This is a genomic window from Aequorivita iocasae (genome assembly GCF_016757735.1).
Classification (GTDB): domain Bacteria; phylum Bacteroidota; class Bacteroidia; order Flavobacteriales; family Flavobacteriaceae; genus Aequorivita; species Aequorivita iocasae.
Window position 1 is genome coordinate 518749 of record NZ_CP068439.1, and the last position, 57671, is coordinate 576419.

Annotated in this window: 45 protein-coding genes, 2 tRNA genes and 1 pseudogene (2 of these 48 only partly in view); 19 read left to right on the forward strand and 29 right to left on the reverse strand. The window is 39.1% G+C overall.

The annotated features are described in order from the left end of the window. Nucleotides 1-278 carry the beginning of a M20/M25/M40 family metallo-hydrolase gene (locus JK629_RS02550; protein ID WP_202337074.1) on the reverse strand. 1177 nt of this gene lie to the left of the window's left edge, so the window shows 278 of its 1455 coding nt (coding positions 1-278); it begins with the start codon at nucleotides 276-278; the stop codon falls past the left edge of the window. Nucleotides 279-440: 162 nt separating this feature from the next. Between JK629_RS02550 and JK629_RS02555 the strand changes: the two genes are divergently transcribed. Both JK629_RS02555 and JK629_RS02560 read left to right on the forward strand, forming a co-directional pair. Next, a complete protein-coding gene (locus tag JK629_RS02555) occupies nucleotides 441-989 on the forward strand; it encodes a sigma-70 family RNA polymerase sigma factor (protein WP_202337075.1) in 549 nt (182 codons plus the stop codon). A gap of 6 nt (nucleotides 990-995) precedes the next feature. Next, nucleotides 996-1250 (forward strand): hypothetical protein, encoded by a 255-nt coding sequence (locus JK629_RS02560; protein ID WP_202337076.1) that lies wholly within the window; start codon nucleotides 996-998, stop codon nucleotides 1248-1250. Here JK629_RS02560 and JK629_RS02565 read toward each other — a convergent pair. Further along, on the reverse strand, nucleotides 1247-2065 hold the full coding sequence (locus JK629_RS02565) for a UbiA prenyltransferase family protein (protein WP_202337077.1): 819 nt from the start codon (nucleotides 2063-2065) through the stop codon (nucleotides 1247-1249). The two genes, JK629_RS02560 and JK629_RS02565, sit on opposite strands and share 4 nt — an antisense overlap. A gap of 131 nt (nucleotides 2066-2196) precedes the next feature. Here JK629_RS02565 and gcvP point away from each other — a divergent pair, with 131 nt between their 5' ends. The 8 genes from gcvP to JK629_RS02605 all read left to right on the forward strand — a co-directional run bounded on the left by gcvP (nucleotide 2197) and on the right by JK629_RS02605 (nucleotide 12070). Then, entirely contained in the window at nucleotides 2197-5046 is a 2850-nt protein-coding gene (gene gcvP, locus JK629_RS02570) for an aminomethyl-transferring glycine dehydrogenase (RefSeq protein ID WP_202337078.1), read from the forward strand. 119 nt (nucleotides 5047-5165) lie between these two features. Beyond that, a complete protein-coding gene (locus JK629_RS02575; protein ID WP_202337079.1) occupies nucleotides 5166-6224 on the forward strand; it encodes a 3-oxoacyl-ACP synthase III family protein in 1059 nt (352 codons plus the stop codon). A gap of 40 nt (nucleotides 6225-6264) precedes the next feature. Then, entirely contained in the window at nucleotides 6265-6786 is a 522-nt protein-coding gene (locus tag JK629_RS02580) for a methyltransferase domain-containing protein (protein ID WP_202337080.1), read from the forward strand. Next, on the forward strand, nucleotides 6786-7640 hold the full coding sequence (locus JK629_RS02585; protein WP_202337081.1) for a glycosyltransferase family 2 protein: 855 nt from the start codon (nucleotides 6786-6788) through the stop codon (nucleotides 7638-7640). The genes JK629_RS02580 and JK629_RS02585 overlap by 1 nt, the downstream gene beginning before the upstream one ends. Nucleotides 7641-7711: 71 nt before the next feature. Continuing rightward, nucleotides 7712-8818 (forward strand): alkaline phosphatase, encoded by a 1107-nt coding sequence (locus JK629_RS02590; protein WP_202337082.1) that lies wholly within the window; start codon nucleotides 7712-7714, stop codon nucleotides 8816-8818. Nucleotides 8819-8886: 68 nt separating this feature from the next. After that, nucleotides 8887-9624, forward strand: coding sequence for an MlaE family ABC transporter permease (locus JK629_RS02595; RefSeq protein WP_202337083.1), 738 nt, complete (start codon nucleotides 8887-8889; stop codon nucleotides 9622-9624). Continuing rightward, the gene (locus tag JK629_RS02600) at nucleotides 9624-10388 is read left to right on the forward strand and encodes an ABC transporter ATP-binding protein (RefSeq protein WP_202337084.1); all 765 of its coding nucleotides are present in this window, start codon (nucleotides 9624-9626) and stop codon (nucleotides 10386-10388) included. Before JK629_RS02595 ends, JK629_RS02600 begins: the two co-directional genes overlap by 1 nt. A gap of 68 nt (nucleotides 10389-10456) precedes the next feature. After that, nucleotides 10457-12070, forward strand: a complete 1614-nt coding sequence (locus tag JK629_RS02605) for an FG-GAP-like repeat-containing protein (protein WP_202337085.1) — start codon at nucleotides 10457-10459, stop codon at nucleotides 12068-12070. 75 nt (nucleotides 12071-12145) lie between these two features. Here JK629_RS02605 and JK629_RS02610 read toward each other — a convergent pair whose 3' ends face one another. From JK629_RS02610 to porU, 9 genes are all read right to left on the reverse strand, one after another. After that, entirely contained in the window at nucleotides 12146-13582 is a 1437-nt protein-coding gene (locus JK629_RS02610; RefSeq protein ID WP_202337086.1) for a DUF389 domain-containing protein, read from the reverse strand. Further along, on the reverse strand, nucleotides 13582-14661 hold the full coding sequence (locus tag JK629_RS02615; RefSeq protein WP_202337087.1) for a mannose-1-phosphate guanylyltransferase: 1080 nt from the start codon (nucleotides 14659-14661) through the stop codon (nucleotides 13582-13584). Before JK629_RS02615 ends, JK629_RS02610 begins: the two co-directional genes overlap by 1 nt. A gap of 5 nt (nucleotides 14662-14666) precedes the next feature. Beyond that, nucleotides 14667-15263, reverse strand: coding sequence for a SprT-like domain-containing protein (locus tag JK629_RS02620; RefSeq protein ID WP_202337088.1), 597 nt, complete (start codon nucleotides 15261-15263; stop codon nucleotides 14667-14669). A 4-nt stretch (nucleotides 15264-15267) separates the two neighbouring features. Next, nucleotides 15268-15948, reverse strand: a complete 681-nt coding sequence (locus tag JK629_RS02625; RefSeq protein ID WP_202337089.1) for an SDR family oxidoreductase — start codon at nucleotides 15946-15948, stop codon at nucleotides 15268-15270. 122 nt (nucleotides 15949-16070) lie between these two features. Further along, complete coding sequence (locus JK629_RS02630) at nucleotides 16071-17744, reverse strand: pyruvate dehydrogenase complex dihydrolipoamide acetyltransferase (RefSeq protein ID WP_202337090.1); 1674 nt, start codon at nucleotides 17742-17744, stop codon at nucleotides 16071-16073. Between the two features lie 3 nt (nucleotides 17745-17747). Beyond that, entirely contained in the window at nucleotides 17748-18746 is a 999-nt protein-coding gene (pdhA, locus tag JK629_RS02635; RefSeq protein ID WP_202337091.1) for a pyruvate dehydrogenase (acetyl-transferring) E1 component subunit alpha, read from the reverse strand. Nucleotides 18747-18924: 178 nt separating this feature from the next. Beyond that, nucleotides 18925-19407, reverse strand: coding sequence for a cytidine deaminase (gene cdd, locus JK629_RS02640; protein ID WP_202337092.1), 483 nt, complete (start codon nucleotides 19405-19407; stop codon nucleotides 18925-18927). Nucleotides 19408-19411: 4 nt separating this feature from the next. Then, on the reverse strand, nucleotides 19412-20581 hold the full coding sequence (porV, locus tag JK629_RS02645; RefSeq protein WP_202337093.1) for a type IX secretion system outer membrane channel protein PorV: 1170 nt from the start codon (nucleotides 20579-20581) through the stop codon (nucleotides 19412-19414). A gap of 34 nt (nucleotides 20582-20615) precedes the next feature. After that, nucleotides 20616-24446, reverse strand: a complete 3831-nt coding sequence (porU, locus tag JK629_RS02650; protein WP_202337094.1) for a type IX secretion system sortase PorU — start codon at nucleotides 24444-24446, stop codon at nucleotides 20616-20618. 222 nt (nucleotides 24447-24668) lie between these two features. On the opposite strand from porU, the gene gldJ reads away from it, so the two are divergent. Then, the gene (gene gldJ / locus JK629_RS02655) at nucleotides 24669-26342 is read left to right on the forward strand and encodes a gliding motility lipoprotein GldJ (protein ID WP_394369433.1); all 1674 of its coding nucleotides are present in this window, start codon (nucleotides 24669-24671) and stop codon (nucleotides 26340-26342) included. Nucleotides 26343-26411: 69 nt separating this feature from the next. Then, nucleotides 26412-27707, forward strand: a complete 1296-nt coding sequence (locus tag JK629_RS02660) for a UDP-N-acetylmuramoyl-tripeptide--D-alanyl-D-alanine ligase (protein WP_202337096.1) — start codon at nucleotides 26412-26414, stop codon at nucleotides 27705-27707. On the opposite strand, the pseudogene JK629_RS02670 reads toward JK629_RS02660, so the two are convergent. The 14 genes and pseudogenes from JK629_RS02670 to JK629_RS02735 form a co-directional block, all read right to left on the reverse strand. Next, nucleotides 27695-28129 (reverse strand): annotated as a pseudogene (locus JK629_RS02670) (phage tail protein). The gene JK629_RS02660 and the pseudogene JK629_RS02670 overlap by 13 nt on opposite strands. Continuing rightward, nucleotides 28129-28584: a phage tail protein gene (locus JK629_RS02675; protein ID WP_202337098.1), complete on the reverse strand. Its 456-nt coding sequence runs from the start codon at nucleotides 28582-28584 to the stop codon at nucleotides 28129-28131. The pseudogene JK629_RS02670 and the gene JK629_RS02675 overlap by 1 nt, the downstream one beginning before the upstream one ends. A gap of 118 nt (nucleotides 28585-28702) precedes the next feature. Then, nucleotides 28703-28777: transfer RNA gene (locus JK629_RS02680), tRNA-Val, on the reverse strand. Between the two features lie 53 nt (nucleotides 28778-28830). Continuing rightward, the gene (locus JK629_RS02685; RefSeq protein WP_202337099.1) at nucleotides 28831-29811 is read right to left on the reverse strand and encodes a YitT family protein; all 981 of its coding nucleotides are present in this window, start codon (nucleotides 29809-29811) and stop codon (nucleotides 28831-28833) included. Between the two features lie 113 nt (nucleotides 29812-29924). Continuing rightward, nucleotides 29925-30002: transfer RNA gene (locus JK629_RS02690), tRNA-Val, on the reverse strand. 65 nt (nucleotides 30003-30067) lie between these two features. Then, nucleotides 30068-31285, reverse strand: coding sequence for a bifunctional folylpolyglutamate synthase/dihydrofolate synthase (locus JK629_RS02695; RefSeq protein WP_202337974.1), 1218 nt, complete (start codon nucleotides 31283-31285; stop codon nucleotides 30068-30070). Between the two features lie 12 nt (nucleotides 31286-31297). Next, a complete protein-coding gene (locus JK629_RS02700) occupies nucleotides 31298-33673 on the reverse strand; it encodes a T9SS type A sorting domain-containing protein (protein ID WP_202337100.1) in 2376 nt (791 codons plus the stop codon). Between the two features lie 313 nt (nucleotides 33674-33986). Further along, complete coding sequence (locus JK629_RS02705) at nucleotides 33987-36500, reverse strand: T9SS type A sorting domain-containing protein (protein WP_202337101.1); 2514 nt, start codon at nucleotides 36498-36500, stop codon at nucleotides 33987-33989. Between the two features lie 57 nt (nucleotides 36501-36557). Then, on the reverse strand, nucleotides 36558-37376 hold the full coding sequence (locus tag JK629_RS02710; protein ID WP_202337102.1) for an energy transducer TonB: 819 nt from the start codon (nucleotides 37374-37376) through the stop codon (nucleotides 36558-36560). 55 nt (nucleotides 37377-37431) lie between these two features. Then, complete coding sequence (locus JK629_RS02715; protein ID WP_045081168.1) at nucleotides 37432-37824, reverse strand: ExbD/TolR family protein; 393 nt, start codon at nucleotides 37822-37824, stop codon at nucleotides 37432-37434. After that, nucleotides 37824-38522 carry a MotA/TolQ/ExbB proton channel family protein gene (locus JK629_RS02720; protein ID WP_202337103.1) on the reverse strand — a complete coding sequence of 233 codons (699 nt, stop codon included), beginning with the start codon at nucleotides 38520-38522 and terminating at the stop codon, nucleotides 37824-37826. The genes JK629_RS02715 and JK629_RS02720 overlap by 1 nt, the downstream gene beginning before the upstream one ends. A 48-nt stretch (nucleotides 38523-38570) precedes the next feature. Next, nucleotides 38571-39950 carry a sodium:proton antiporter NhaD gene (nhaD, locus tag JK629_RS02725; protein WP_202337104.1) on the reverse strand — a complete coding sequence of 460 codons (1380 nt, stop codon included), beginning with the start codon at nucleotides 39948-39950 and terminating at the stop codon, nucleotides 38571-38573. 22 nt (nucleotides 39951-39972) lie between these two features. Continuing rightward, complete coding sequence (locus JK629_RS02730; protein ID WP_202337105.1) at nucleotides 39973-41199, reverse strand: Glu/Leu/Phe/Val dehydrogenase dimerization domain-containing protein; 1227 nt, start codon at nucleotides 41197-41199, stop codon at nucleotides 39973-39975. 98 nt (nucleotides 41200-41297) lie between these two features. Next, a complete protein-coding gene (locus tag JK629_RS02735; RefSeq protein WP_202337106.1) occupies nucleotides 41298-42359 on the reverse strand; it encodes an anhydro-N-acetylmuramic acid kinase in 1062 nt (353 codons plus the stop codon). Between the two features lie 235 nt (nucleotides 42360-42594). Between JK629_RS02735 and JK629_RS02740 the strand changes: the two genes are divergently transcribed. Beyond that, complete coding sequence (locus JK629_RS02740) at nucleotides 42595-43737, forward strand: acyl-CoA dehydrogenase (protein ID WP_202337107.1); 1143 nt, start codon at nucleotides 42595-42597, stop codon at nucleotides 43735-43737. A gap of 165 nt (nucleotides 43738-43902) precedes the next feature. Continuing rightward, nucleotides 43903-46338 carry a T9SS type A sorting domain-containing protein gene (locus JK629_RS02745; RefSeq protein WP_202337108.1) on the forward strand — a complete coding sequence of 812 codons (2436 nt, stop codon included), beginning with the start codon at nucleotides 43903-43905 and terminating at the stop codon, nucleotides 46336-46338. Nucleotides 46339-46374: 36 nt separating this feature from the next. On the opposite strand, the gene JK629_RS02750 is transcribed toward JK629_RS02745, so the two are convergent. Then, the gene (locus JK629_RS02750; RefSeq protein WP_202337109.1) at nucleotides 46375-48258 is read right to left on the reverse strand and encodes a putative porin; all 1884 of its coding nucleotides are present in this window, start codon (nucleotides 48256-48258) and stop codon (nucleotides 46375-46377) included. 62 nt (nucleotides 48259-48320) lie between these two features. On the opposite strand from JK629_RS02750, the gene JK629_RS02755 reads away from it, so the two are divergent. Then, nucleotides 48321-48926 (forward strand): ribonuclease HII, encoded by a 606-nt coding sequence (locus JK629_RS02755; protein ID WP_202337110.1) that lies wholly within the window; start codon nucleotides 48321-48323, stop codon nucleotides 48924-48926. Nucleotides 48927-48960: 34 nt separating this feature from the next. On the opposite strand, the gene JK629_RS02760 is transcribed toward JK629_RS02755, so the two are convergent. Together JK629_RS02760 and JK629_RS02765 are read right to left on the reverse strand one after the other, a co-directional pair. Then, entirely contained in the window at nucleotides 48961-49254 is a 294-nt protein-coding gene (locus JK629_RS02760) for a type II toxin-antitoxin system RelE/ParE family toxin (RefSeq protein ID WP_202337111.1), read from the reverse strand. Further along, nucleotides 49248-49478 carry a hypothetical protein gene (locus JK629_RS02765; protein WP_202337112.1) on the reverse strand — a complete coding sequence of 77 codons (231 nt, stop codon included), beginning with the start codon at nucleotides 49476-49478 and terminating at the stop codon, nucleotides 49248-49250. The genes JK629_RS02760 and JK629_RS02765 overlap by 7 nt, the downstream gene beginning before the upstream one ends. A 195-nt stretch (nucleotides 49479-49673) precedes the next feature. On the opposite strand from JK629_RS02765, the gene JK629_RS02770 reads away from it, so the two are divergent. The 4 genes from JK629_RS02770 (at nucleotide 49674) to JK629_RS02785 (ending at nucleotide 57500) form a co-directional block, all read left to right on the forward strand. Beyond that, the gene (locus JK629_RS02770; RefSeq protein ID WP_202337113.1) at nucleotides 49674-52127 is read left to right on the forward strand and encodes a hypothetical protein; all 2454 of its coding nucleotides are present in this window, start codon (nucleotides 49674-49676) and stop codon (nucleotides 52125-52127) included. Nucleotides 52128-52227: 100 nt separating this feature from the next. Further along, entirely contained in the window at nucleotides 52228-55164 is a 2937-nt protein-coding gene (locus JK629_RS02775) for a hybrid sensor histidine kinase/response regulator transcription factor (protein ID WP_202337114.1), read from the forward strand. Between the two features lie 290 nt (nucleotides 55165-55454). Then, complete coding sequence (locus tag JK629_RS02780) at nucleotides 55455-56792, forward strand: OmpA family protein (RefSeq protein ID WP_202337115.1); 1338 nt, start codon at nucleotides 55455-55457, stop codon at nucleotides 56790-56792. Between the two features lie 21 nt (nucleotides 56793-56813). Continuing rightward, entirely contained in the window at nucleotides 56814-57500 is a 687-nt protein-coding gene (locus JK629_RS02785; RefSeq protein ID WP_202337116.1) for a TapB family protein, read from the forward strand. 32 nt (nucleotides 57501-57532) lie between these two features. On the opposite strand, the gene lipB is transcribed toward JK629_RS02785, so the two are convergent. Further along, a protein-coding gene (gene lipB / locus JK629_RS02790; RefSeq protein WP_202337117.1) for a lipoyl(octanoyl) transferase LipB crosses the window boundary here: on the reverse strand, nucleotides 57533-57671 show its 3' portion. It continues 578 nt past the right edge of the window; the window shows 139 of its 717 coding nt (coding positions 579-717); its start codon lies beyond the right edge, outside the window — the gene reads right to left on this strand; it ends in the stop codon at nucleotides 57533-57535.

The window sequence follows — 57671 nt, forward strand, 5'->3', positions numbered from 1 at the left end:
TTTAAGGCTTGAACAGCTTTTTCTTCGGAAGCCCTGAATATATATCCAGGTCCGTGGGTACGTACATTGTCGTGTATGGCGTGCGCCACTTCTTCAGAAAGCAACACTGCCGCCTGCTTATCGTTGCTTGCCAAAATTGCAATATCGTCTGGATAGAGGGTTTTAAAAGTAATTGCATCTGCAGCATCCATGGTGGCATAAAAAGCATTGCCATGTTGAGCAAAGCCAGTAAACGTAAATAAAAGGAACATTAAAATTCCTGTAGTAATTTTTTTCATGGGAAGTATAAATTTCTGTAAAAATAAGACATCTATGGGACTTAGGTTTGAAATATAAAAGTTTAACTATTTTCACATAACCACCTAAAAACTAAAAGGCAGGGAATTTCGTATATGTTTGTAAAACTTCCCTATTTTTGAAATAGGCTAAAAATTATTCTTTTGGAAGTACTGAATCCAGACCAATGGGTTGACAAATATGCAGATTATCTTTACAATTATACCATTGTGAGGGTAAACGATCCTATTGTTGCCCAAGATTTAATTTCGGAAACTTTTTTGGCAGGTCTTAAATCGAAAAAAAACTTTAAGGGCGAAGCCACCGAACGCACTTGGCTCATTTCAATTTTAAAGCGAAAAATAATTGATTATTACCGAAAGATAAATTCCAAAAAGGGAAAGGCAGAGGTACACATTTCATACCGTGATGAAGATTCTGAAGGCGATTGGCTGGAGGAGAATGCTGCAGACCCTTTTGACAGGACGGCTGAGGACCGAATGGAAAACAAGGAATTGGGGCTTGCCATTTTGGAATGTTTGGAAAAACTTCCTGAAAAGCAGGCAACCATTTTTAGATTGAAAACTGTTGAAAATTTTGACACCGAAACCATCTGTAAAGAATATAACATTACGCCGTCTAACCTGTGGGTAATAATCCATCGGGCACGAAAATCAATGGTTGAGTGTTTGGAAAAAAATTGGTTCAATTAAAACAATATGAAGTTTTTTATGAAATGTGATGAAGCCGTTCACGTATGTGACAAAAGCCAATATAATGAAGCTAGCTTTTTCGAAAAATTAAAATTGAAAATGCATATCCTTATCTGTGTATTGTGTCGTGGCCACGCCAAACGGAACACCAAACTTACAAAAACCATAAAATCGGCAAACATTAAAACCCTTCGCCCCGAAGAAAAACAGCGCATAAAAACAAAACTTCAAAACGAAATAAAAAACGGACACAATTCCTAAAACTGTTCAAAAAGTTTAAATACCAATAACCAAACTATTGGCAGTCCCTCTACCCAAAAAGAAGAAAAGTAACGACTCTGCTCTGGTTTTGAAATAACCAAAAACCATCCTAAGACTACGCAGAAAATTAGAAGACTAATAATGTAGGCCACCTCAAAGTCTTTTTTAAAAAACTCACAGCCCAAACTTACTAAAAGCAAGCCAAGCCCCAATAGCTTTGCATTTCTCACACCCACTTGTTGTGGAAGGGTTTTAAGGTTTTGCCCATCATAAGGTATATCGCGTATTTCAAAAGGGAGAATAAGTGCCACTACTATGAAGATACGCTGAAAAAATGTAAGCAGTACATCGCCATCTATTTTAATATCAGAAGCCGCAAAAGGCAAAATTACGGTTACACCCGCCCATATAAATGCTACTACAAAAATCTTTATTCCCGAAAAATTCCGAAGGTTTTTGCTTCGTATAAAAGGAACAGCATAAAAAAAGGTGGTTAGGCCAAAAGCGGCGGATATCAATAATACATCTATGGGCAAGCGAAAAGCAATGGCGGCAAGCGCCACAAAACATACCGCAGATAAAACCTGTATGGTTTTTAAGGAATTGGTTAAACTACGGTGGTGCAGGCCAGCAACTTTGGCGTATTTCACGAAATTATAACCCGTTAAAGTCCCCAAAAAAACAAAGCCCCACAGTTCCCATGAAATGATGAGACCATATTCCAAAACGGTAATTGCCAGCAGCGCCACAACTGCCAAAGCAACGTGAATGCTACTGTTTATATAAAAAGCAAAAACACTGTCGTGAAACTTCATACTACCAAAAGTAACCAAAGTGTTTATAACCTTGTTATTTAGTTGAAAAATTTAAGTTTTCAACCCTTTAAAAAGAAGCTATTTCACGTTTAATATTGTAATTTTGCCACCTAAATTTCAATCGCAAATTAATGAACACAGATTCTTTTGCTTTAAGGCATATCGGTCCCCGGGAAAACGATCTTCCCGAAATGCTTAAAACCGTTGGTGTAAGCACTCTTGATCAACTTATTTACGAAACCGTTCCAGACGACATTCTGCTGAAAAAAGCACTCGATCTGGACACTGCGATGAGCGAACAGGAATATTTGGAGCACATCACCGAGCTTTCCACAAAAAACAAACTTTTTAAAACATACATAGGGCTGGGTTATCACCAATCCATCACCCCTCCTGTAATTCAACGCAATATCTTGGAAAATCCGGGATGGTACACAGCTTATACTCCCTACCAAGCCGAAATTGCCCAAGGAAGGCTGGAAGCCCTGCTTAACTTCCAAACCGTGGTGAGTGATTTAACCGGAATGGAACTGGCAAACGCATCCTTATTGGACGAATCGACGGCTGCTGCAGAAGCAATGGCGCTTTTGTTCAACGTTCGTGAAAAGGAAAAGAAGAAAAACAACGCCTCAAAGTTTTTTGTTTCTGAAGAAATATTGCCGCAAACACTTTCATTGCTGGAAACACGTTCGCGACCTCTGAAAATTGAACTGGTAGTAGGAAATCACGAAGATTTTGACTTTTCCGAAGATTATTTTGGCGCAATCCTTCAGTATCCAAGTAAAACAGGCAAGGTTTACAATTATAAAGAATTCATCCAAAAAGCTAACGACGCCCAAATAAAAGTTGCCGTTGCAGCCGATATTCTCAGCCTGGTAATGCTTGAATCTCCTGGTCACTTTGGTGTAGACGTAGTTGTGGGGACCACCCAGCGTTTTGGCATTCCATTGGGATATGGAGGACCGCACGCAGCTTTCTTTGCCACAAAAGATGAATATAAAAGAAGCATTCCAGGCCGTATTATTGGCGTCACTAAAGATACCGACGGTAATCGCGCCCTTCGCATGGCTTTGCAAACCCGCGAGCAACACATAAAACGCGACAAGGCTACTTCAAACATTTGTACCGCACAGGTTCTTTTGGCGGTTATGGCTGGAATGTACGCAGTATATCACGGACCCGAAGGTTTAAAATATATTGCTAGAAAAGTACACAATGGTGCTGCTACGCTTGCAAACGCTTTGGAAAAATTGGGCTTTGAGCAAATAAACGATACTTATTTTGATACCATCGCTATAAAAACTGATGCTACAAAAATAAAGTTTTTGGCAGAAGCGAAAGAGGTAAACTTTTATTACCCAGATGATGAAACTGTTTCCATCTCAATCAATGAAACTACAACTCCAAAAGATTTAAATAAAATAGTTTCAATCTTTTCCGAAGCCATCAAAAAAGATTTCCAAAAGATTACTGAATTGGAAACTGGGAATAAAATCCCAAAAGAGGTAGCTAGAAAAACAGAGTTTTTGCAGCAGGAAGTTTTCAACAAATACCACAGCGAAACCGATTTGATGCGCTACATCAAAAAACTGGAACGCAAGGATCTGTCTTTGAACCATTCCATGATTTCTTTAGGTTCCTGTACTATGAAATTAAACGCCGCAGCTGAAATGCTTCCGTTGAGCGACCCTATGTGGGGCAATATGCACCCTTTTGTACCTGTAGAGCAGGCGGAAGGATATCAAATTATTCTGAAAAAATTAGAAAAACAACTTACTGAAATCACCGGTTTTGCCGGCACATCCTTACAGCCCAACAGTGGCGCACAGGGTGAATATGCAGGTTTGATGGTTATTCGCGCCTATCACGAATCGCGTGGGGAAAGCCACCGAAATATATGCTTGATCCCATCTTCCGCACACGGAACAAACCCTGCTAGCGCCGTAATGGCGGGAATGAAAGTAGTTGTAACAAAATCTACGGAAGAAGGAAATATTGACGTGGACGATCTTCGTGAAAAGGCAATACAGTATAAAGACAATCTTTCCTGTTTGATGGTAACGTATCCTTCAACACATGGAGTTTATGAATCTGCAATTCGCGAAATAACCAGTATTATACACGAAAACGGCGGACAAGTTTATATGGACGGTGCAAATATGAACGCGCAGGTAGGCTTGACCAACCCAGGCGCCATTGGCGCAGACGTATGCCATTTGAACCTTCACAAGACATTCGCGATACCCCACGGAGGTGGCGGACCGGGTGTTGGCCCCATTTGCGTTGCAGAGCAGCTTGTTCCTTTTTTACCATCAAACCCAGTAATCCAAACGGGTGGCGAAAAAGCTATTACGGCAATTTCCGCAGCGCCCTATGGCAGTTCTTTGGTTTGCTTAATTAGCTATGCGTACATTTGTATGCTTGGGGTTAATGGTCTTAAAAAAGCCACACAATACGCTATATTGAATGCCAATTATATAAAGGAAAGGCTGAATGGCCATTACGAAGTTCTTTACGCCGGTGAAAGAGGACGCGCCGCCCACGAAATGATCGTGGATTGCCGACCATTTAAAGCGAAAGGAATTGAAGTTACCGATATCGCAAAACGATTGATGGATTACGGTTTTCACGCGCCGACGGTTTCTTTCCCTATTGCGGGAACATTGATGATTGAGCCTACGGAAAGCGAAAGCAAAATGTCTTTAGATCAATTTTGTGATGCTATGATTTCAATTCGAAAAGAAATAGAAGCTGCGGATAAAGACGAGCCGAACAACGTTTTGAAAAATTCACCACATACCTTAGAAATGTTGACCGCCGACAATTGGAGTTTTCCCTATAGTCGACAGGAAGCGGCATTTCCACTGGAGTATGTTTCAGACAATAAATTTTGGCCATCTATACGCAGAGTGGATGAGGCATACGGCGATAGAAATTTGATATGTACCTGCAACCCGATTGAGGCTTATATGGAAGCCTAAAAAAGTTGGCAGTTTCAGTTTTCAGTAAACAGTTTTATACCAAACAGATTTACTGAAAACTGAAACTGAAATCTGAATTACCGAATTTTCCGTATTTTTAAAAAAAACTTTTTCAATATATGAGCGTCAAGATAACCGGCATAGGAAGTTACATTCCAAGCGAGATTGCGAAGAATGAACATTTTGGCGACCATCATTTTTACAATGAGGACGGTACCCGATTTGGCAATAAGAATGAAGTAATCATTGAAAAGTTCAAAGCCATTACCGGTATTCACGAAAGACGCTATATTCCGAAAAATTTATCAACCTCAGATATTGCCTCCTTTGCTGCAGAAAACGCCATTAAAAAGGCAGGCATTGATAAGGAAACACTAGATTATATTATTGTAGCCCATAATTATGGTGACGTGAGGCACGATTCCGTACAGAGTGATACCGTACCGAGTATTGCCACCCGCGTGAAACACAACCTTAAAATTCAAAATCCAACCTGCGTTGGTTACGATGTGCTTTTTGGCTGTCCCGGCTGGGTAGAGGGCATGATACAAGCCTATGCTTTTATAAAAGCGGGTATCGCCAAAAGATGTTTGATAATAGGCGCTGAAGCCCTTTCACGCGTGGTGGATCCCCATGATCGCGATTCTATGATTTACAGTGACGGAGCCGGCGCTGCAGTAGTTGAAATAAGTGAAGAAGCCGGTGGAATTCTGTCTCATTTTAGCGCTACCTATGCCTTTGAGGAAGCACATTTTATCTTTTTTGGCGAAAGCAATAACTTAGAAAAGAAAGACAACCGCCGTTACATAAAAATGTACGGTAGAAAGATTTATGAATTTGCGCTGAACAATGTTCCCGACGCCATGAAAACTTGCTTGGACAAAAGTGGGGTTGGCATTGACGAAGTGAAAAAAATATTCATCCATCAGGCAAACGAGAAAATGGACGAGGCTATCGTAAACCGTTTTTATAAACTTTACGACAAAACCACCCCTGAAAAAATTATGCCCATGAGCATCAATAAATTGGGCAATAGCAGCGTAGCGACAGTACCAACACTTTACGATTTGGTTTTAAATGGCGAGCTAAAAGGACATTCCATCCAAAAAGGAGATGTGGTTATTTTTGCCAGCGTTGGTGCGGGAATGAATATTAATGCGATAGTTTATAAAGTTTAATTAATTCTGAATTCAGAATTCAGAATTCAGAATTGAAAAAATGTACGAAGGCAAGTTTCCGAAAAAAAGATACATGCACACCCTGAATTTTCTGAACCAGATAATTTCAAAAGATGAAAAAATCCTAGATTTGGGCGTTTCCAATCCCTTTTCAGAAATACTCATCAAAGAAGGTTATAATGTTACAAACACCCAAGGTGAAGATCTTGACCTTGAAACCAAGGTTGTACAAACGGAAGATTTTAACGTGGTTACAGCCTTTGAAATTTTTGAACATTTGGTTTCACCTTTCAACATTTTAAATGATATTCAAGCTAAAAAATTGGTCGCTTCCGTACCTTTAAAGTTGTGGTTTGCTTCGGCCTATAGAAGTAAAACCGACAAATGGGACCGTCACTATCACGAGTTTGAGGATTGGCAATTTGACTGGTTGCTTGAAAAAGCGGGTTGGCGGATTGTGAAAAGGGAAAAATTTACCAATCCCGTAAAAAAGATTGGCATCCGCCCTATTCTTCGCAGGATAACGCCACGATACTATTTGGTTTATGCTGAAAGAATTTAATGAATTTCTACATCGTCATACCTGCCCATAACGAAGAAGCATTCATCAGTGGGATGCTCCAATCTATGGTGGAGCAGACAGTTCTTCCAAAAAAAGTTGTGGTGGTTGACGATGCTTCAACTGATGGTACTTCAAAAATCATTCAACAATTTTCAGAGAAATACACTTTTATTGAAGGTGTTTTTCACAATTCCCAAAAACACCACGAGCCGGGAAGCAAGGTTATCAATGCTTTTTACAAAGGTTTTGAAGCGCTTGATAAAAACTTCGATATTATCTGCAAATTTGACGCCGATTTAATTTTCCCAAAAAATTATTTAGAAAAAATTGCCGTGATATTTCAACAGGATCCAGCCATAGGAATGGCTGGAGGATTTTGCTATATTGTGAAAAATGGAGAATGGGTTTTGGAAAACCTCACCAACAAAGACCACATCCGTGGGGCCTTAAAAGCATATCGAAAGGAATGTTTTGAACAAATAAATGGTTTAAAAAACACCATGGGCTGGGATACTGTTGATGAACTCCTCGCCCAATATCACGGCTGGAAAATTAAAACCGATACTTCGTTACAGGTAAAGCATTTAAAACCCACGGGGAAAGTTTATTCAAAGGCTTCAAAGTATAAACAGGGCGAGGCTTTTTATAAAATTCGTTACGGTTTTTGGCTTACACTTATTGCCTCGGCAAAGCTTGCCTCCAAAAAAAATAGTTTTTCGTTTTTTATGGAATCCATCTGGGGGTATTTTAAGGCCAAGAAATCTAACCTGGAATATTTACTTTCCGAGGAAGAAGGAAAATTTGTCAGAAAACTGCGTTGGAAAAAAATTCGTGAAAAATTGGGAATGCGATAATTCTACATTTCGCAACCTTTCTTTAACACTCGAACATTTTATAATTTCTATTTTTGCAAATAAAATCCCCGATGAAATTTAAATTTTTCTTCCTCCCAACATTTCTAATTTTCACAACATTTTTAACTTCCTGTGTTTCCGTTCAGGTAAAGGACAATACAGTATCAGCCATTCCTTCTGAAATAAAAAAGCCGAAAAACATAATTCTTTTGATAGGCGACGGAATGGGTCTTAGCCAAGTTTCAACAGCCATTTATTACAAAGATGGAAAACCGAATTTTGAACGTTTTAATACCATTGGCCTTAGCAAAACTTCTTCCGGGAGTGATTTAATTACGGATTCTGCCGCTGGAGCCACTGTTTTTTCAACAGGAGAAAAGACCTATAATGGAGCAATAGGTGTAAATAAAGATACTATACCTGTACCTACAATTGTGGAACAATTATCAAAACGAGGCTTCGCAACGGGCATTATTTCTACATCTTCCATTCAACACGCCACGCCGGCAAGTTTTTATGCGCACGTAAAAAGCAGGAGAATGTATGAGGAAATTACCGAGTTCGCTCCCAATAGCGGCGTAAACTTTTTTGCTGGTGGCGGATTGAAATTCTTTAACCAAAGAAAAGATGGAAAAGATTTATTGGCTGAAATGAAATCCAAAGGCTATGAAGTAATTACCGATCAACTTCCAAAAAAAGTAAGCCAAAAGAATGAATTAATACTGCTTGCCGCTGACGGTATGCCAAAGATGAGCGAAGGCCGTGGTGATTTTCTGCCGAATGCAACCAAACTTGCTTTGGAAAAACTCTCGAAGAATGAAAAAAGTTTTTTTTTGATGGTAGAGGGAAGCCAAATAGATTGGGGCGGCCACGACAATGATGCAGATTATTTAATTGGTGAACTTTTGGATTTTGACAAAACCTTAGGTGTTGCTTTGGATTTTGCAAAGCAAAACGGCGAAACGCTTATAATTGTTACCGCTGACCACGAAACGGGTGGATATACACTTGCTTCGGACGGAAATGATTACAACAAAATTAAACCGAGTTTTTCTACCCCGGGACATTCCGCTACAATGGTTCCAGTATTTGCAGAAGGTCCCGGCGCTACTTTATTCAATGGAATATATGAAAGCGATGAGATCTATCATAAAATGATGGCGCTTTTTGATAAATAAAAGCTAAAAAATGCTTTTTCAATCTACAGTGCCCTAATTTTAGTATTTTAGCCATAGCTATCGTTTTTATGAAGTACTTACAAGATATTGGTTCCTATTTTTTGATGATCAAAAGGGTGTTTGGTAGTTTCACCAAAACATCTGTTTTAAAACATCTTATTTTTAAGGAAATCAACGACCTTATTATTAGTTCTTTGGGCATTGTGGCTTTCATCTCCTTCTTTGTTGGAGGCGTTGTAGCAATACAGACCGCCTTAAATATGGACAATCCCTTGATCCCGAAAAGTCTTATAGGTTTTGCCACTCGCCAATCTGTAATCTTGGAGTTTGCGCCGACTTTCATTTCAATAATTATGGCGGGGAAAGTTGGTTCATTCATAACCTCCAGTATTGGTTCCATGCGGGTTACCGAACAGATTGATGCTTTGGAGGTAATGGGGATCAATTCGCTAAACTATTTGGTTTTCCCAAAAATAGTAGCCTTGATGTTCTATCCATTCGTGATTGTAATCTCTATGTTTCTCGGCATTTTGGGCGGCTGGGTGGCTGGTGTTTATGGTGGCTTTTCCAGCTCTACTGCTTTTATTTCGGGATTGCAAGACAGTTTTATACCCTATCAGCTTTTTTATGCTTTTTTTAAAACCTTTGTTTTTGCTTTCATTTTAGCCACAGTTCCTTCATGGCAAGGCTATTATATGAAGGGTGGCGCACTTGAAGTTGGTAGAGCGAGTACAAACTCTTTCGTTTGGACCAGTGTGCTCATTATTTCGGCCAATTATATTATAACCCAATTATTACTTAGCTGATGATAAAAGTAGAAGATGTACATAAAAGTTTTGGGGAAGAAGAAATTCTGAAAGGGATAACTACCGAATTTGACAAAGGAAAAACAAACCTTATTATCGGACAGAGCGGCAGCGGAAAAACCGTTTTGCTGAAGTGTCTTTTGGGCCTCTTTAAACCCGAACAGGGAAAAATATATTATGAAGACAAAGCCATCCAAAATATGGATGACGAAGAACAGCGCAAGCTGCGAGAAGAAATTGGGATGCTTTTTCAGGGCGGGGCTCTTTTTGACTCCATGAATATTGAAGAAAATGTAATGTTTCCGCTACGGATGTTCACAAAACAAAAGAAGGCCGATATGCTGGCCCGGGTAAATGAAGTATTAAAACGTGTGAACCTTGAAAACGTAAATAAAAAATTTCCCGCAGAAATTTCTGGAGGGATGCAAAAGAGGGTTTCCATTGCACGGGCTATCGTAAACAAGCCAAAATTTCTTTTTTGTGACGAACCTAACTCAGGACTCGATCCAAAGACCGCAACCTTAATAGACACACTCATACAGGAAATTACCCACGAGTATAATATCACCACTGTAGTTGTAACACACGATATGAATTCTGTGATGGAAATAGGTGAGAAAGTAGTATTGCTGAAACATGGAAAACTTGTTTGGCAGGGTACCAATCAGGAAATCTTTAAAACAGATAATGAAGATGTGACAAACTTTGTGTATTCTTCAGATCTTTTTAAAAAAATTCGCGAAGTACAAATAAATGAAGGGTAATTTTTTTCTCATATCTTCTTCCAATCAAATAATTTAAGCTATTTTTAATCTCCTAATTAATTTTTATTATGAGAAAAAAACTACTCTTATTAAGCACGTTCTTAATAGGCGCCACCTTAATGGCTCAAGTCACTTTCACCAACCAAAGCGTTCTAATTGGTAATTTTCCAGATCACTCGGAAGTAGCAGTTGATATGAACGGCGATTATCTTGATGATTATGTACGAGTATCGGCTGCCGGAATTGGTATAGATTATCAGCTTGCAGACCATACTTTCAATTCAATCATGATTCCCATGACCATCCAGAATGTCCCAGACTGGAGCGTTGCCGCTGGCGATATTGACGGCAATGGATTTAACGATCTATTATTGGGAAATGGTTCTCGAGTTTCCTTTGTGTTTGCAAATGAAGACGGAACTGCTTACACTGAAGTTACCAAGCCAGAGTACATCTTTTCACAAAGATCTACTCTTGCAGACATCAACAATGACGGGCTTTTGGATGCATTCATATGCCACGACGTAGACTTAAGCCACCCCTATCGGAACGGTGGAGGGCAAAATATGATTCTCGATCAGTCTTTAATCGAAACGCTTGACAGACCTGGAAACTACGCCGCCATTTGGGTAGATTATGACAACGATGGCGATATAGATATGTACTTGACCAAATGCCGTGGCGGTGCGCTGCCAGGAGATGAGAATAGAGACAACGCCATGTACACAAACAACGGCGATGGCACCTTTACTGAAAATGGTCTTGACATCGGCATGCGCGATAATGCACAGTCATGGTCAACCGTCTTTGAAGATTTTGACAACGATGGCGATTTTGATGCTTTTATTGTAAATCATGATTTTCAAAACCGCTTGATGGAAAACGACGGCACCGGAATGTTTACAGACGTTATAGCTGGATCTGGAATTGACCCATTAGACCTTGGAGCGTGGGAAAATCAATCGGGTGATTTCAATAACGATGGTTTTGTGGATATTTTTTCTGAAATGTCTAAAGAACTTTATATAAATAATGGAGATATGACCTTCACCGGGCAAGACCTCAGTTTTGACGAAGGTGGAATTGGTGATTTCAACAACGATGGCTTTTTGGATGTTGTAAATGACGGCAATCTTTATATAAATGATGGAAACGACAATCATTGGGTAAAAGTGGGATTGGAAGGCGTAGAAAGCAACAAAAACGGAATTGGAGCAAGAGTAAAGATTGTTGGAGATTGGGGAACCCAAATGCGCGAAGTGCGTTCTGGGCAGGGTTTCAGCCATATGAATTCTTTGTTGGCACATTTCGGCATTGGCACAAGTCAAAACATTGAAACCTTAATCATTGAATGGCCATCGGGCACTGTAGATGTAATCCAAAATCCTGATATTGATACTACCCATATAATTTTGGAAGGAAGCAGCCCACTGGCCGTAAGCGATCTTGAAGTGGAAGGTTTAAAAATATACCCCAATCCTACTTCAGATGTACTAAACTTTTCAATGAAAGGCCTTGAAAACACCCCAGTACAGATTATTGATGCCAATGGCAAAATCGTACTGAACTCAAAAGTTTCCAATGAAGGAAATATCAATGTAAATTCATTAAAGAGCGGTGTTTATTTCGCCCTATTACAAATAGAAAAGAAAGCTACTAGCTATAAATTTATAAAGAACTAAAAACCGCGCCAAATAGAAAATCCACGAATGGCAATGTGCCGTTCGTGGATTTTTTTTATCATAAATTCGACACCATTACCGATATTCCGAAACTTGCAGTGTATCCAGTTTCAACTTAAATTTTAGCCAAGCTTTTATTTTAGTAAGGTCCTCCCGCCTAGTTTTGGAAGGAACGTTGTTTTTCCAGCGAATATTAATCACGGGAAGTGTGTCAATCGATTTAAAATTGGTGGTTATTTTATTTGAGTAGCTAAAAGTTTCTATACTTTCATAATTGATCTTTATTTCTTCGCTCAATTCTTTAAAAGGAACATTTTGAATTTTCAACAAAGCAATCTCGTTTTCCAAAAAACGAATCTTTTCATCTTTATCCTGAATTATCTGTTCGTTCTTCACATATAGATCTTCAAGAATTCCCGCTTTAATTTCACCGGAAAGCTTTGCGGCCATTTCGCCACTTTGGTCAGCCCCTTGATAAATGCGCAAACGGCTACCTTCTAAATTTTCTGTATCCTCAAGTTGCGTTAACCAGTCATTTATCTTGTTCTGTGGAACGGGACGCCCAATTAGGTAAACATCAATGTTTTTCGTTTTATAATCCTGTGTGAATTTAACAACTTCGGCTCCTTCATAATTAATAACATTCTTTACAAACTCCTTGGTTTTATTTTCAAAAACCTGTTGGTCCAATAATTTCACAAACAGCCAAACACTTGGCACCATAACGGCAATGGCTATTACTGTTGCAATTTGCGCAGTCCTTTTTCTACGTTTGCTGTTTGCGTAGCGAACCAGCGGAAACTGTAATATTTTTGAAACTATAAATGTAGCAAGTGCTATAAAAACGGCATTGATAGAAAATAGATAAAGTGCACCTCCTGCATATGATGCATTCCCTATTGCCAATCCATAACCTACCGTACATAAGGGCGGCATAAGTGCTGTAGCAATAGCAACCCCAAATATTACACTGGCTATTGTTCCGCTTTTGGTTTTCGCCACAATCAACCCCAATCCGCCAAAAATGGCTATCAAAACATCCAAAATTGTAGGGTATGTTCTCGCAATAAGTTCTGGAGTTTCTTCGGTTAAGGGGGAAAGTTTAAAATAGAGAAAAGCCGTGAGTACACTTAAAAAAACCATTACACCCAAATTTATAAGCGAACGCTTAAGGGTATCCACATCGTTAATTGCTACTGATAAGCCTATACCCACAATAGGCCCCATTAAGGGTGAAATAAGCATTGCGCCAATTACCACCGCGGTACTACTTACATTTAACCCAATAGAAGCTACAAAGATGGAAAATATAAGAATCCAAGCGGTATGCCCCTTAAATGATATATCTTTCTTTACCGCTTCAATAGTAGCATCACGATCAGATTCTGAACGAATATCAAAAAGCTCGGTCAGGAATTTTTTTATACTCTGCCATGTATTGAGTTTTATATTTTCAAACTCGTTATCATTGGGAGTGATTTTGATGTCGTCATTATTTTCTGAGTTACCCATTACAAATATTTTTTACCAAATTGAGCCGAAACATCTTTTAAAAGTTCCTTTATTTCTTGTTCTTTTTTCTTCGGAAACAGCAAAAGAACATCTTCTTTGTCCACCACAATATAATCTTCAATTCCGTCTAAAACAACAAGTTTCTTTTTATCGGTAAAAATCATATTGTTTTCTGAATTTTTCAGGAATGTATCAGCATTTACAACTGCGTTTTGGTTTTCGTTCTTTTTCAGTTTATCATAAAGTGCGCCCCATGTCCCCAAATCATTCCAATCAAAGGTTGCTTTCTTTACAAAAACATTGTCAGCTTTTTCCAAAATGCCGTAATCAATTGAGATATTCTCTGCCCCGGAATAATTTTTTTCAATGAAATTTTTCTCTTCGGAAGTATTTAAAACAGAAATTCCTTTTGAGAAAAGGGCGTTCATTTCTGCCAAATTTTTTTCAAAAGAAGCAACGATACTTTTTACGCTCCAAATAAAGATACCCGCGTTCCATAGAAAATTTCCGGCATTTAGAAACTGCTTTGCCGTTTCATAATTAGGTTTTTCGCGAAATTGTTTTACTTTTTTAATTTCCGAAACATCGTTTTTGTCGCTTTCAATATAGCCGTAACCTGTATTTGGAAAGGTTGGCTCAATACCCAAAGTAAGTAAAATATTTTCCCGTTGGGCTGCATTAAAGCAGGCCTGAACGTCATCTGCAAAGGCGTTTTCATCTTCAATCCAATGATCACTGGGCGCTACGAGCATCAACGCGTTCGGATTTTTCTTTTTTATTTTTAATGCAGAAAGTAATATGCACGGTGCGGTGTTGCGCATGGCGGGCTCCAAGACCACTTGTTCTTCTGAAATTTCCGGCAGTTGTTTTAGCGTAATTTCCAGATACATTTCATTGGTAAGAATGTAGATATTTTCCGAAGGGATAATTTTATTAAGCCTCGAAAAAGTTTTTTGCAGTAAAGTCTCTCCCGTTCCTAACATATCGTGAAACTGTTTGGGAAATTCTTGGGTGCTCACGGGCCAAAATCGGGAACCAATTCCACCTGCCATAATTACTGCGTAATAATCTTTGCTCATTTAAACTATTTTAAAAATTCCACTTCCGCATTGGGATTGAAAAGATACGTTCTTCCCGTGGCCACCTCCAAACATTCAAAACGTTTCACGCGCTGCTTGCCGCGCTTAAAAATTTTACCGTTGTACAATCTAAAATGCCCTCCGAAGGGAATTTCAAAGATATAGTTTTTATCGTTCTCTGGATCGAACTGTTTTAACGCCAATGCCAATGCTGCATCGGTATCACTGGAAGCTTTTGGATTTTTAAAATGGCGCGCCAATAAGGGTAATAATTGATTTGGAAAAACCTCTGGCCGCAAAAATGGCAGCATCAAAAGCTGAAAGGTGCGTTTCCACTCCAAACCATGCGGTTTTATGAAGCGACCGTATTTTGCAAAAGCTTCCAAATGGGCTATTTCGTGGACCAGTGTAATTAAAAATCGGTATTTGTTTAAAGAGGCGTTTACGGTAATTTGGTGTTGGCCATTAGGCATTTTTCTGTAATCGCCGTGCCTGGTCACACGTTCATTTACAATCTTAAGATGGACATTGTGGTTTTTAATGAGTTCAAAAGCGGAAGCAACGGAAGCTTGGGGAATGTATTTTTCAAGTATTTCCGTCATAAAATCAAGGGGTTGTACTTGAAACCTGCAAAATTTTTCCGTTGTAGAATTTATTCCCCGTAAGGGAAAAATCCATTATATACTGCGCCATTTCAGTTGCTGAAAGTGGTGCCTTAAAACCCGGGAAAGCTTCTTCCAGCATTTCGGTTTGCACAGAGCCTAAAGCAAGAACGTTGAAAGCCGGACCGGTTTCTTTGTATTCCTCGGCGAGCAATTCGGTTAATGTAATGATTGCACCTTTACTGCTGCTGTATGCGCTAAGTCCAGGAAATTTCACACTCCCCTGAACGCCACCCATACTGCTGATGTTTACTATGTGTCCACTTTTTTTCATAAATGGAAGTACGGTCTGCATCAATGAGGCAGCTCCAAATACATTCACTTCGTAGCATTTTTTAAACTCTTCGGAAGTAATTTCAGCAAAAGGTTTGTTTACCAAAAAACCTGCATTGTTTATTAAAATATCCACAGAATTCATCCCTTTTTGAAGATATTCCGAAAGCTTTACAGTTTCAGATTCATCGGCGATGTCAAATTCCAGAGCGGTTACATTTTTCAGTTTTAAATCTGAAATTGGTTTTGAATTCCGCGAAAGCGCCAAAACTTTGTGTCCTGCTTCGGAAAAAAGTTTTACCATTTCAAAACCGATGCCTCGGGAAGTCCCTGTGATTATAACATTTTTCATTTCTTAAATATAAATCCCGTTATTTTCAAAAATTTGAGAATAACGGGATGTTAGTTTTCATAAGCACTTCGACTGCCATTCGTCTGCGCTCAGGACAGGCTGCTCAGTGTGACATTTCAATTTTAAACGAACATCGTCACCGGATTCTCAATATACTGTCGTAAGGTTTGCAGGAATTTTGCGCCCGTCGCGCCATCAACAGTTCTGTGATCGCAGGCCAAGGTTACTGTCATTGTATTGCCCACAGCAATTTGCCCATTTTTTACAACCGGCTTTTGAACGATTGCACCAACCGATAAAATTGCGGAGTTTGGTTGGTTGATAATGGAAGTGAATTCGGTTATTCCAAACATTCCAAGGTTAGAAACGGTAAAGGTACTGCCTTCCATTTCCTGCGGCGTGATTTTTTTGTTTCGTGCTTTTCCTGCAAGTTCTTTAACCTGTGCTCCAATTTGTGAAAACGTCATTTGGTCCGCAAATTTCAGCACAGGCACCAGCAAACCTTCGTCAACTGCAACGGCTACACCTATGTGGATGTGTTTGGCAATTTTTGTTGCTTCCGGCGTCCATTGGCTATTTACCTGCGGATGTTTACGCAATGCCATTGCACACGCTTTTATAACCATATCGTTAAAGGAAATCTTCACATCCGGATCAGCGTTTATCGCTTCGCGAGCGGCGATTGCGTGATCCATATCCAATTCAACTGTCAAATAATATTCTGGCGCAGTGAATTTTGATTCAGCCAAACGCTTTGCAATGGTTTTACGCATCTGCGAATTTTTCACTTCCTCAAAACTTTCTGTTCCCACAGGAATATAAGCCTGTCCGCCGCCAGCAGCAGGTTGATAATTTTCAATATCGCTTTTAACGATACGGCCATTCTCACCACTTCCTCGGACTTGGCGCAGGTTGATTCCTTTTTCCTCTGCCAGTTTTTTTGCCAAAGGCGAGACAAAAATGCGACCTTCGTTTGTTGTTTGTGAGCTTTCGGATTTTCGTTTGTCCTCCAAAGCTTTAGTGGATGAAGATTCTTTTTTGGAATCCTTTTCAATGGTTTCTTTTTCTTCTGATTTTTTTTCTTCTGAAACTTTTTCTTTTGAAGCTGAAGGTTTGCTACCAAGTTTTATTCCTGAAACATCGGTTCCCTTTGGGCCAATGATTGCAAGCAAGGCATCAACAGAAGCAGATTCCCCTTCGCCAACACCTATTTTTAAAAGCGTTCCGGAATAGAATGACTCAAATTCCATTGTGGCTTTATCGGTTTCAATTTCGGCAAGAATATCGCCCTCCTCAACTTTATCGCCTTCCTTTTTTAACCAAGATGCAACAGTTCCCTCTGTCATTGTATCGCTCAAACGAGGCATTGTGATTACCTCAACGCCTTCGGGCAATTCTGAGGAAGCGGAAGAATTTTCAGTTTTTTCTTTGGAATTTTCTTCTGTAATATCTTTACTTTCTTCTTTGTCCTTCGAAGTTTCTGATTTTTTATCAGAAGTTTCTTTAGCAGATTTTTTATCATCAGATTTTCCATCAATCAAATCTGAAATATCTTCATCCTTTTCACCAATAATCGCCAAAAGAGAATCAACTTTGGCCGTTTCCCCTTCTTTGATCCCGATATGAAGTAAGGTTCCTTCATAAAAGGATTCGAATTCCATCGTGGCTTTATCGGTTTCAATTTCGGCAAGAATATCGCCTTCTTTTACGGTATCGCCCACTTTTTTAAGCCAGGTGGCTACCGTGCCTTCTTCCATGGTGTCGCTTAAACGCGGCATGTTTATTACTTCGGCCATTTCTTATAATTTATCGGATAAAAAGGGATAATCTTCCTGTTCATATACAGTGTCAAACATTACGTTTTTCTCTGGATATGGTGATTCTTCTGCAAATTTTTCACATTCTTCCACCAAATCCTTTACCTTTTTATCAATTTTTTTAATTTCTGCTTCAGTTGCCCATTTATTTTCGTAAATCTGATGAAGCACGTAAGTAATCGGGTCTTCTTCTTGTTTTTTGGCAACTTCTTCTTTTGTACGGTAATGCTGGGCATCACTCATAGAGTGACCTCTATATCGATACGTACGCAACTCCAAAAATGTAGGGCCATCGCCACGACGGGCACGTTTTATAGCTTCGTCCATTTCTTTTGCTACAACTTCGGGTTTCATTGCGTCTACGGGTTTACAGGGCATTTCATAACCCATCCCAAGTTTATAAATATCGGTGTGGTTGGCGGTTCGGGCCACAGAAGTTCCCATAGCATACCCATTGTTTTCAACACAAAAAACCACAGGAAGTTTCCAAAGCATTGCAAGGTTAAAAGTTTCGTGAAGCGAACCTTGACGGGTTGCGCCATCGCCCATATAAGTTAGGGTTACTGCATCTCTTTCAAAATATTTATCGGCAAAGGCCAAACCTGCACCCAATGGAATTTGTCCACCCACAATACCGTGCCCTCCGTAAAAACGGTGCTCTTTGGAAAAGATATGCATCGAGCCTCCCAAACCTTGTGAAGTTCCTGTGCCCTTTCCATATAATTCTGCCATTACCTTTTTTGGATCAACGCCCATCCCGATGGGCTGTACGTGGTTTCGATATGCGGTAATCATTCGGTCCTTGGTAAGATCCATAGCGTGCAAGGCTCCCGCCAGTACAGCTTCCTGACCATTGTAAAGGTGTAGAAAGCCCCTTACTTTTTGATTGATATATACTTGAGCAAGTTTATCTTCAAACTTGCGCCAAAAGAGCATGTTTTCGTACCAATCCAGATACGTTTTTTTGGTGATTTTCTTCATCTATCTGCTATAAGTATTCCCACGGGGGAATTTTTTAAACGGATAACAAAAATAGCACTTATTAAGGAGAAATTACAAATCACAAATTCCAAATTCCAAATAAATCTCAAAAAACAAATTTTAAAATTTAAAGGATTTGAGTTTTTGGAATTTGGTGTTTGTGATTTAGTGCTTTATTTTAAAGATATTTTGCATCAAAGCCCAGCGGCAGTAAATCCATTACAGAAGCCACTTTGATGATATCTCCGGTTTCGCCCATAAAGTAGATTGCTATTGGAGTTTTTTGCTTTTGCTCGTATTCTGCCAAAGATTGGCGACAAGCTCCACAGGGCGCAATGGCCTCCGCAACTTCATGGCTTTCGGCACGTACGGTAATTGCCAAGTCGGTAATTGTTTCATTGGGAAAATTGGCGCCCGCGTTAAATACCGCCACCCTTTCGGCACAAAGACCGGATGGAAAAGCTGCGTTTTCTTGGTTATTCCCTGTTACTATAACGCCGGAAGAAAGCCGAAGTGCTGCTCCAACCCTAAAATGTGAATAAGGCGCATAAGCATTTTCACGTGCTTGCTGCGCCTTATTCATCAATTCTTGAATGTGCTCTGGAAGTTCTGAGAGTGTTTCAAAAACTTCCAAATTGATTTCAATTTTTTGTTTTTTCAAATTTTTAATATTCGTCGTACGTATCGCCAAAGTTAAAAGTAAGTCCAAAACGAAGTGTTCCGTCCAATGGACTGTTTGCCAATTTGGAAGTAGAGAACAAGTACGAAATATCGATATTAATTGCGGTGTAACGGAAACCTGCACCAATTGACGCAAATTTTCTTGAACCTTTATCATCACTTTCGTTGAAGTAACCTCCTCTAAAAGCAAAAACGTCTTGGTACCAGTATTCAGCACCCAAAGCCCAAGTGAATTCTTTTAACTCTTCGCTGAAACCATCAGGTGCATCGCCGAATGAGGAAAACATACCTCCAAAGAAGCTTTCGTTATAATAATCGTCCTCGCTGTTTATAATTCCGTCATCATTTGAATCGCTGGGCGTAGGAACCAATAATTTATTAACCTGTGCAGAAACACCTACTTTGTTGTATTCGTCAAGAATAAAGTCGAAACCCCCACCCAAAGCAAGGTTGGTGGGCAAGTTACTTTCTGAGCCTACTTCATCATATTTTAGTTTTGGACCTATGTTTGAAATATTGAAACCCATTCTCCAACGACCGTCAAAGTCGTTGTATGGAATTTCCTCACTTTGATAGTATCCCGCAATATCTACTGCAAATGAACTTGCCGCGGAGGCGTCTTCAATAGCAGTCTGTAATTTTAAATCTGAACGGATGTACCTACCGGCAACGGCCATAGAAAAACGCTCGCTAAGGCGAAGTGAATAGGAAACATCGAAAAGAAGTTCGTTAGGCTTAACCAATAGCGGCTCTTCTTCCGCCGTTTGGCGCAATTCTATTTCACCATTGCTGAAGTAGCGGAAACTTGCAGCAACTGCGCTACGTTCGTTCAATCGATTGTAATATGTTATGTTTCCTAAGAATATATCGTTTACCAATTTGCTTAAGTATGGTGTATAGGTAACTCCAACCCCTTGCTTTGATAAAGAGAAAGCGTATTTAGCGGGATTCCATTGTTGTGAAAATGCGTCGGCAGATGTAGTAACACCTATATCACCCATACCCGCAGCACGTGGATCTGCTGCTATCAATATAAAAGGAACTCCTGTTGTTATAACGCGATTCTCGATACCAGTATTGTCGTTGCCTGGTTCTTGCGCCATCCCCTTAAAGGCAACTAAACTTAATAAAATTGGAATAATTAATTTCTTCATATTAGTTAATTTTGGACAAATATAATTTTAATTTTTAAAGGATTACTAGTTTCTCGAATTTTTCAGTCCGCTGATTGGTTAACGTAGATCTTACGGTTATCTTATATACATACACCCCTTTTCCGATGCGGTCACCAAAATCATCACGGCCGTCCCATACAATATCACGCGATAAAAATCCTTCGGTATTCACGATTTGGTTTTTGGTCCACACCACCTTGCCCGTTACCGTAAAAACTTGCACCTGAACCTCCAAGGGTTCGAATGCCCGGTTGTGGTTGAACCAAAATTCGGTATAATTCACAAACGGATTTGGGTAATTCAGTACGCGTGTAATTTCAAGTTTGTCGTTTCCGGCTACTATAAACTGTATTTCTGCAGTTGAAGAATTGTTATAAACATCCCAAGCTTTTAAGGTAAGGGTGTGTAGGCCATCCTCAAGATCACGAAATTTAAAACTTGTCTTACCTTTGGTATAATCATCTACTTCAGCCTGGTAAAATTCATTTAAAACAAAAGGATTGGATTCGTCCCCATCCAGTATTGCAACAATATCATGACCAATGCCACTTGCTGTGTTAATACCATTTGGGTCCTCCAACTTTGCTAACAAAATGGGAGAATCGTCTGTAATGCCTCCGGAAACGAAACTCTCATCGTTCATAAAAAGCCTGATTAACGGACCTTCATTATCTTCGGGTGCATTTTCATTAAGACCGCCTACGTTTAAATCTAGGTTTACGCCGCTTTGGTCTTCCAAAAGATTGTCTCGTTTTGCGTAAAGGCTTATGCGGCCCTTTCCTACAGGAATTTGAATATCACGGGGAACAACAAACTCAAATTCAAACTGACCATTGGTGACGGTCGCCTGACCATTAAAAAGTCCTTCTCCCAATGTTACAAAATCCATTATAAACCCATGGTTGTCATTGTCCAAAGTTTGGCGCATTACATTTTTATCAAAAATCTTGGCCTCCAAGATTCCGTTGTAGTCGGTCATTAAAACACCTGCTTCATTTACCACTTCGCCTTCAAGTTTTATTTTGCTAAGTGCCTTTAGTGTATCGGTGGCTTGATTTAAAGGTATGCCGTTTAATTTTGTTAAGCGTATACTCTTTTTGGGAAATGCAAGTGGCATTGCAGGGTCGCCGATGTAAAAGACCACTCGCCTAAGAGTCGTTCCGGCGCCCAGGGTTTGTTTTGCCAACCGCAACCCTTCAGCAGGCGTATTTGGATTATCAGTGCCAAACCCAAAAAGTTCATCGGCCAGCGCTTGGTTGAATCGAATTCCGGTGGAAATATAAATAGCCCGTGTGGTGGTTACCAATGATATTGCACCACCCGCAGTATTTTGATAGGTAAGCTCACCCGCTGTAATCCGGAGGGGGTTGTCAAATTTTGTGAACTCACAAGTAACCGTAATTATACAAGGCAGATTATCTTTGTTCTTGAACTGCCGTGCGGTCTCTTTTGTGTAAATTACTTCGTGCGCCAGGCCATCTTCGCCTCCGTGCCCAAAGTAATCCATAATTATAGCGCCCACCTCAATAGCCTTAACAATCGCTTCATTTACTTCCGGATAACGGTTACCGCCTGCAGAGGCCTCTTGCTTATAGGAATCTGCGTGTATTTTCTTAACGTTTATAAATGGTTTTTCGGCAGCAATTAGGTCACCAAGTTCGTCTAATTTTGTCTCTAAAATAGTTTCACTCAATTCATCAACATCATCAGAAATCAACACAAAATTGTTTCTCCAGTTGCCGTATGAAGATGCGGAAGCGTATTTTATTATTTTATCTACCAATGCATTTGCCAAGGAAACATTGTCTGCAACCATCCTTCCCATCGCAATATCCAGCAAGTCTATATCTGTTCTAGACCCGATGGTGCCTTCCTTTTCATCCATATTGCCAAAAAAATCATCGGACATGAAAGAACTACTTCCGCTATTGCCTAAAAGTGTATGAAAAGTGGGTACTATATTGTTATTGTTTGGAAGTCTGTTTTTATAATCAATAGAAGTATCTCCAAAAATACCAACATATTTTACACGCTTTTCTGGGGCGGAAGCATTGTAGTACACATATCTTAGAAAATTGCGGATGGCTCCAATGTCCTGTTTGCCCGAACTGAACTCTTCGTAAATTCTATCGGTAGTTACTACCTTAACATTTAGACCCCGAAGAGTTTTATGGTAAGTTGCCAAACGCAGTGCAGGCTGAATTAGGAAAGGAGCAGTAATGATAATATAATCCACATCCTTAAAATTGCCTGATTCATCCTTAAAGATGGTGCCTTTTAAGTTTTGGTTCTGTACAACTGATTGCGCAATTTTTATGGGCACATAGTAATCGTTGGGGTTAATCGCTACATAATTGCGAACCTCGCCCAAAGTTTGCTTAAAACCAAAGCCGGCAGCATTTCCGTCATTCTGTTTTGAAGTAATAGACTGAAAATCGGTCACGTCCCAAACCTGGGAAAACTGCGAGGCATTGCTTATTTGATATTCGCCCACACCGCTTAGATTAGCTGCATCGTTATATCGAAAAGCCAATTGTCCTCCTGCACCCGTTAATTGTCTTACCGCCCATATACCTATATAATCCAAATAACCCACACTGGATGGATTACCTGCATTATTATACATTAAATCCACTGTAACTGTTTCACTACCCGCGGGGACTTCAACACTTAATTCCTTCATGCTTATTAAGTTATTGCTACCTACTTGTGAAAAAGTCAGGGGATTCAAACTCGTACTATTTACCGAAACCGCCATGGACGTATTGCTTTCTGAAACTGCGGCGGCTTTCACGATCAAATTCATAGCCTTACCGGATACGATGTTAGGGAACTCGAAGGTATAAGTCTGCTCATTTTCAATATCAAATCGATTCCCAAACCATTTTCTTCCCAATTTGGTTGGGCTTTCTTCATCCTTTTCGTGAAATTGATAATCATCAAACTCACTTATAGTAAATGCTACATTTCCTGTGGGCTCTACCATGGGCCTCACCCTTTTTCCCGCACCCCCGTCGGCAGTAATATAATAATAGGACTCATCGCTGTAAGGGTTTAGATTGGAATCATTCTCTTCCACATAACCCTCGGTGTTAGTCCCGTAAAACAAAACATAGTCGCCACTGTCAAAACTTCCATCCTCCTCGCCAATTACCTGTATGGCATTTTCGGGAATATCAAAATAACGGTTTTGGGCATTTAATAACGGCAAAGGTTTTCCACCGTGACTGTACACTTTAATATTTCTGGGGTCAATCCCGTCGGTATTCATTCCTAGATTATTAAGGAAAGATTTGTCCATTTTATGAATACCTGTTTTTTCAACTTTAAACTTAAACCATTTTCCGTTGGCAAGTACAGAATTGGTTATTGCGGGCGGTTCCTGTCTGTTCTGTGATCCATATCGATACTGAATATCAAATGAAAGCACTTTTTGATACCTGCCGTTGGCTTTTATGATAGGCGAAATTTTAAAAATGGTAAAAAGCTTTTCTCTTGAACGGGTACTAGCAAGGCTATATTCCAGCTTATCGGGCAATTGGTCCAGAGAAACTTTATTTAACTCTTCAGCAGAAACAGAGCCATATTGCACATTGGTGACCGCGAGTGAGTTGCTATCGGCAAAACCATTGTCTTCCCACTGAGTGCTATATAAAACGGTTTCTTTATCCAATTGAAGCTTTAATGCCTCTCGGGCCTTTTCCTTATCATAACCAGAAGATTTAGCTTCTCCAACAGATGCAGAAGAATTTGCATCTCCCCAATATATGGCTATGCTCTTTGATTGCGCCTTTCCCACAAAAGGCATTAGAAATAGAAATAAAAGAAGTGTTGTTTTTCTCATCAGTACAAATAACGTTGCAAATATATACTTAGTATAAGACAACATTTTAAACTTTTTCCACAAAATGGTATTAGGATAATAATTTTAAAACTAATACGTTTGCATACTGGATTGGTCGAAGAACCATTCCCAAACACACAGCGCAATAATAATAAAATATTATTGTGTTTTTGTCGTTAATTACTATATTGCGAACCCAATTTTATCATACTTAAATCTATGATGTTAAGAAAAAACCTAGCATTAAAGCTATTTATTACTGTTATAGCGGCCTCTCTACTTGTAGGTTGCAACAAAACTAGGGACTATAAAAACAGTTCCAGAGCCACAGGATGGAAGATGAATGCCAAAGAAGGTGGCTTTCAGTATGACCCAAAATACAAAGAACAACAAACTGGCCCAGGGCTAGTATTTGTTGAAGGGGGTACTTTTACCATGGGAAGAGTTCAAGACGACCCAATGCACGATTGGAACAATTCTCCAAACCAACAACACGTCCAGTCCTTTTATATGGATGAAACCGAAGTAACCAACTTAATGTATCTTGAATATTTAGATTGGTTAAAGAAAGTTTTCCCTCCAACGGATGAAAATTACCGAAAAATATATGAAGGCGCTGTCCCAGACACCCTTGTTTGGAGAAACCGTTTAGGCTTCAATGAGGTTATGACAAACAACTACCTACGCCATCCTGCATATGCAGAATACCCAGTAGTTGGGGTTAGCTGGATACAAGCAGTAGAATTCAGCAATTGGAGAACAGACAGAGTAAACGAAATGGTTTTGGAAACCGAGGGGATTACAGCCCGTAACGCTCGTTATGATGTAGAACCTGGAGAAACATTCAGTACAGAAACCTATTTAAATGCTCCTACCTTAACCTATGGCGGTAACGACTCTATCACACGAGGCGGAAAAAAATCTGAATCAATTGCAAAGAGAAGCACGGACAGTACAAATTTATATGTGGGACGCCAAGATGGACTATTAATGCCATCATACCGCTTACCTACAGAGGCAGAGTGGGAATATGCAGCTCTTGGCTTGGTGGGTCTTCGTAACTATAATGTTTATAGAGGAAAGAAAAAATATCCTTGGGAGGGTCAATATACCCGTTCCGGAAAAAGAAGGTCCCGAGGTGACCAATTGGCAAACTTTAAGCAAGGTGATGGTGATTATGGAGGAATAGCGGGATGGAGTGATGACGGTGCCGATATTACCGCACAAGTAAAATCATACGAGCCAAACGATTTCGGTCTATATGATATGGCCGGAAACGTTGCAGAGTGGGTAGCCGATGTTTATCGTCCAATTGTAGATGATGAGTTTAACGATTTTAATTATTACCGTGGAAACGTTTACACCAAAAACGCTATTGGCGAAGACGGAAAAGTGAAAGTAGTTACTATGGACTCTATAATTTATGATACCCTAAGCAATGGAAAAATCATAGCCCGCAACTTGCCTGGAGAAATTCTACAAGTGCCAGTTGACGAAAACGAAACCTATTTAAGAACAAACTTTTCCGAAAGCGATAACCGTGATTATAGAGATGGCGACAAACGCTCTTCCCGTTACTATCAATCATTCGCTGACGATGAAAGCGAAAGTGGTGATGGCGCAAACCGTATGTACAATTCACCAATACAAAAAGTATATGCAGATAGCACCGGTACATTAGATCGTCAATATGACAAATCTTCAAACAGAACAACTTTGGTGGATAATGAAGTTCGTGTTTACAAAGGAGGTTCTTGGAGAGATCGCGATTACTGGCTAGACCCAGCGCAGAGACGTTATTTCCCACAAGATATGGCAACTGACTATATCGGGTTTAGGTGCGCTATGAGTCGTGTGGGTTCAAAATCCAAAAAAGGAAAGCGCCCGAGAAACTAAAATTTCAAAATTTATAAAAACAGCCCTCCTTGCATACAGCTTCGGAGGGTTTTTTAGTATTTTTATTTTATGAATATACCATCTCTTCATCACTATTTTTTGCAAAGTAACGGCATAAGCACAGATACACGCAAAATCTTCAAGGGCTGCCTTTTTTTTGCCCTAAAAGGCGAAAATTTCAACGGAAATCTTTTTGCCCAAGAAGCGCTGGACAAGGGTGCACTTAAAGTTGTAGTTGATGAAGCTGCTTTTCACAAATCAAATGGTGAAACTATTTTAGTGGAAAATGTACTTTTGGCACTACAACAACTAGCGAGTTTTCATAAAAATTATTTAGGACTCCCTATTATCTCACTTACGGGAAGTAACGGAAAAACTACTTCCAAAGAACTTATTAATGCAGTACTTTCCCAAAAGTATAATACCGTTGCAACCGAGGGTAATCTAAATAACCATATAGGCGTTCCCTTAACGCTTCTTAAAATGAATAAACAAACCGAAATAGGTATTGTTGAAATGGGCGCCAACCATTTGGGTGAAATAAAATTGCTGAGTGAAATTGCACAGCCAGAGTACGGTTACATTACCAACTTCGGGAAAGCACATTTGGAAGGATTTGGAAGTCTTGAAGGAGTAGTTCAGGGAAAAACCGAACTTTATCAATATTTGAAAAAACACAATAAAAAAGTTTTTGTCAATGCCAATGACCCTAAGCAAATGGCCAATTCAGAAGATATTGACAGAATAACTTTTGGCACTGAGGACAGTGATTTTAACATTGAACTATTGGACAGTTCACACCACCTTTTAGTATCATTCAGCGGCACAAAAATCCAAAGTAATTTAGTGGGAGCGTATAATTTTGCAAACCTTTCCGCAGCTATCGCAATAGGAGCTTATTTTAAAGTTTCAGTTGAAAAAATAAAAGCTGGCATTGAAGCATATGTGCCCGCCAATAATCGCTCACAATTAATAACTCAGGGTTCTAACAGCATTTTAATGGATGCCTATAACGCTAATCCAACAAGCATGCTTGCTGCATTGGAGAATTTTAAACAGACCAAGGGCGAGAACAAGATATTGTTTCTGGGAGATATGTTTGAATTGGGAAAGGATGCCGAAAAAGAACACCAAAACATCGTTGATTTTTTACTAGAAAATCCTTTTGGAAAAGTTTATTTGGTAGGAAGCAATTTCTTTAAAACATCAAACATTGCTTCACATATAAAGGCCTTTGAAACTTTTGAAGATTTAAAAAAAGAACTAGTAACTGAAAACCACAAGCATGCTACAATCTTAATAAAAGGCTCCCGTGGAATGGCTTTGGAAAGGATTTTGGATGTTATTCAAGTTTATTGGAAATAGTTATAAGCCCACTCCAGATTTTCAATAAGCAATTTGTTGCTCATGGGTTCTAAATCTGAAATCGTCCATTTTACGGGCCAGGCATTTATAAAACTTCAAGATTTAAGAGTACTTCCGGCTTCATCCAGTAAGCCAACAGTTATATTTCTAGTCTTGATAGAGACTTCTAAATCGCCATTAAACGTTTTTAAACACCATGCCACAATTTCAGAATCTTTAGAAGCCATACCTCGCTTTAAAACCAAGTTTGAATATTTTACTGAATTAGGAACGCGATGCTTGAAACTGTTTTCTGAAAATTCGTTTGTTTCCATTTGCATTGAAATTCCAGCTAATTCCTTAAAAACAATATTATCGTTTGCAGTGTCATCACTAAAACTTAGTTGAAAATTAAAAGACACGGGAAGAAACTCATTCATCATTATCCATCTTTAACAGTTAAACCTTCATGGCTAAGTTCTAAAGTTTCTATAGCAACTTCATTTGCCTCCGCTTTCATATTAGTTGTTGTCATTTTGGTGGGCCAAGCATTGTTTAAAATCCAAGTCATTGCCGGGCTTCCAGTTTCATCCAAAAGTTGAGTAGTAATAGTTTCCCTTTTTATGGTATTCATTTTTATGGCGTCATACCAATTCCAGAAATTATTGTCGTTTACAAAGATTCCTTTCTTTAGTGTTATGTTTCCCATTTTATTAATACCTGGCATATTCATCGTAGAGAATTGCTTCCTATCGCCATGGCTATATTCTATTGCTTGTTCTTCAACATCCAAACCTGAAACCTCTTGAAATGAAGCTTCTCGGGGAGGCGAACCAAACCGTACCGCAAAGTAAAATTTAGGGGAAGGCCAGTTACCGTCTTGCGTTTCTACTGCCATTTTATATAATATCAAAGTGGTTTTATAATATTAGTTATAAAAGTCTTGATTTCTATAAGTACTACTACGTATTATTAAAAAAAAAATCCCGAGAGACATTTCTCTCGGGACTTTTTTGTGGGTCATACTGGATTCGAACCAGTGACTTCTACCCTGTCAAGGTAACACTCTGAACCAACTGAGTTAATGACCCTCTATAATTAAAAGCGAAGATACATATTCACAAATGTAAATGAAACAAAACACTTATTTGTCGAATTTTTTGATGGGTTTCTTTTTAATCATTCCGCCTCTTGCGTCCTTCACCGAAGTCATAATCATAAATGCCTGTGAATCAATTTTATCTACTTCTGTCTTCAACTTACTCATTTCCAATCTTGTAATTACGGTATATACTACATCAACAGGTTGTCGCATCTCACCTTCTTTCGCAAATCCGTTTTCGGCTTTAAAAATAGTACAGCCCCTACCCATTTTTTCAATAATGGCCAGGCGTATTTCCTCATTCTTCTCTGAAATAATTGTGATCCCCATAAACTCTTCAATCCCGTCAATTACAAAGTCAACCGTTTTTGAAGCAGCGAAATAAGTAAGGATAGCATACAATGCGATTTCCGTGGAAAGAAAATAGGCGGCGGTTATAAAAATGATTACGTTGAAGATCATAATTACATTTCCCACCGTAAGACTTGTCTTTCGACTTATAAATATTGCCAACACCTCGGTACCATCAATTATCGCACCTCCGCGAATGGCTAGACCAATACCCAGTCCAAGAAAAAAACCACCAAAGGCCGCCACTAGAATTTTATCATCGGTAATCAAGGGATAGGGTATCAGCGCAACCGCAGTTGCCAAAAGTATAATGCCCAGTACACTTTTTATTGCAAATCTTCTGCCTACCGAAAAAAAAGCCAACGCCAAAAAAGGAAGGTTAAAGCACACTAACAACAATGGAAATGAAATACCCGCCAGTTCATTTACCATCAGTGAAATACCTGTAACCCCACCATCGATAAAATTATTTGGCATCAAAAAACCCCGTAAACCAAAAGAAGCCGAAATAACTCCCAAAATCAAATAGAAAAAATCCCAGACTTCGTGAATTACTTCTATCTCCAGATTTTTTACCCTCTTTTCAAAAGGCTCGGAAATCTGTGAAGGTTTCTTATGCTTTTGACGGTTTTTTACGACGTTTACTATAATATTTTTAAAGAATGGGTTCAATGGCGCTTGCTTTAAATTTTGAATTCAGTCAAAGTTAACTTATTAATTCTAAAATGAAATTTGGAATAATAAAATAAAAAAAACCGAAGTTTTCACTTCGGTTTTTTAAAATCTGGTGGGCGATGAGGGGTTCGAACCCCCGACCCCCTCGGTGTAAACGAGGTGCTCTGAACCAGCTGAGCTAATCGCCCTCATTGTTTTGAGGTTGCAAATATAAGTTAGTTTTTAATTCCCGCAAACATTTATTTGAAAAAAATCATAAAACTTCTGCCACCACGAAAGTGCTGCCCCCAACAAATATTAAATCCTTTGCTGAAGCCGTATTAAGTGCAGCTCCATATGCTTTTGACACTGAAATATATTCCTCGCCCACCAGCCCATAACCCCTGGCCTTTGTCAATAACAATGAGGCATCCAAACCCCGGGGAATATTTGGTTTGCAAAAATAATATATAGCACTTTTCGGAAACAGCGGTAACACCGAATCCAAATCTTTATCGCTTACAACACCAATAACAATATGGAGGTTTTGAAAATCTTCTTTCGCAAGCTGCTCCATCACTATTTGCAACCCCTCTTTATTATGGCCCGTATCGCAAACAACTTTTGGATTTTCATGTAAAACCTGCCAACGACCCATCAACCCTGTATTTTTTACTGTATGATTCAATCCCTCTTGAATGTTTTCTTCTGAAATATTCCACCCGCTTTTCTGCAAGACCTTCAATGTTGCCAAAACAGTTTTTAGGTTTCTTTGTTGATAAAAGCCTTTTAAATCAGACGTATGTTTTGAAATATCACAAGTTTCAGCAAAAAAGATTGGCGCATCTCTTTCGGAAGCAATTTTTTCAAAGACAGGTTTTGTTTCAGGCAATGTTTCTCCAATAATAACAGGCACTCGATTTTTAATTATCCCAGCCTTTTCAAATGCAACTTTTTCCAAGGTATCTCCTAAAAACTGAGTGTGGTCCAAACCTATATTGGTAATCACCGAAATTTCGGGCGTGATAATATTGGTGCTGTCCAGCCTACCGCCCATCCCTACTTCAATAATTGCCACATCCACTTTTTCATTTCGGAAATAATCAAACGCCAGACCCACGGTCATTTCAAAAAAGGAAAGTTGATTGCTTTCAAAAAAAGGTTTGTGTTCTTCTACAAAACTTGAAACGTATTGTTCCGGAATCATTTCGCCATTAATCTTTATCCGCTCCCTGAAATCCTTTAAATGTGGCGAGGTGTAAAGTCCTGTTTTATATCCCGCTTCCTGGAATACCGAAGCCAGCATATGGCTCGTACTGCCCTTACCATTAGTACCGGCTACGTGTACACTCTTGAAGCTGTATTCGGGATTGTGGAGATAATTGGCAAGCTTTATGGTAGCGGCCAAATCTGCTTTATAGGCAGACTGCCCCACCCGCTGGTACATGGGCAGCTGGGCGAAAAGCCACGCGATGGTTTCTGAATAGTTGATGGCTATTGGATTTTATTTTATAATGAGTTTTTTTGTCGTCTGTTCTTTACCTTCGGAAATTTTTAAATAATATATTCCGGGCTGAAAATTTTCAACGGAAAATTGAAGTTGCTTTTCTTTAAAATCAAGCTGTTTCACAACTCTTCCCATAACATCATATATTGATACAGAAGATTTTTCAGAAATAGATGCTTTTGAAATTTTAACCATTTGCGAGGCAGGATTCGGATACACCTTTACTTCTGAAGAAAACACAGCTTCATTTTGGCTTAAAATATCATTTGAAATATCAATTTTATAGATTGAGCGCCCAAAGGTTGCGGCAAATAAAAACTGGGACCCTTCATGGATATGCAAATCTGTTACCACTACGGAAGGCAAATTCTCACCCAAAACGTTCCAATTTACACCTTCATCAGCAGTAGCCATCACGCCTACATCGGTACCCACAAATAGATTTCCGAAACTATCCTGCACAATATCATTTACAGGAATATCTGGCAAACTTGTAGAAATATCAAACCAATTGTTTCCTAAATCAGTACTTTTATAAACGTGGCCCACATCTTCTCCATATCGATATCCTGAAAGCGTTAAATAAACTGTGTTCGGGTCTTCCCGAGACGCCAAAATTTTTGTAACCCATCGGTTGGGAACTCCCGCAGAAATATCTGTCCAATTAGAACCTCCGTTCTGAGTTACCCAAGCTTTTCCGTCGTCTGTTCCCACAAAAATAATTTCATTGTCCAAAGGCGAAACACTAATCGTCGTTATTGTTCCGTATGTAAGATTTCCGGGGTGTGGGCCATCTGTCAAGTCTGGACTTATTGCAGTCCAAGTGGCCGCGGCATTTGTTGTTTTGTAGAGTCTATTTGTACCGTAATAAAGCGTTTGCGAATTGGAAGGATCAAAAGTAATGGGCGTATCCCAATTTTTTCGGTCGCCCCCGGAAATTCCATTGGTTGCATTTGAAAAGGAGGTGCCATTGTTGGTGGATTTTCCTAAAGCGCCATATTGGTAAAGCGCATATATAACATTTGTATTTGTAGGATCTACGAGTGGTTGAAAACCATCCCCGCCATAGATTATATTCCAGTCCGTTAAACCTCCTGTTTGGGTGCGGCTGGTACTGTTATCTTGCGCGCCACCATAAATTTTATTTTCGTTTTGTGCATCTACATGCATTCGGTAGAATTGTGTAATGGGAAGTTTTACATCCTTTACCGCAGAGGAACCCCCGTTCGTGCTGTAATAAAGTCCACCATCATTCCCCAGAAGTATTTCGCCTGGTACCGAAGCATTAAACGCCATTGCGTGCTGATCTACGTGAACATTTGAAAAGGAATCACTCCAGCTCATGCCTCCGTTTGTAGATTTTTGAACTTCAAAATCTACATTATAAATTGTGTTTTCATCCGTGGGATCGATAAAAATTCCTCCAAACCACCAATGAAACCCCACATCGGTCAACTGACCTGAGTTGACGGCAGTCCAAGTATCGCCGCCGTTTGTAGTTTTATAAACACCTTGGATATTTCCCGTTGCATCTGCGTAACGCGTATATAGCACATTGGGGTTTGATTGTGAAATATCTATGCTGATCCTTCCTTTTTGGGAAGCTAAACTTGGCAAACCGGTGGTCAGTTCTGTCCAGTTTGATCCTCCGTCAGTAGTCCTGTATATTCCCGAGGTTATTCCACCGTATTGTCTATTGTTTGGGCGTCGGATTCGTTCCCAACTGGCCGCATACACTATATTCCCGTTTGTGGGATGAATGGCCATATCAATTACCCCAGTTGAATCACTCACAAATAAAACCTGCTGCCAGCTATCGCCGCCATTGGTGGTTTTATAAACGCCACGATTGGTGCTATTTCTGAACAATGGGCCCATTGCCCCAACAAAAGCGGTATTATCGTTACTTGGGTCCAAAACAATTTTACCAACACTTCCAATATCAGGTAGCCCCTTTGATTGCCATGTGGCGCCACCATCAGTACTTTTATAGATTCCATCACCATCATACACCAAAGACCCTCCACCAGCATTTACTTCACCTGTACCCACCCAAAGTATGTTATTGTTATTTTTTGAAATTTCAATATCGCCGATGGAAAGCATTTGTTGTTCGTCAAAAATTGGCGTCCAATCATCACCACTGTTTATCGTTTTAAAAATCCCTCCTGAGGCAGCCCCTACATAATATACTTCGGGTTGGGTTGAAGGAATTTCAATATCGGTAATTCTACCGCCAATATTTAGAGGTCCGCTGAATTGCCATATTTCGTTTACATTGTTTCTATCCGCAATTTGTTTTTTCCAACGGATTGCTTCAGAATATGCCGCAGTATTCAATTGGCCATTTGGATAGGCTCTTTGCATAAACATAAAGTCGTGGGGATATTTTTCATTTTTTTCATTTTCGAAAATGTTTGAAATGGATTTTTCGGAAGAATTTTTACACCCAGCAAAACAAATTATAATTAACAGAAAAGTAGAAATACGAAGCATAGTATCTTTTTTTGAAGTTTAAAGATACTGAAAAAATCAAGGCATTCTTGAAAGAGAATATTCTATTGTGAAAGACTGAACTTGTAGATAATCTTGCCAATTTGTTTTGCGGGAGCTTTATCGTCGGCATTGAATTTTGTAGCCAAAGCGGCTCCATAGGCAGTTTTTGAATAATATAGTTTTAGTGGATCTATTTAACAATCAGTTTTTTTGTGGACTGCTTATTTTCATCAGAAATTTTTAAATAATAGACTCCAGCCTGTAGGCTTTCAACAGAAAAATGAATCTCTTTTTTATTATCAAAATTGTACTTTTTTACTGATCTTCCCATTGTATCATAAACTTCTAAATAAGAATTTTTGGAAGGGTTTTTAAGGGAAACCGTCACCATTTCGGAAGAGGGATTTGGAAATACTTTTATCTCCGTGGCAAAAGAATCACCATTCGTATTCAAAATATTTCCCGAGATATCAATTTTATAAATGGAACGGCCATAGGTGGCAGCAAATAAAAACTCCGAATTCTCGTGAATAAACAAGTCTGTAACTAATACCGAGGGCAAATTTTCTCCCAAAACAGTCCAGGTTGCCCCTTCGTTATCTGATGCCAAAACGCCAATGTCTGTTGCTAAAAATAGATTTCCAAAATTGTCCTGCTCAATATCGTTCACTGGGATATCCGGCAAACTCGTTGAAATATCAATCCAAGTATTCCCGAAATCGATACTCCTGTAAACGTGTCCAATACTTTCACCAAACTTATAACCGGAAAGCGTTAAATATACCGTATTTGCATTTTCCTTTGAAGTAAGTATTTTGGTGACCCAACGATTTGGAACTCCCGCCGAAATATCCGTCCAATTGGTTCCGCCATTTTGGGTTACCCAGGCTTTTCCGTCGTCCGTCCCCACGAAAATAATTTGGCTATCAAATTGTGAGACACTAATAGTTGTCAACGTTCCAAAAGTGCGATTTCCAGAGTGTGGCCCATCCGTTAAATCTGGGCTGATAGCATACCAATTTTCCGCACCGTTTATGCTCTTATAAAGCCTGTTCGTTCCATAAAATAATATCTGTGAATTTGCGGGATCGAATGCAATTGGTGTATCCCAATTTTTCCTATCGCTAGGTGATATTCCAGTTATAGCATCATAGAAGTAAACACCATTGGTAGTAGATTTTCCTAAACCTCCACGTTGGTAAAGCGCATAAATAACCCTTGTATCTGTAGGGTCTACCAACGTCTGAAAACCGTCGCCAAAATAAATTATATTCCAATTGCTCAACCCCCCCGTTTGGGTTCGGCTTGTACCATTGTCCTGCGAACCTCCATATATTTTATTTTCGTTCTGCGCATCAACATACATTCTGTAGAACTGGGTTAGTGGCAATTTTAAATTTTTTACCGCAATATTACCTCCATCGCTGCTATAATAAAGGCCACCGTCACTACCCAATAAAATTTCGTTGGGTGCTGAAGGTTTAAAAGCCATTGCATGTTGATCTACGTGGGCGATTTGAAAAGAATTACTCCAACTATTTCCGCCATCCGTGGATTTTTGGACTATACAATCTGCATTATAGAGTACATTTTCATCCGTTGGGTCAATAAAAATTCCACCGAAATAATAATGAAACCCAACATTCAATAATTGACTGGAGTTTACTTCAGTCCAAGTATCCCCGCCATTGGAAGTTCTATAAACACCTTGTATATTTCCAACGGCATCGGCGTAGCGCGCATACAATATATTTGGGTTGGATTGTGAAATATCTATGCTGATTCGGCCTTTTTGTGATGCAAGGTTGGGCAGACCGTTGGTAAGCTCTGTCCAATTGGTGCCGCCGTCCGTTGTTCTATATATTCCTGAGGTTATTCCTCCATATTGATAATAGTTTACCTTGGTTATCCGTTCCCAACTTGTGGCGTAAACTATGTTCCCATTGGTTGGATGGATAGCCATATCCGCGACTCCGGTGGAATCACTCACAAAAAATACTTGTTGCCAGGTATCCCCTCCATTTGTGGTTTTATAAACCCCCCGGTTGGGGCTATTTTTAAAAAGTGGGCCCATCGCCCCAACAAAAGCAGTGTTATCGTTATTGGGGTCCAAGACAATTTTTCCCACACTTCCAATAATAGGCAAACCTTTTGATTCCCACGTGGTACCGCCGTCGGTGCTCTTGTAAACTCCATCGCCATCGAATGTGCCCAAACCATTTCCTTCACCTGTTCCCACCCAAATTAAATTATTGTTGTTTTTTGAAATTTCAATATCTCCGATGGAAAGCTTTTCCTGTTCGTCAAAAATAGGCATCCAGTCTTCCCCGCTGTTTATTGATTTAAAAATTCCACCAGAAGCAGCCCCTACATAATAAACCTCTGGCTGGTTGGTAGGGATTTCAATATCGGTAATACGCCCACTTATATTCAAAGGCCCTGCGAACTCCCAGATTTCATTAGCCGTGCTTCTATTTGCAATTTGCTTTTTCCATTTGATTGCTTTGGAATATGCGGAAGTATTTATTTCGCCACTTGGGTAGGCACGTTGCATAAACATAAAATCACTCGGGTATTTTCCATCTTTTTTCTTTTCAGTATTTGAAATTTTTTCTCCCGAAGAAGAAGTTTTATCTTTTTCTGAAAAATTTTCACAGCCAATAAAACAGAAAGCAATGAATACGGAAGTAGGAATACGAAGCATAATACACCTTTTAGAAATATGAAGATACTGAAAATCAGTTATATTTCCCTAGAAATTTTATTCAGAAAGACTGAACTTATAGATAATCTTGCCAATCTGCTTTGCGGGAGCTTTATCGTCGGCATTGAATTTTGTAGCCAAAGCAGCTCTTTTGGCGGGCTCTAATAAACAACGGGAATTGTTTGTTGTTCCCCGAACTCCTGGCGTTGCACTAATTACTCTTCCACTGCGGTCTACTTCTATGCTAACCACAACTGTTCCGGCTTCGTTGCAATCCTGTACAAACTTTTCCTTATTTAGTGCTTTTCTTCCACCGAGTAAATAATTGCCATCGCCGTCCAAACCTTTGCCAGTGCCGTAATACGCACTTGCATTGGGATCGCCATCGGGGCTTCCCTTGTCACCCGGGTTAGCGTCGTTACCTTCGCCTCCTTTTGCGGTTCCGTCACTTTTTGGGCCATTCAAAATGCTTGAAAGGGCATCGGTGGTAGCTTTATCGGGTTTTGGGTCGGGTTTCTTTACTTCTTTCTTAGGCTGCTCTTTTACTAGTGTTTCAACTTGCTCCTTTTTGGGCTTTTCCTTTTTAATTACAGGAGCGTCTTCATTCTCCTGAGTAACCACTTCTTCCTTTATTTCCGATTTTGGCTGTGAAACAGGTTGCGCGGTCGTTTTCTGCGGTGCAGATTGAATTTTTTCAGTAGGCTGGATGTTTCCACTACCAGTATCGGTAGTTCCAAAATTTACCGCTATGCCCTGCTCCAATGGTGGATCCATATATTTCATCCCCACATAAAACAAGAGAATAAGAATGATGACATGCACGATTACCGTGATGGTCATACTTTTTCGTTTATGTTGGGTGTCAAGCAGGCTCATGGGTGAGAATTATTATTTTTTTTCTTTTTCAAAAAAATATACCGAGTAGCATTTATTAATTCGGGCGTACCGCTAATACCACTTTAAAGTTATTGCGATTTGCAATATCCATTACAAAAACGGCATCTTCAATAGGCACACCTTCTTCGGCACGTAGAATAATGGTAGGTTCTTCCTGTCCGGCAAGTGTTTTTTTCAATTCGCTCTCTATACTATACTCGCTTACACGCTCTTTATCTACATAATAAGCACCATCTTTTGTGATGCTGACGGAAGCTTTCTGAACATTTGATGTTTTCCCTTTTGCTTTGGGAAGTATCAAATCCAAAGCGTCGGGTGTTATTGCAGGCGAAGTGAGCAAAAAGAATACCAATAGCAGAAACACAATATCTGTCATGGAACTCATGCTGAACTCAGCGCTTACTTTATTTCTTCCTCTTAAATTCATTAAGCAGGTTCGTTTAAAATGTCAAGGAAATCAACGGCCGTGGCTTCCATTTGGTGTACCACCTTATCAGTCTTGACAACCAAATGGTTGTAGCCCATATAGGCAATAATCCCTACAATTAAACCTGCAACCGTGGTTGTCATGGCAGTGTAGATACCTTCTGCAAGGCTTCCCATTTCAGCTTGGCCGCTACTAGTAGCCAGTTGGTGAAATGCCAAAACCATCCCGATTACGGTTCCCAAGAAACCAATCATGGGGGCCGCTCCAGCAATTGTTGCCAATACACTTACATTTTTCTCGAGTTTATAAACCTCAAGACGTCCGGCATTTTCAATTGCCGTGTTGATGTCTTCCAAAGGGCTCCCAATTCTGGAAATTCCTTTTTCAGTTAAATGTGATACAGGAGTATTATTTTGGGCGCAAAGTACTTTTGCAGCCTGAATGTTTCCTTTGGCCACGTGGTCGCGTATCTGGTTCATAAAGTTGCTGTCCATTTTGGAAGCTGCCTTAATGGCGAAAAGTCGTTCAAAATAGATATACACCGCGACAAACAACAGTACAAAAAGCACCATTATTATTATTTGCCCCGCAACCCCTCCATTTAAAAGGAGGTCCATAATGGATAGCGTTTTTTCTTCAGAAATTGGTTCAAGATCCTGTGCTACCTCAGCACCCTCTTGAATAAAGAAGTTTAACATAAAAAAGGTTTTGTTTTAGTGAATAACGGTATAAGGTTTCAGAAATTGTTATGCATTGTGAAATAGCACTCTTTCAATCAAAAGAAATACTCCGGCCCCCGCTATAAAACCAATAAACGCAAGCCAAGTAATCTTTTTAAGATACCAGATAAAGTCTATGCGCTCCATTCCCATTGCAGCAACACCCGCTGCAGAACCAATGATGAGCATACTTCCTCCCGTACCGGCAGAATAGGCTATAAAATGCCACAAGACGGAATCCATAGGTAAATCATACATTCCCATGGAAGCAGCAACAAGCGGAACGTTATCAATAATTGCAGACAAGATACCTAGTAGTATAACCACTACATCCTGATTTGGAATAGCGCTTTGCAGCACTTCTGCAAGATAGCGGAGCGTTCCTACTTCTTCTCCATTAACAACGCCATATACCAAGCTTTCTAGTCCTGCCACTGCCATTAAAATTCCAAGGAAAAAAAGAATGCTTGAAATTTCAATACGCGACAAGGCTTTATGTGCTGAATACAAATGTCTTCTTTCTTTGCTGAAATCTTCTTCGGGGTGAATATATTCTGAAACGAGCCAAACCACGCCCAAAGCAAGCATCATGCCCATATAAGGCGGCAAATGTGTCAATGTTTTAAAGATAGGCACGGAAACAATCATTCCCAAACCTAGTAAAAGCATGGTTTTACTGCTTAAAAGAGCCTCCTCTGCTTTGTCTTCACGGGCATCAACGTCTATATTTCCACGGAATGCCGGCATATAGCTTGCTATTACGAATGGCAGGGCAAAACACACTATAGAAGGTATAACCACATATTCTATTAGACCCGCTGCAGATACTTTTTTGGCAATCCACAGCATGGTTGTAGTTACATCACCTATTGGAGACCACGCTCCACCTGCGTTAGCAGCTATAACCACCATAGCCGCATACCAAAGTCTGTCTTCTCTCTTATGGATTAATTTTCTCAATAAGGTAATCAGTACAATAGTTGCGGTAAGGTTATCTATAATAGCGGAAAGAAAAAATGCCAATATCCCTATAATCCATAATAGCTTTCGTTTGCTTTTTGTTTTTACGGCGCTTTTCAAAACTTCAAAACCGCGGTGGAGGTCAATAATTTCAACAATCGTCATAGCCCCAATAAGGAAAATGAGTATCTCTGCTGTTTTTCCTAAGTGGTGAAGGAGGGTTCCTTCAAAGCCTTCCATGGCATGCTCACCCCCGGAAAGAAAACTGAAAGCCTGCTCTTCTGTATTTATAACATCAAACCATCCACTGGTAAAACCAATTGCCAAAACGGCCCAAATAAGAGAAGCCATTATAAGCGCTGGTACCGTTTTGTCAAGTTTTAATGGATGTTCTAAGGTTATAGAAAGGTATCCGATTACAAAAATTAAAATGATAATTGATTCCATAATGAATGCTGATTATTGAAAATTATAACAATTGCTTTAACGCTATTTCAAAAGCGGTTTTGCTAATGTTTGTTTTGGTACTGTTGTTATCAAAAGTATTTTGTATCGCGTTTTTGATGGTAATTGAAGTATCGTTAAAGATAGCTTCATCAGTCATTTGTACTTTTCGCTCCATAAAATATGCAAATACACGAGCCATTCCGCAGTTACTTATAAAATCTGGAATTAAGCTTACGCGCTCATCGGTAAATTCCATTATGGGGCCGAAGAAAATTTCTTTATCGGCAAACGGTACATTCGCACCACAGCTTATAACTTCAAGTCCGGTTTCAATCATTTGGGAAATCTGCTCTTTCGTTATCAATCGCGAGGCCGCACAGGGTGCAAAAATCTCTGTCTCCAGCTTCCAGATTTTCTCGTTTATTTCTTCAAAAGGAATCATGTTTTCAGCAACCAATGTATTACCATTTTTCTTTAGAAAAAGTTGTTTGATTTCTTCAAATGAAAAACCGTCCTTGTTGATGACTCCTCCATCACGGTCAATAATACCTACAATTTTGGCTCCCATCTGCGAAAGATAATAAGCCGCAGCAGCGCCAACATTTCCAAAACCTTGAATTACGGCACGCTTTCCTTTAACACTTCCACCATAAATATCGTAATAATGGTGTACAGCTTCGGCAACGCCATAACCCGTAATCATATCGGCCACGGTATATTTTCTGGAAACATCTGGGGAGAAATTTACGTTCTCCAAAACTTTTATGACTCCCTGACGCAATTGACCGATTCTATTAATCTTATCTGCTTCTGTAGGCGAAAAATGACCATTGAAAACTCCCTCTTGTGGATGCCAAACAGCGCTTTGTTCGGTCATAGGTATTACTTCGTGAATTTCATCAACGTTTAGATCGCCCCCTGTTCCATAATACGCTTTTAACAAAGGTGAAACAGCTTTAAACCAGCGTTCCAAAACACCTTTTTTACGCGGATCGGAAGGATCAAAGTTAATACCGCTTTTGGCTCCGCCGATTGCTGGTCCGGCCACGGTAAATTTTACTTCCATTGTTTTTGCAAGTGAGAGCACTTCGTTGGCATCGAGGCCTTTTCGCATCCTAGTCCCACCCCCCGCGGCACCGCCGCGCAAGGAGTTTATGACCGTCCAGCCTTCGGCCTCGGTTTCGGGGTCATTCCAGTGAAAAACAATTTCGGGATCTTTTTCTTCGTACTTTTTAAGTAATTCCTTCATTAATTGTGGAGAGTTAAGTCACTTCTTCGCTAAAGCTGAGTAGTGTGAGGACAAATATAAAAAACTTGTGAGGGGTTTATATTTATTTTAGGTAAAATTTATGGATTGAATATTTTCCCCGAGGAATGATCTTTTTTAGCCCCCGTTACACTTGCCAAACAATTCACCTCATTGCGTAGCTTTAAAACGCCCAAAAGCCCAAAAATGAGCGCTTCCTTATATTCCAAAATTTCCGTTGAAGGAATAACGACCTCAACCGAAGCAATATTTTTCAATCGGTCAATCAAAAATGAATTGTAAGCCCCGCCCCCAGTTATTAATACGGAGGCTTTTTCTGAAAAGTGATTGGCAAGCTGCACGGCAATGTGTTCCGTAAAGGTTCTCAATATAGCTTCGGAAGAAATCTCAGAAGCCTCCAAAAGTGGAAAAATGTATTCTCTCACCCACTCCAAACCCAAGGATTTTGGGGGTTTTTCAGTATAAAAAGTTAGTGCGTTCAATTTTTGAAGCAACCCTTCGTCCAAGTTCCCGGAAGCGGCCAGTTTTCCGTCTTCGTCAAAATCCTTTCCCAGTTTTTCGGCATATTTGTTTAAAACAATATTTACCGGGCAAATATCAAAAGCCATCCGTTGCCCATCTTTTTCAAAGGAACAATTTGCAAAACCGCCCAGATTCAAACAATAATCGTATTCGGAAAAAAGCAACTTATCTCCTATCGGCACCAACGGCGCACCTTGTCCGCCCAATTCCACATCCTGCATCCTAAAATCACAAACCACGGTTTGCCCGAGTAATTTTGAAATGCGCGGCAGATTGCCTATTTGGTAGGTAAAACCCTTTTCGGGCTGGTGCAGAACCGTATGGCCGTGGCTGCAAACTGCGTCAATTTCAAGAATGTTATGTTTTCTTATGAATTTTAAAATTTCCTCGGAAAGCTTTTCGGTGTATTTAAAATCCAGCCGGTCAAGTTTCTCTTCGGAATAATTTATGGCTTCGCGCAGCTCGTCCTTCCAAAATGAAGAATATGGAACAGTCTCGGCGGAAAGGATATTAAAATTCCACTTTCCATTAGAATAGTCAAAAAGAATTTCAGCCAAATCAATCCCGTCCAGCGAAGTGCCACTCATAACCCCAATGATATGGTATTTGTTTTTTTTCAATCTTTCCAAAAAGTAAGAACTTTAAAGATAGGGCGGAAGATTTTAAAAATTACAAATTACAAGCACCAAATTCCAAATAAATCCCAAAAATGAAAATATCAAATTCCAAACGTACACAATCCATAATGATTTAAAATTTGTTTTTTGGAATTTGGGATTTTCACATTTTTGGAATTTGCATTTTATAAGTACCTTTGCCATTCTTTTAAAAACACAATTCTTACTTATAAAGCCTATGGATTTCAATCTATCCGAAGAACAGTTAATGATTCGCGACGCCGCTCGCGATTTTGCCCGTACCGAATTGCTTCCGGGCGTTATAGAACGCGACAATCATCAAAAATTCCCGACCGAACAAGTGAAGAAAATGGGCGAGCTCGGTTTTCTGGGAATGATGGTGGACCCAAAATACGGCGGCGGCGGAATGGATACCGTGAGTTATGTTTTGGTTATGGAAGAATTAAGCAAGATTGACGCTTCGTGTTCCGTAATCGTTTCGGTAAACAATTCATTGGTGTGCTATGGCCTTCAAGCCTATGGAAATGAAGAACAAAAACAAAAATACCTTACTAAACTAGCTACTGGCGAAAAACTTGGTGCATTCTGTTTGAGCGAACCAGAAGCTGGCAGTGATGCCACTTCACAAAGAACCACTGCGATTGACAAATGTGATCACTATATATTGAACGGCACCAAAAACTGGATAACAAATGGCGGCTCTGCAGATTATTATTTGGTAATCGCGCAAACTGACAAAGAGAAAAAACACAAAGGCATCAATGCTTTTATTGTTGAAAAAGGCTGGGAAGGTTTTGAAATTGGCCCAAAAGAAGACAAGCTTGGCATCCGTGGAAGTGATACACATTCTCTTATTTTTAATGATGTAAAGGTTCCAAAGGAAAACAGAATTGGCGAAGACGGTTTTGGATTTACCTTTGCTATGAAAACCCTTTCCGGCGGTCGTATCGGGATTGCCGCACAAGCGTTGGGAATTGCCGCAGGTGCTTACGACCTTGCCCGTGAATATTCCAAGGTGCGCAAAGCTTTTGGCACCGAAATATGCAACCACCAGGCCATCGCCTTCAAGCTTGCAGATATGCATACCAGTATTGAAGCAGCCCGCCATTTAGTGATGAAAGCGGCTTGGGACAAAGACCAAGGCAATAATTATGATATGAGCGGCGCCATGGCCAAACTATACGCCAGCCAAGTAGCAATGGACGTAACCGTGGAAGCGGTACAGGTTCACGGCGGAAATGGCTATGTTAAGGAATATCACGTGGAACGCTTGATGCGTGATGCAAAAATTACTCAGATTTACGAAGGCACTTCAGAGATTCAGAAGATTGTTATTTCTCGAGGACTTTTAAGGGACTAAGAAAAAATAGATCTAACCTTTAGTTTACCCTGAGCGCAGCCGAAGGGCACGATCAAACAGAACATCAAACCCGTCCAAAGTGGCGGGTATTTAATTTTATTATATTAATATTGAAGTACAACGACTAAAATTATTATCTTACATATAATTTAAAATTCAACTCTTATGAAAACACAGTTAGGAGTATTGTTTTCCATTTTTGTATTCACAGTTTCGAATGCGCAAATCGGATTTCAGGAGAATATTATTATTGATAATGCTGATGGTACCAATGGAGCTGCTGATGTATATTCAGCTGATATAGATGGTGATGGAGATAAGGATTTAATTTCAGCATCTTTTTTGGATAATAAAATAGCTTGGTATGAAAATTTGGATGGGCAAGGAAATTTCGGGTCTCAAAATGTTATTACTACCAATGCAGAAGGGGCAAATTCTGTTTTTGCAGCCGATTTAGATGGAGATGGAGATATGGATGTTCTTTCAAGCTCTTACTTATATAATGATAATAAGGTAGCCTGGTACGAAAATATTGATGGACTAGGTACTTTCGGTCCACAACAAATTTTCCCTTTAGGTAGCTATGGCAATACAATTAGAACTAGATCCGTAGTTGCTGCTGATTTAGATGGAGATAACGACAGAGACGTTATAGCTACCTCTTATAACCAAATATCTTGGTTTGAAAATTTGGATGGCCAAGGTTTATTTGACGAACAAAATCCAATTGGTGGTGCAGATGAACCTACATCAGTTTCTATTCACGATATTGATGGAGATGGAGATAATGACATTCTTGTATCAGATTATTCATCTGTTTTATGGTACAAAAATGAAGGGAATAATAATTTTGTTCGTGAATGGATTACATTAAACGTAACCAACGCAAATTCTGCGTTTGCAACCGATTTAGATGGGGATGGTGATTTAGATGTAATATCAGCATCTAATGACTCTAGAGTTGCTTGGTACGAAAATTTTAACGGCCTATTTGGTGCTCAACAAATAATTTCAACAAATACAAGTGGAGCATCCTCCGTTTATACATCAGATATTGATGGGGATGGCGATAATGATATTGCAGTAGCAGCTTCTGAAGCTATTTTTTTGTATAAAAATGATGCAAATGGCAATTTTTCCCAAACAACAATTACAACAGATGTAAATACTGGAAAGTCTGTATATATAACAGATTTAGATGGAGACGGTGATTTAGATATAACGTCAGCATCTTTCATCGATGACAAAATAGCTTGGTATAAAAATTTAGATGGATTGGGAAACTTTGGAACCCAGCTATTGGTATCTGATTCTCAAGGCGCAAATGGGGCTTCTTATGCAAGTTCTGCCGATATTGATTCTGATGGAGATTTAGACATAATTTCAACCTCACAAAACGATAGCAAAATAGCTTGGTATAAAAATCTTGATGGAAATGGCACTTTCGGAATGCAGCAGGTTATTTCTACTACTGTAAATGGTGCTAGTATAGCATGTATTGAAGATATTGATGGAGATGGATATCCAGATATTGTAGGCGGAAGTTTTACTTCCGGAAAGCTTGCTTGGTTTAAAAACAATGATGGTCAAGGTAATTTTGATCCTCAACAAATTATTGCGACCGATCTTCCAGGAATAAATTCCCTTTCAGCAATAGACATAGATGGAGATGCAGATTTGGACCTACTAGTTTCGTCGGAATTTTATTCCTCAAAATTAGCATGGTATGAAAATTTAGACGGTGCTGGAACTTTTGGACCTGAGCATACTCTTGAAAATGGAATTGGTCTCGGTTACTTTGCCCAGCCTGCCGATCTGGATGGAGATGGCGACTTGGATATTATTGGAATTGGTCGATCTAATGGCACTTTGGCTTGGTATGAGAACGAAAATGGATCCGGAAGTTTTATTGAACACAATTTGGGCAATACTTGGTATGATTATAGAATATATCCAGCTGATAAAGAGGGAGATGGCGACATAGATTTTATTGCTTCTAACGGTATGCATTTAGCATGGTATATAAACCTGGATGGCTTTGGAAATTTTAGTCAACCTCAGCCCATAGATCTTTATGATAACGGTTATTTCTCAATAGTATTTTCAGATATAGATAATGATGGTGATGAAGATATTATCTCTGGAAACCCATCATATGATAATCAACTCTTATTTTGGCGTGAAAATACAGATGGACAAGGAAATTTTGGCCCCGAAAATACAATTTCAAATATTAATACTTTGACTTCTATTAACATTGGCGATATAAATAATGATGGAGACATGGACATACTTATATCTGCGGATGGTGACGACAAAATTGCATGGTTTGAAAACATTGGACCACTTAGTATCCAAGAAAATATTTCCCTTGATATTTTACTCTATCCCAATCCCACAAATGGAATAATCAACATACAGTCAAAAGAAATTATTTCATCTGTTATTTTTTACAACCAATTAGGCCAATTGATTTTAGAAGAAAGCAATGTTGAAGGAATCAATAGAGTCAACATAGAAAAATTAAACGAAGGGATTTATTTCGTAAAATTAAAAACTTTTAATGCGGAGGTTATAATCAAGAAATTAGTTAAAAAATAATTTTCAAAAATCAACACATTCCAATAATAGGTTTTTTTATAAAAAGAAATTCCAAACCAACCCAAATCGCAGCACATTATCACGATACGGATAACCCGGGGCTGCAAAATATTCACTTTTCCCGCCAAAAATCGAGGTGAAGTTTTCATAAATAAAATAAATACGGGTCTGCCGTATTTTCGCATTAAAGAAAATATCTACTAACGGAAAACCGCCCAATTCCTGCTCGTTCTGTACATAAAACTCCGCGAGTACAGGGTCGTAAGCATTCATGTTGTATTTGGTGAAATATTTAAAACCCACCCCAGTCTGCAAAAACAAAGCGCGTTTAAACCAATGGTCCTCAAAATAAAGTGTGTTTCTAGTAATAATTTGCGGCACGTTAAAAACCGTTTCGCCACTTAAAACTTGCTGGTACATTACGGTATTTTCCAATCCGAAGTGCCCAAATTTAAATTCCTTTTCAGCCTTTATCTTTAAATAATCTACCCGTTCAGAAGCCTGCAATGGTGAAGGTGTGCTGTCATTTTCCTTGATTCCAAAGTAGGCGTAATCGTCAATTCCCGTATAGCTTACAGACGCATTTCCAAATTTTTTGGTGTTTATTTGAAATTTCAGTTCCTGGGTTTTTACATTATTCAGCTCGGTCTTCCAATTGTAATTTTGGTAATCACTTTGGTACAGCAAAAAGTTGAAATTGGGCGCCACCGAATGTACGGTTATGGAAGCTTCCGCATTATAATCTTCATTTAAATCAAACGAAGCGGCTCCTTGCAGAAAGTTTCCGTCAAAATCGCCTGCCACATTTATCGCCCCTTTTCCACGAAGCTTAAATCCTCGGTATTCCTTTTCGTACGCCGCACCAGCTTCAATAATATTTCCTTTAATCCTGTTGGGAATGCGCTGTTCGTCTAAAATCAATACTGAATTGTACCCATAATTGAAATCGTTATAGCCCGCCCAAGCGGTAATTTTTCCGATAAGCGAGTTGTTGAAGTCAGCATACGCCTTTACGTTAAAATCTTCAAGTTTCGTTTTCGTATATAAATCTGCGGTCTCATACGAAGGACCAAATTCCGCAAATGACGCGGTTTGGTTGTATCGAAAAAATTTGTCCTCATAGCTCAACACGTTCCCAATTGTCAATACCGAATAGCCCGTACTGTCGCGCTGGCTCAACAATTCGAAATAATGATCGCCGTAGAAACGAAGCCCTTCAAGTTTGTTTTCGGCATTTTCAAATTTAACATCCAACCGTCCACGGTCGCGAAATTCGGGATCGTCATTTATAAAAAGCAGCAAGGAATTATCGGTTAACCCCCCATTTTCCTCATTCAAAATATCTTGTGCTGCAACGTGGGCAAGTGCTACGTAGCGTTTACTTTTGGTATGGTAATTTGCAGTGAAAAGAAAATTTCCGGTACTCGTTAAAATATGTTGGTATTTCCCCAGTGAACGAACCCCTTTATAGCCAATTGAAAAATTGAATTGCGGGGAAGTATTCACCGTAAAAAAAGCATCGAGCTGCTGCCCCTGCTCATAGGCAGTTTTAAAATAAAGTTCGGTAAGCGGCGTGGGTACATTAAAATAATTCACATCTTCAATTTCCTTATAATTAAAATGATGCGACTGAGCCACAAAAAGCGGTTTCAAATTCAGCCTGTCAAAAGAGTAAGCAAGTGAGTTATATGTTTGCCCTACGTTTGAAAACTGTAGCAGTTCAAAATTGTCCTTTCTTAAATAATTAAATTTGTATTTTTTCTTGATTGAGAGTGTAGTATCAACATGTGTTGTATCGCGCGCCGTTGAAATTATTTTGTAGTAATCAATTGGCGGTTTTTCTTTAGTTGCATTTGGAGTTTGTGAAAACACAGTTGCCGAGGCACATAGAAGAAGTAAGAGCAAAAATGTGTTTTTCATCGGATATAAACTTTCAGCGCAAAGGTAAATTTTTAAACGGAAATAGTTATTTTTAATTTTCTATGTTGAAACTTAAAATTAATTCCCACTTATTGGAATGTGGCACCGATGAGGCGGGTCGTGGCTGTCTTGCAGGGCCCGTAACCGCCGCCGCAGTAATTCTTCCGGATGATTTTCAGCACCCTTTCTTGAATGACAGTAAGCAACTTTCAGAAAAAAAACGCCTTGAACTTAAAGCTATTATCGAGCGCGAAGCCATCTGTTTCAATGTGGTTCACGTGATGATGGATGAGATTGACAAAATAAACATTCTGAACGCCTCCATTTTAGGAATGCACCGTGCCATTAAAGGCCTATCCTGCCCTCCCCAATTTATCGCCGTAGACGGGAACCGTTTTAAACCTTTTCAGAAAACTCCTTTTGAATGTGTTGTAAAGGGCGATGGAAAATACCTTCACATTGCCGCTGCTTCCATTTTGGCAAAAACTTATCGAGACGAATATATGGCCGCGCTTCACGAAAAATTTCCACACTATAATTGGAAACAGAATAAAGGCTATCCTACCAAAGAACATCGGGAAGCCATTTGCGCTCACGGAAGTACTATTTTCCACAGAAAAAGCTTTAAACTGTTTCCCGGACAAATAGCGATTGATTTTTATAAATAATTGATGTGATCAGGATCTAATTTTAAATTAAGCATCAAAATTCCAACGGCTCCATCCGAACGTGCCGAACTCTTAAAATTCGGATTTCGTGGGAAGCAATCTGATATGCAACGCGATAATTGTGTAGTTCAAAAGCCCGAAAAGAACCATCATTGTTCAATTTATACTTATCTGCAGGAAATTTTTTGGGATTGCTAGGTAAATTTTCCGCGGTATCGAGAATATCATTTGTTACTTTTTTGGCAGATTCCAAAGAATGTTCTCGGATATATTCAAAAATCTGCTTTAACTGGGCCAAAGCCTTTTTGCGCCAAACAACTTTTACCACCCTTGCGCAATTTTTTTGGCTTGTTCCTGAGTGTAAAACTCACCTTTTTCAATATCTGCAACCGCTTCCTCAATTTCCTTATTATATTGCGCTACGCTCACTCGCTCCATGTCCGTAAGCTGTTTTCTGTATTTCAACATGTTTTTTATAATCTCCAAAAAGGCAGGATCAGTTACCGATTCCAGTTCCTTTTGTATCCATTTTCTCTCCTCCATCAAATTCATAACTAGCTGCTTTGTTTTTATAAATATACTGAAAAAATCATTTCCTGTAGTTTTTCAGTTCTATGAAATCCAAAAATTTTCAGTCTCCATTTTTTACACGTAAGAACCAAAGACGAAAGGCAACTGTTGAAAACCCGTCAATAAACTATTTCGACTATTTACAAAACCATCACATTTCCTTGCTACTTTTGTGTTATGGGAAAAATTCTGGGCAAACTTTTAGCGTTTTTACTTTTTATTCCAATGCTTTTGGGAGTTTTTGGAAGTTGTGACAAAACACCCCCAAAAACTGGTACTTTAATGGATTTTGTTCCCGAAGATGCGTTGGTGGTTTTTAAGATTTCAAATTTTGAAACCTTGCAGGCAGATATTGAAGCCAATTCCCTACTTTCCAAATTTGACAACACCGCTCCCTATTCCTTTTTTTCTGAAAAGAAAGCCTTGCTAAAAAATCTACATCCCGCTTCGCAAAGCCTTTTATGCATCAATAAATTAAATGACTCCCTTTCGGCATATACTTTTATTTCGAAACAAACGAAAAATCTTTTTCAAATAGATTCACTAAAAAATAAGACTATTGAAACCTTACAGCTTGATGAACATTCATTTCAGCGTATTACCATTGACAAAGAAATTGCCTATTCTGCAATTATAGATAGCGTTTTTGTGGTTTCATCTTCGCAACAAATTATTCAGGAAATTTTAAAAGGAAATACCGAACGCAATGATACGTTCAAGAAAGTTTTCAATCTACCATCAACCAACGGCTTTACAGCGTTAGTGCGCGGAAATAAAATCACTCTGAACGATTCCACAAAAGTAGATTTCACTTCGTGGAGTGCGCTTGACGTTGCCATATCGCCAGAAGCTTTTTCTGCAACCGGAATAACGCTGGCTACCGACAGCATTCCGCAATTGCTGAACGTTTTTGAAGGCCAAGTACCGCAACAAAACGACGTTTCGGGATTGGTGCCAACGGATGCCTTGGGCGCGGTGAGCTTTACATTTAACGATGCCGAAACTTTTCAAAAGAAATTACGAAATTTTAGAGGTGAAAAAGAAGCCGTAAAAACCACCGGGATTTTTGGTTCGGTGAGCGAAGTGGGAAGTATTCAGCTTAAAGACGAAACTGCAATTTTTATTAAAAGTATTGATGCCTCTTTAACGAACGATGCATTGGCGCGCTTTGTAACTTCAAAAAGTATCTTTCGCGAAATTGAGATTAGCAGTTTTAGTGAGCCACAATTATTTAAGCAGACTTTTTCGCCTTTTATAAATTCAGGAACGGCAAACTATGTTTTTCAGCTCGATAATTTCTTTGTTTTTACAGAAAATGAAAGTACTGCCGAGCAGCTTATAAGTTCCTTCCAAAATAATAATACGCTCAAAAATGCTTCTTATTTTGAAAGCACTGCAAAAGATTTGAGCACGGCATCCTCACTATTAATTTATAAAATGCAGGGCGAATTTTCTGAGGACATTTCAGGTTTTTTCAATTCAAAAAGCAGTGCGGGCATCAAAGATATTTCTTTTGATAAATTTCCGTTGGCGGCACTGCAATTCAGTTTTGACAGAAATTTTGCGCACGTAACACTGAGCTGCAAAGAGGCGGGCGCCACAGCAAAAAGTGTATCGGGTAAGGTTTCGGAAAAATTCAACTTAAATCTGGAAAGTGTACTTTTAACTAACCCACAACTGGTTGACGGCAATTACGGCAGTAGCAATGTGCTCGTACAGGATATAGCCAATAAGCTTTATTTTATTTCTGAAAGCGGAAAAATTCTTTGGACCAAAAAATTAGGTTCGCCAATTTTAGGAAAAATAGAAACTGTGGAAATTGCCGGCCGTGGCGACAAACAAATTGCGTTTGCTACTAATGATGCGTTTTATATTTTGGACCGAAATGGGAAGGACGCAAAAGGATTTCCTATTAAGTTTAAAGACAAGGTAACCCAGCCACTTTCGGTTTTTGATTACGATAACAACCGGAATTATCGTTTTGTAATTGTACAGGGCAAGGACGTATTGATGTATGACAAATACGGAAAAACTGTAAAAGGTTTTGGTTTCAACAAAGCAAAAAGCAATATTGCGCAATCGCCCGTACATATCCGGATGGGGAATAAAGATTATATAGTGGTTGCAGAGGAAAATGGTAAGCTGAATATTTTAAGTCGCGTTGGGAAAACGAGGGTTTCGGTTTCAAAGAATTTCAATTTTTCTGAAATTCCTGTGGCAGAAGAAGACAACTCCTTTGTAGTGATAACAAAGGAAAATACCAAAGAGCGCATTTCGCAAGACGGAAAGGTTTCATCCCAAAAACTGGATGTGGGCAATAATTATTGGTTTGCCATACTTGGAAATACAAAAGTAACATTGGATGACAACCTTTTACGCATTAATGGAAAACTAGCAGAATTGCCCCTAGGGCTTTATACCAAGCCTCAAATTTTCTCAATAAACCGCAACAGTTATATTACCATAACAGAAACCCAAGAAAAAAAGGTATATGTTTTTGATAAAAATGGTGAGCTTCTTAATGGTTTTCCTGTTTATGGCACTTCACCCGCTTCCATGGGTGAAGCCAACCCAAAAAACTTAGTTGTTAAAGGAGAGGATAATAGTGTAGTTTATTATATTATCGATTAACCCAAAACAACTTGTCAGTTAGCACATTAGTCAGCCATGTTTCTCTTTGGTTGAAGTATTTTGTGTAAATTTAAATCGCAAACTAACTTTTTACACTTTTATGAGAGCGCTCCTCTGCCTCCTTGTTTTGCTATTGGCTACTAGTGCTTTTAGCCAAAATAAACTGCGCGAAAAAAAACCTTCGCAGCGCGACTCTATAATACTTGCTAATTACAAATCAAAGGTTTCCCAAACCATCAACGCAAATCCCGATAGCGCCTTAATTTATATCAAACAACTTCGAGAGTTCAGTACCCAGCACAATTATTTGGTTAGCCTTATCGAGGCCGATTATCTCTACGCACATTATTTCAGAAGAATACAAAAACCGGATTCGGCCCTCATTTACTTTAAAAAACAAATAAGAGATTCAAAAAAAATAGAGTATTTACGCGGCATGGCACAAGGGTACAATGGACTTTGCAGAACTTATTATTTAATTGGAGAGATTGAAAATTCAATAGAAGCCGGAAACAAGGCCCTTAAGTTTGCGAAATTAATTGAGGATACAGGTAATTTGATAGTGGCAGATACCCATAATGCCTTGGCAATTGCCTATTCTCGCCAGAACAAAATGGAAGCCTCCATTGCCCATTTGCTTGTTGTGGATTCCATTCATAAAAAAGAACCCATACGCGAAGACATCATTGCCGCTGCCTACCAAAGTTTGGGAAACGTTTATCTAGAACTAAAAGATTATGATGCCGCCGAAAAATATTATTTAAAGGCGAATAACGAATTTGAAAAAATACCCGGGGCAGGAGCATTCTATTTTAACACTACAAATGTCTTTTTGGGCCATGTATACTATCATAAGGGCCAATATAAAAAAGCAGACGAATTGCTTTCAAAGACCCTGCTATTCTTTGAAGAAATAAAAGATGAAAGAACTGTCGCCGAAATAAATAATTATTTGGGATTGGTACACCTTAACTACGGAAACCTTGAAAAAGCAGAGAACTATTTTCAAGTTTCATTTCAGTTTCAAAAGAAAAAAGAGTACAATTTGGAAGCTGCACAAGCTGCACTGCAACTTGGAAAGTTAAATATTCAAAAAGGAAAAGCCGGAACAGCCATTGAATTTTTAGAACAAGCAATTATCTATAATAGTGAAATAAAAAATGGGACGATCAACCAAAATGCACATTCTCTTCTTGCTGAAGCGTATGCACTTCAGGGAAATTACAAAGCCGCATATAATAATTCACAAATTTCAAAAAAAATAACCGATTCCATTCAACAAGCACAAAGCGCTGAAAGAATCAAGGAGCTTGAAGGAATATACCAGACGAAAACCAGGGATAGGGAAATAGCACTGCTAACTACCCAAAACGAACTTACGAAACAGCAAAAAACAAACCAGCGGAACCTTCTTTTAGCTATTGTTTTTTTAGCGACTATAGGTGGGCTCTTTTTATTTTTCCAACTGCAAAATCGAAAAAAAACAGCCAAAAAATTACAAGAACTCGATAATGCGAAAAATACCTTCTTTGCAAATATTTCGCACGAGTTCCGCACTCCCTTAACATTGATAAATGGACCTATTGAGGACCAACTTGCTTCAAAAAAGCTTTCCTTTTCGGAAACAAAAAATTTAAAATCGGCACTTAGAAACACCCAACGGCTGAAAGATTTGGTCGATCAGCTATTGGCGTTGGCAAAGCTGGAAAGCGGAAATTTAAAGTTGAATATTCAGTGTGCCAATATTCCCCATTTTTTAATTGTGCATGCCCAGGCGTTTTCATTTAGTTGTGATGAAAAAAACATAAAGCTAGCTGTTGAGGTACCCAACGATGATAACGCAGATTGGTTTGATCAGGATGTTCTTGAAAAAATACTTTATAATCTATTGGGCAATGCCATAAAATATACCCCTGAGAATGGGTTTATAACGTTAGGCGGAAAGAGAGTGGGCAATAAATATGAGATTTCAGTAATTAATTCCGGCAATTACATACCCCCTTCGCAACAGCAAAAAATTTTTGAACGCTTTTACCAAACCAACACCAAAAATCCCGGCACCGGAATTGGCTTGGCACTCACAAAAGATTTGGTTGAAATTCACAAGGGAACAATCTCAGTGAAAAGTGAAGAAAGCGGCACCACGGAGTTTAAAATAACATTGCCCATATACAGGGAAGCCTTTGATGAATCTATAGTTTTTTCAGAAAGCAAGAAAACTGAAAGACCAGAAACATTTGCCAACGCTCTTAACGATACTAAGAAAGAAATTGTCCTACCAGAAGATGCCCCAGTTATTTTAATAATTGATGATAGCAAGGATATTCGTGAATATGTGAGCTCCATTTTTGAAACAACTTTTGCGGTACTTACCGCCAGTAATGGAAAAGAAGCTTTCGAATTGGCCCTTAAATATATACCAGATATCGTTATAAGTGATGTAATGATGCCCGAAGAAGATGGCTTTACATTTACCAAACATTTAAAAGAGCAACAACTTACATCGCACATTCCAGTTATTCTACTCACAGCCAAAACCCAAATTACTTCAAAGCTGGAGGGAATGGGTATTGGTGCAGATGCCTATGTTACCAAACCCTTCAATAGTCAATTATTAAAAGCGACTGTGGAAAATCTTGTTGAAAACCGGCGAAAACTCCAACAGCGCTTTGCACAGGAAGTTGTACTAAGGTCAAAGGATATTGCCATTTCTTCGGCAGACGAGAAATTTTTGGATAGGCTTCAACAAATTTTGGACATCCACATTACCGATCCAAGTTTCTCAGTTGAAAGTTTTGGAAAAGAAATGGCCGTGAGCCGTATGCAACTGCACCGAAAACTAAAAGCGCTAACAGGACAATCTGCATCAGAGTTTTTGAAATCACAGAGATTAAAGCTTGCACTCAACCTTCTAAAGGAAAAAAAGATATCCATTTCTGAAGTTGGCTACAGCGTTGGTTTTAATGACCCTTCCTATTTCACCAAATGTTTTAAGCAAGAATTTGGCAGCGCACCTTCTGATTATATTTCACATTAAATTTCGCTGCTCCAAACACTCCATAAATAAAGACCTGTTACATATGTTATAACATTCGTTACAATATTCATAGCCCCTGCTATAACTAAAAAATATCTTTATTTCCCCTTTTTTCCAGATAGGATAAAATAAAAACAACATTCTGGCATTAAGGAATTTGCAATGGAAAAACAGCTTTATCAAAACATAAATTATATAGGACCAAGAATATGAAAATTGAAGATTATTCTAGAAAAAAAAGTTATAGAAGAAATAACTTTTAAAAGATAGCAACCCTTAAAAAAATCATTATGAAAAGCTTACAAACAATCACATTTTTAACCATAATGTTTGCCAGCACCATAACCAATGCCCAATTTTTAGACAAGTTGGGCGAAAAAGCAGCTGGTGCCGTGGAGCGTACCGTTGAGCGGCGTGTGCAACGGGAAACTGAAAAAAGTACAGACCGGGTGCTAGATACCATAGTGGAAGCACCTAAAAAATCCAAAAAAGAACAACGCAGGGAAGAAAAAAACAGAAAGAAAAACGACGGAAATATCATTGGCGGAAATACGAGCAACAAAAATTCAGAAAGTCAATCTTCAGAACCAAAAATGGAAAGCCTGGAGGAGGTAGGCGAAAACCAAGTGGGTTTTAAACGGGGAAATAGAATAATTTTCCATGACAATTTTGAAAAGGATGCCATTGGTGATTTTCCCGCAAAGTGGAATACTACAAAGGGGGGTGAAGTAAAAAAACTAAAAGGCTTTGATAGTAAATTTTTAAAAATAACCGCTGGAAGTGTTACCAATGTTGAATTGACAAAACCCTTACCTGAAAATTTTACTGTTGAATTTGACCTTATTCTACCCGCCGAACACCCTTATAGAAGACCAGGTATTGGTTTTGGCCCAAAACCAGAAGATATTGACCATTTATTGTCGAGCTCAAACTCCATGACTTTTGATATTATGTCTGCTGAAATTGGAAACGGTTATTACGAATTAAGCTATGGCTTAAAAGAATTGGGATATACAAAAGAAAAAATTGCCTACAAAGCTCCCTTGAACCAAGCCATTAAAATGGCCTTTGAAGTAAACGGAAAACGAATTCGCCTTTTTATGGACGGGAAAAAAATGGTCGATTTGCCAACACAGTTCAAACCAGAATATAGAAAATCGTTGTTTTTTACTTCCATTACCAGTGGCTGGACCGAAACAGCAGCCGCTTATTTCTATATTTCAAACTTGGTAATTGCAGAAACTGCGGGTGATGAACGAAGCCAAGTGCTAAAAGACTTGATGGAAAAAGGAAGTTTTTCAACCAATGCCATCCTTTTCAATTCAGGTTCAGCGACCATTAAAAGTGGAAGTGAAGCCATTTTAAAAGAAATAGGCGAAGCCATGCAAAGTGTGCCAGACATGCGCATAATAATTATAGGCCATACCGATGCCGACGGAAGCACAGAAAGCAACCTAAAGCTTTCACAGGAACGCGCCAAATCAGTAAGGGCAGCACTTGTAAGCCAATATGGAATTTCTATTGGAAGAATTCAAACAGATGGGAAAGGAGAGTCAAATCCTGTTGCAGACAACAACAGTGCATCGGGGAAGGAACAAAACCGAAGGGTTGAATTTATAAAACTTTAAACCACATAAACTTTACATACTATGAAAAAAATTTTATTTACAACTATGGCACTTTTCGGGCTTATGGCAGCTGTTCAAGGGCAAAACGGATGCAGTAAATTCTATCCATTGAAAGAAGGCACCAAAGCTGAAATAACCTCTTATGACAAAAAAGGTAAAATAGCAGCCATAGTAGACTATATAGTTTTAAATAAAAAGCAAATCCCCCAAGGGGAAGTTGCAACGATGAAATCTTCTGTTAAGGATGACAAGGGAAAACTGATAGCCGAAACAGAATATGACATTACCTGCGATGGCACTAAAATTTCCATTGATTATAACTCAATGGTAAGCCCCATGATGATGGAGCAATTTCAAAATATGGAGTATGATATTAGCGGTACGGAGCTGGAAATCCCGAACGATCTTTCGGTGGGCCAAGAACTTCCAGACGCCGAAATGAATATGAAAATTAATGTGAGCGGCATTAACATGAATATGGATATGACCATAACAAACAGAAAGGTAATTGGTAAAGAAGACGTAACCACCCCAGCTGGAACGTTTACTTGCTTTGTTATAACCTACGATATGAATACCAAAATGGGAATGACCCAAACAAGTAACTCAAAACAATGGATTGCCGAAGGCGTTGGCATGGTTAAACAGGAAGACTATCAAAGAGGAAAAGTATCATCAAGTAGCGTACTTACCAAATTTTCAAAATAAACTAAACCAATTTAAATTTTAAAAAACCGGGGCTAGGCTTCGGTTTTTTCTATTTGTGTGGCATCAAAAAGATGCAAGAAATGTTTCATTAATTTTTCTTTAACTTCTTCTACGGGTATTTCTGCCCTACCCAATTCAACATTCAGAGAGGTAACCGCTTTTCCCTTAATT

Coding starts and splice junctions, on each gene's coding strand:
- JK629_RS02560 (WP_202337076.1), top strand. CDS start 996: ATGAAGTTTTTTATGAAATGTGATGAAGCCGTTCACGTATGTGACAAA.
- gcvP (WP_202337078.1), top strand. CDS start 2,197: ATGAACACAGATTCTTTTGCTTTAAGGCATATCGGTCCCCGGGAAAAC.
- JK629_RS02585 (WP_202337081.1), top strand. CDS start 6,786: ATGAATTTCTACATCGTCATACCTGCCCATAACGAAGAAGCATTCATC.
- JK629_RS02720 (WP_202337103.1), bottom strand. CDS start 38,522: ATGTTAAACTTCTTTATTCAAGAGGGTGCTGAGGTAGCACAGGATCTT.
- JK629_RS02595 (WP_202337083.1), top strand. CDS start 8,887: ATGAAGTACTTACAAGATATTGGTTCCTATTTTTTGATGATCAAAAGG.
- JK629_RS02745 (WP_202337108.1), top strand. CDS start 43,903: ATGAAAACACAGTTAGGAGTATTGTTTTCCATTTTTGTATTCACAGTT.
- JK629_RS02620 (WP_202337088.1), bottom strand. CDS start 15,263: ATGACGGAAATACTTGAAAAATACATTCCCCAAGCTTCCGTTGCTTCC.
- pdhA (WP_202337091.1), bottom strand. CDS start 18,746: ATGAAGAAAATCACCAAAAAAACGTATCTGGATTGGTACGAAAACATG.
- JK629_RS02610 (WP_202337086.1), bottom strand. CDS start 13,582: ATGGGTAACTCAGAAAATAATGACGACATCAAAATCACTCCCAATGAT.
- JK629_RS02710 (WP_202337102.1), bottom strand. CDS start 37,376: ATGAGCCTGCTTGACACCCAACATAAACGAAAAAGTATGACCATCACG.
- JK629_RS02590 (WP_202337082.1), top strand. CDS start 7,712: ATGAAATTTAAATTTTTCTTCCTCCCAACATTTCTAATTTTCACAACA.
- JK629_RS02785 (WP_202337116.1), top strand. CDS start 56,814: ATGAAAAAAATTTTATTTACAACTATGGCACTTTTCGGGCTTATGGCA.
- JK629_RS02605 (WP_202337085.1), top strand. CDS start 10,457: ATGAGAAAAAAACTACTCTTATTAAGCACGTTCTTAATAGGCGCCACC.
- JK629_RS02780 (WP_202337115.1), top strand. CDS start 55,455: ATGAAAAGCTTACAAACAATCACATTTTTAACCATAATGTTTGCCAGC.
- JK629_RS02755 (WP_202337110.1), top strand. CDS start 48,321: ATGTTGAAACTTAAAATTAATTCCCACTTATTGGAATGTGGCACCGAT.
- JK629_RS02730 (WP_202337105.1), bottom strand. CDS start 41,199: ATGAAGGAATTACTTAAAAAGTACGAAGAAAAAGATCCCGAAATTGTT.
- JK629_RS02575 (WP_202337079.1), top strand. CDS start 5,166: ATGAGCGTCAAGATAACCGGCATAGGAAGTTACATTCCAAGCGAGATT.
- nhaD (WP_202337104.1), bottom strand. CDS start 39,950: ATGGAATCAATTATCATTTTAATTTTTGTAATCGGATACCTTTCTATA.
- JK629_RS02615 (WP_202337087.1), bottom strand. CDS start 14,661: ATGAGCAAAGATTATTACGCAGTAATTATGGCAGGTGGAATTGGTTCC.
- JK629_RS02660 (WP_202337096.1), top strand. CDS start 26,412: ATGAATATACCATCTCTTCATCACTATTTTTTGCAAAGTAACGGCATA.
- JK629_RS02765 (WP_202337112.1), bottom strand. CDS start 49,478: ATGAATTTGATGGAGGAGAGAAAATGGATACAAAAGGAACTGGAATCG.
- JK629_RS02750 (WP_202337109.1), bottom strand. CDS start 48,258: ATGAAAAACACATTTTTGCTCTTACTTCTTCTATGTGCCTCGGCAACT.
- JK629_RS02740 (WP_202337107.1), top strand. CDS start 42,595: ATGGATTTCAATCTATCCGAAGAACAGTTAATGATTCGCGACGCCGCT.
- JK629_RS02700 (WP_202337100.1), bottom strand. CDS start 33,673: ATGTTTATGCAAAGAGCCTATCCAAATGGCCAATTGAATACTGCGGCA.
- gldJ (WP_394369433.1), top strand. CDS start 24,669: ATGTTAAGAAAAAACCTAGCATTAAAGCTATTTATTACTGTTATAGCG.
- porU (WP_202337094.1), bottom strand. CDS start 24,446: ATGAGAAAAACAACACTTCTTTTATTTCTATTTCTAATGCCTTTTGTG.
- JK629_RS02675 (WP_202337098.1), bottom strand. CDS start 28,584: ATGGCAGTAGAAACGCAAGACGGTAACTGGCCTTCCCCTAAATTTTAC.
- JK629_RS02705 (WP_202337101.1), bottom strand. CDS start 36,500: ATGCTTCGTATTCCTACTTCCGTATTCATTGCTTTCTGTTTTATTGGC.
- JK629_RS02625 (WP_202337089.1), bottom strand. CDS start 15,948: ATGAAAAATGTTATAATCACAGGGACTTCCCGAGGCATCGGTTTTGAA.
- JK629_RS02580 (WP_202337080.1), top strand. CDS start 6,265: ATGTACGAAGGCAAGTTTCCGAAAAAAAGATACATGCACACCCTGAAT.
- JK629_RS02600 (WP_202337084.1), top strand. CDS start 9,624: ATGATAAAAGTAGAAGATGTACATAAAAGTTTTGGGGAAGAAGAAATT.
- JK629_RS02715 (WP_045081168.1), bottom strand. CDS start 37,824: ATGAATTTAAGAGGAAGAAATAAAGTAAGCGCTGAGTTCAGCATGAGT.
- JK629_RS02775 (WP_202337114.1), top strand. CDS start 52,228: ATGAGAGCGCTCCTCTGCCTCCTTGTTTTGCTATTGGCTACTAGTGCT.
- JK629_RS02630 (WP_202337090.1), bottom strand. CDS start 17,744: ATGGCCGAAGTAATAAACATGCCGCGTTTAAGCGACACCATGGAAGAA.
- JK629_RS02770 (WP_202337113.1), top strand. CDS start 49,674: ATGGGAAAAATTCTGGGCAAACTTTTAGCGTTTTTACTTTTTATTCCA.
- JK629_RS02565 (WP_202337077.1), bottom strand. CDS start 2,065: ATGAAGTTTCACGACAGTGTTTTTGCTTTTTATATAAACAGTAGCATT.
- porV (WP_202337093.1), bottom strand. CDS start 20,581: ATGAAGAAATTAATTATTCCAATTTTATTAAGTTTAGTTGCCTTTAAG.